Here is a 53266-nt window from a genome sequence, read left to right on the forward strand (position 1 = left end):
CGAGCGCCTCCTGGGGGAGGATCAGGTCGTTCTTCCAGGCGCCGATATGGTTCTTGATCTCGTCGACGCCGTCGTCGCCGGCGTACTCCTTCTGCATGATGTCGGTCAGCAGGGCCTTGATGTCGCCCTCGTCGAAGATCGAGAAGCCGGGCTTGTAGCCGAGCCGCGCGTGCTCCTTGCGGATGATGTTGAGGCCGAGGTTGTGGAAGGTGGAGACGGTCAGCCCCTTGCCCTCGGCGCCGCGCAGCAGGGTGCCGACGCGCTCCTTCATCTCGCGGGCGGCCTTGTTGGTGAAGGTCATGGCGACGATGTGCCGGGCCTGGATGCCGCACTGCTGAATCAGGTAGGCGATCTTGCGGGTGATCACGCTGGTCTTGCCGGAGCCGGCGCCGGCGAGCACCAGGAGCGGGCCGCCGACGTAGGTCACGGCTTCCTGTTGGCGCGGGTTGAGTCGGGACATGGCGGGCCTCGCGGGACGGGACGGCCGGGCATTCTAGCAGCCCCGGCCGGCACCTTTTCAGCGGGCTCCGCTCCGCCGATCCGGCGGGCCGCCCCGACACCCGTGCCCGCCGCCGTTCACGGCCTCTGCGGCAGCTCGTTGGGGCGCAGGTCGAAGACCAGCACCTCGGCCCGTTCGCCGTCGGCGAACTCCAGGCGCTCGGCATGGCGGATGCGCAGGCCGTCGCCAGCCTCCAGGCGCTGGCCGTTGACGCTCAGCGCGCCGCGCGCCAGGTGCACGTAGGCGTGGCGCTGCCCGCCGAGTTCCAGGCTGGCCCGTTCCGCGCCGTCGAACAGCCCGGCGTAGACCCGGACGTCCTGGTGGAGGCGCAGCGAGCCTTGCTCGCCGTCCGGCGAGAGGATCAACTGCAGCCGGCCGCGCTTGTCCTCGGCGGCGAAGCGCTGCTGCTGATAGCCCGGCGTCACGCCCCGGATGGCCGGGACGATCCAGATCTGCAGGAAGTGCACCGGCTCGCGGGGCGAAGCGTTGTACTCGCTGTGCGCGATGCCGGTGCCGGCGCTCATCAGCTGGATGTCGCCCGGGCGGATCAGCGAGCCGTTGCCCAGGCTGTCCTGGTGCTCCAAGGCACCGTCGAGCACGTAGGAGAGGATCTCCATGTCCCGGTGCGGGTGGCGGCCGAAACCCTGGCCGGCGGCGACACGGTCGTCGTTGATCACCCGCAGGTCGGAGAAGCCGATCTGCTCGGGGTCGTGATAGTCGGCGAAGGAGAAGCTGTGGCGGGATTGCAGCCAGCCGTGGTCGGCCTGGCCGCGCGCGCTGGAGCGGCGCAGTTCGTGGGTGTGCATGGCGGATTCCTCGGTCGGGACGGCCCGGCCGGAGCCGGGCGGGAAGTGTCAGGCGTGGGCGCTGCGGCGGTTGCGGTAGGCATCCAGGCTCAGGGCGCCGGCGCCGAAGGCGGCCACCTGCAGCAGCCCGCCGGCGATCGCCAGGTTCTTCAGGAAGTGGATGAACTGGTTCTGGTCGCCGAACTGGTTGTGGAAGGCCAGGGCGGTCGCCAGGGTGAAGCCGGCCATCACGGTGGCGACGAAGCGGGTGCGATAGCCGACCAGCAACGCCGTGGCGAAGCCCAGCTCGATCAGCAGCGCGGCCGCCAGGGCCAGGGTGGGGAAGGGCATACCGGTGCTGCCGATGTAGCCGAGGGTGGCGGCCGGGGCGGCGGCCTTGCCCAGGCCGCTGACGATGAACAGCGAGCTCAGCAGGGCGCGGCCGGCGAAGGCAGTGGTGGTGTGGATGGCGGTCGGGGTCGAAAGGGTCATATCCGTGTCTCCTGGTCGGTGAGGGCAATGTCGTGTGCCGTGAGTACAGACTAGTGTCTCCTTGCGATTCGATTAAGATGCCGAAAAGCGCAATATCGTCTACTCAGGAGAGACAATGAACCAGCTCGAGGACATGCGTCTGCTCGTCGCCGTGGTGGACGGCGGAAGCTTCACCGCCGCGGCCGAGACGCTGGGGCTGTCCAAGCAGTTCGTCAGCCGCCGGCTGATGGGCCTGGAGGCAAGGCTGGGCGTGCGCCTGCTCAACCGCTCGACCCGCCGGCTCGCCGTCACGCCACTGGGGCTGCTCTACTGCGAGCGGGCCCGGCAGATCCTCGACGACGTGGAGGCGGCCGAGCAGGCCATCCTGCAGCTGCGGGCGACGCCGCGGGGCACGCTGCGCCTGTCGGCACCGATGTCCTTCGGCACCCTGCATCTCGGTCGCCTGTTGCCGGGCTTTCTCGAGCGCTACCCGGAGGTCGTCGTCGAGCTGGACCTGAGCGACCGGCGGGTCGACCTGCTCGAGGAGGGCTACGACATGGCGGTGCGCATCGGCGAGCTCACCGATTCCACGCTGATCGCCCGCGCCTTGGCTCCGCAGCAGATGGTCACCTGCGCCAGTCCCGCCTATCTCGCTCGCCGCGGTGCGCCGCAGGCGCCGGCGGAGCTGCGCGAGCACGACTGCCTGCTCTACGGCCACGGCAAGGGGGTGGAGTGGAGCTACTGGCGCGACGGGCGGCCCGAGCGCGTCGGCGTGCGTGGCCGCTACCGGGTCAACAACGGCGAGCTGGTGCGCGACGCCGCCCTCGCCGGGCTCGGCCTCGCCTGGCTGCCGACCTTCATCGTCGGCCCGGAGCTGGCCGCGGGCACGCTGGTGCCGGTGCTCGAAGCCTTCCAGGGACCGCCGACGAAGGTCTATGCGGTCTATCCGCAGCATCGTCAGGCCTCGGCGCTGGTTCGCGCCTTCACCGACTACCTGCACGAGGCCCTGAATCGCTGACTGGGGGCTCGATCAAGACCATCCCGCAACGCGACATCCTGTTGCTGGGAGTGATGGCCAGTTAATATCGTTGGTCGGCCTCATGTAGAGGCTGTGCGCGCAGGAGGAAGGGCAATGGAGTGGTGGCACTGGGTCGTCGGCGGGATCGTGCTGATCCTGCTGGAACTGGCCATACCGGCGTTCTTCGTGATCTGGTTCGGCTTCGGCGCCCTGCTGGTGGCGGGGGCGCTGCTGCTGGCCGGCGAGCTGTCGCTGACCGCGCAGCTGCTGCTGTGGGCCCTGAGTTCGCTGGCGATGACCGCGCTGTGGTTCGGCATGTTCCGGCCCGGACGGCAGACGACGCGGATCGGCACGGCGGCCGGCGAGGCGATCGGCGAGGTGGGCCTGCTGGTCGCTGCCGTCGCGCCCTTCGAGCGCGGCCGGGTGCGTTTCCCGAAGCCGATCCTCGGCGCCGAGGAATGGGTCTGCCTGGCCGAGTCGGCGATCCCCGCGGGGGAGCGGGTGCGGGTGGTATCGATCGAGGGCAGCTACGTCAAGGTGGCCAGGGCCTGACCTTTCGGAAAAGAACAAGGAGCAACCCATGAGTGCGGGACTGGCAGTGGCGATCGCGGTGCTCGCGTTCGTCCTCATCACCATCGCCAAGGGCGTGCGTCTGGTGGCCCAGGGCGAGGAGTGGGTCGTGGAGCGCCTGGGGCGCTACCACGTGACCCTGCGGCCGGGGCTGAACCTGATCATCCCCTTCCTGGACAACGTCGCCTACAAGTTGGTGACCAAGGACATCATCCTCGACGTGCAGCAGCAGGAGGTGATCACCCGCGACAATGCGGTGATCCTCGCCAACGCCATCGCCTTCGTGAAGGTCACCGACCCGGTCAGGGCGGTCTACGGGGTCACCGACTTCGCCGAGGCGATCCGCAACCTGATCATGACCACCCTGCGCTCCATCGTCGGCGAGATGGAGCTGGACGAGGCGCTGTCGTCGCGGGACAAGATCAAGGCGCGGCTGCGCGAGAGCATCGCCGACGAGGCGGTGGACTGGGGGCTGACGGTGAAGTCGGTGGAGATCCAGGACATCAAGCCGTCCGAGTCGATGCAGCGGGCGATGGAGCTGCAGGCGGCCGCCGAGCGCGAGCGCAAGGCGGCGGTGACCAAGGCCGAAGGCGAGAAGCAGGCGGCGATCCTCGAGGCCGAGGCGCGCCTGGAGTCGGCGCGCCGCGACGCCAACGCCCAGGTGCTGCTGGCCGAGGCCTCGTCCGAGTCGATCCGCCGGGTGACCAGCGCGCTCGGCAGCGAGCCCGGGCCGATGCTGTACCTGCTCGGCGAGAAATACATCGCTTCCTTGGAGAAGCTCGCCCAGAGCGGCAACGCCAAGGTGGTGCTGATGCCCGCCGACCTGCAGGAAACCCTGCGCGGCCTGGTGGGCAAGCTGGGCGAGCGCGGCTGAGGGGCTTGTTCCCCCGTAGGAGCCGGCTCCTACGGGAATGCCGGGCTCTTCCCGCTCAGGCGCTGCTGGCCCGGTACTGCAGGGCTTCGGCCAGGTGGGCGCGGGCGATGTCCGGCGCCGCTTCCAGATCGGCCAGGGTGCGCGCCACCTTGAGGATACGGTGGGCGGCGCGCAGCGACAGGCCGAGGCGTTCGCAGGCGCGCTCCAGCCACTGGCGATCTTCGTCCCCAAGTGCGCAGTATTGGTGCAGACCGGGCAGGTCGAGGAACGCATTGGGGCAACCCTGACGGGCCCGTTGGCGAGTGCGAGCCTCTGCCACCTGGGCGGCGGCGCTGGCGGTATCAGGACCGTCCAGGCGCGGTGCGCCCAGGGCGGTGGCCTCGCGGGCGACGCCAATGTGCAGGTCGATGCGGTCGAGCAATGGGCCGGACAGCTTGGCCCGGTAGCGCTGGACCTGCTCCGGGGTGCAGCGGCAGCGGCCGGCAGGGTCGCCCAGGTAGCCGCAGGGACAGGGATTCATCGCCGCGACCAACTGGAAGCGCGCCGGAAAACGCACCTTGTCGCTGGCCCGGGCGATGACGATCTCGCCGCTTTCCAGGGGTTCGCGCAGCACTTCCAGCACCTTGCGGTCGAACTCCGGCAACTCGTCGAGAAACAGCACGCCCTGGTGGGCCAGGGTGATCTCGCCGGGACGTGGCCGGCTGCCGCCGCCGACCAGCGCCGGTCCCGAAGCGCTGTGGTGGGGCTGGCGGAACGGCCGTTGTGGCCAGGCCGCGAGCGGGGCGGCACCGGCCACCGAATGGATAGCCGCCACCTCCAGCGCCTCGTGCTCGTCCAAAGGCGGCAGCAGGCCCGGCAGGCGGCTGGCCAGCAGGGTCTTGCCGGTTCCGGGCGGGCCGCTCAACAGCAGGTTGTGACTGCCCGCTGCAGCCACCAGCAGGGCGCGCTTGGCCGCGGCCTGGCCCTGCACTTCGGCCAGGTCGGGATAGGGCGGCGCCTGGCGCAGCAGGCCTTGGGCTCGGTAGGGCGGGAGCGGGGCCTGGCCGTTCAGGTGGGCGGCCAGCTCCAGCAGGTGGTCGACCGCCAGCACGTTCAGCCCCGAAGCCAGGCTGGCCTCTTCGGCGTTGGCCCGCGGCACCACCAGGGTGCGTCCGGCGGCGCGGGCGGCCAGTGCGGCAGGCAGTACGCCCTGGATCGGCCGCAGGCTGCCGGAGAGGGCCAGCTCACCCAGGCATTCCAGGCCGCCCAGGGCCTCGGCGGGCAGCTGCTCGCTGGCGGCGAGGATGCCGAGGGCGATGGCCAGATCGAAGCGTCCGCCGTCCTTGGGCAGGTCGGCGGGCGCCAGATTCAGGGTGATGCGCCGCGCCGGGAAGTCGAAGCCGGAGGTGAGGATGGCGCTGCGCACGCGGTCCTTGCTCTCGCGGACCGCGGTTTCCGGCAGGCCGACCAGGGTCAGCGCCGGCAGACCGTTGGCCAGGTGCGCCTCGACGGTGACGGCGGGCGCCTCGACGCCCACCTGGGCGCGGCTGTGGACGATGGCCAGGGACATGGATCGCTCCTTGATCGCATTCCCCGCGCGCTCAGGCGGCGGGCGGGGCGGGAGGCTGTTCGCCCAGACGTGCTTCGAGTTCGGCGACCTTGGCTTCCAGCGCCTCCAGGCGGGCACGGGTGCGGGCGAGGACGGCCATCTGGCTGTCGAATTCCTCCCGGCTGACCAGGTCGAGCTTGCTGAAGGCGCTCTGCAGCAAGGCCTTGAGCTGGGCCTCGAGTTCGCGGGGCGGGAGCGGCGCCTCGCCGCTGAACAGGCGGGAGGCGTGGGTGCTGAGGGTGTCGAACAGGGCTTTGGGCGGCAGCATGGTGCGGTTCCGGAATCGGTCGGCCGCCAGTGTATCACGGGGCATCGGCGCGGCTGCTGAGCGGTGTCGCGCACGTTTTCCGTGCAGGTGTGCCGCCGGCTGCGCACCTGGCGGGTGCGGCATTTTCCCGCGGCCTATCCTGCAAAAGTTCCATAACCATATCGCCGTTAGGGGTTTTGGCCGTTTGGCGTTGGCGGTATGATTTTTGCCTTTGCGAAGGCATGGCACCCTGAGGCATTGGCCGGATGCCGTCGAGCGGGCCGGCCCTAGGCGGCCACGCGAAAGCCAGACACTGCGCTTAAACTTGAATCGGGATCGTCTATTCCTGGGGCAAGTCCACTACACGGAGATACGTTTCATGAAGCTAGTCACTGCCATCATCAAGCCGTTCAAGCTGGACGACGTACGCGAATCGCTGTCGGAAATTGGGGTGCAGGGCATCACCGTCACCGAGGTCAAGGGGTTCGGTCGGCAGAAGGGCCATACCGAGCTGTATCGGGGGGCGGAATACGTAGTCGACTTCCTGCCGAAGGTGAAGATCGACGTGGCCATCGAAGACAGCCAGCTCGACCATGTCATCGAGGCCATCACCAAGGCCGCCAACACCGGCAAGATCGGTGACGGCAAGATTTTCGTCGTCAATCTGGAACAGGCCATTCGTATCCGTACCGGCGAGACCGGCACCGACGCGATCTGAGCCTACGATCCCCCGCCCCCAGGAGATAATCAATGACGCTGCGCAAAAGCGCAGGGCTTGCTGCCCTTTTCTCTCTCTTCCTGCCCATCGCGGCCAGCGCCCAGGAGGCCACGCTGGATTCCGGCGACACCGCCTGGATGCTGACCGCCACGGCGCTGGTGCTGTTCATGACCGTACCCGGTCTGGCGCTGTTCTACGGCGGCATGGTGCGCGCGAAGAACCTGCTCTCGGTGATGATGCAGTGCTTCGCCATCACCGGCCTGATCAGCGTGATCTGGGTCCTGTTCGGCTACAGCCTGGCCTTCGATACCACCGGCATGGAAGAGGGCGTGCTCAACTTCAGCTCCTTCGTCGGCGGTCTGGAGAAGGCCTTTCTCAGCGGGCTGACCACCGACAGCCTGGTCGGCACCTTCCCCGAAAGCGTCTTCATCACTTTCCAGATGACCTTCGCCATCATCACCCCGGCACTGATCGCCGGCGCCTTCGCCGAGCGCATGAAGTTCTCGTCGATGCTGGTGTTCATGTCGGTGTGGTTCCTGCTGGTCTACGCGCCGATCGCGCACATGGTCTGGAGCGGTAACGGTGCCTTGATGTGGGACTGGGGCGTGCTCGACTTCGCCGGCGGCACCGTGGTGCACATCAACGCCGGTGTCGCCGGTCTGGTGTCCTGCCTGGTGCTGGGCAAGCGCAAGGGCTACCCGGGCGTCGCCATGACCCCGCACAACCTGGGCTACACCCTGATCGGTGCGGCCATGCTGTGGGTCGGTTGGTTCGGTTTCAACGCCGGCTCGGCGATCGCCGCCAATGGCACCGCTGGCATGGCCATGCTGGTGACCCAGATCGCCACCGCCGCCGCGGCGCTGGCCTGGATGGCCGCCGAGTGGCTGACCCACGGCAAGCCGAGCGCCCTGGGCATCGCTTCCGGCGTGGTCGCCGGCTTGGTGGCGATCACCCCGGCCGCCGGCACCGCCGGCCCGATGGGCGCCTTGGTGATCGGCCTGGCTTCCGGTGCGATCTGCTTCTACTGCGCCACCGCCGTGAAGCGCCGCTTCGGCTATGACGACTCCCTCGACGCCTTCGGCGTGCACGGGGTCGGCGGCATCGTCGGCGCGATTCTGACCGGCCTGTTCGCGGCGCCGGCCATGGGCGGCTTCGGCGAGGTGGACAGCATCGCCAGCCAGCTGTGGATCCAGATCAAGGGCGTGCTTTTCACCGTGATCTACACCGGCGTCGTCACCTTCGCGATCCTCAAGGTGATCGAGCGGGTGATGGGCCTGCGCGTCAGCGACGAGGAGGAAACCATCGGTCTCGACCTCTCCCTGCACAACGAGCGCGGCTACAACCTCTGAGTGAGGACAGCGGCCGGAGCGATCCGACCGCGTCTTCGCTGCGCTCTTGCCGCGGCAAGGGTCGCAAGCCGTCAAAAGGGCGCCATCGGCGCCCTTTGCTTTTTTCCGCGCCGCGCTAGAATTCCCGCGGCACAACCCTGGAGCTGTGGCAGATGTGGCAACAGACCATCGTCACCCTGCGTCCGCGGCCGCGTGGTTTCCACCTGGTGACCGACGAGCTGCTGGCCGGCCTGCCGGAGCTTGCCTCCTGCCGGATCGGGCTGCTGCACCTCTGGTTGCAGCACACCTCGGCCTCGTTGACCGTCAACGAGAATGCCGATGCGGCGGTGCGGCGCGATTTCGAACGCTTCTTCAGCCGCCTGGTGCCCCAGGGCGACGCTGGCTACGAGCACGACTACGAGGGGCCGGACGATCTGCCGGCGCACTTCAAGGCCAGCCTGCTGGGCTGCCAACTGCTCCTGCCGGTGACGGCCGGGCGCCTGGCGCTGGGACCTGGCAGGGCATCTACCTCGGCGAGCATCGCGAGCGGGGCGGTGCGCGTCGCGTCCTGGCCACGCTGCAAGGCCAGGGGAACTGATTTTTCCGGCGTAGCTCTCAGAGCTGGGATCGCCCATCGATTTGCAGTGTCCACGAGCCAGGGTCGAGGCGACCGCTGGCGGGACTATAAACCAACCTGCTGTACCCAAGCCGTGAGGTCGAATATGAGCGATGAAGAACTGGAACAGGAAGAGCTGGAAGCGGGTGAGGAGGAGGACGGCGAAGAGCTGAACGCCGCCGACGAAGCGGCGAGTGAGGAGGATGACGGCAGCGACCGGGTGGTGGCTTCCGGCAAGAAGGCCAAGAGCGCTGCGGACGTCGACGAGATGCCCAGCATCGAAGCCAAGCAGAAGGATCGCGATGCGCTGGCACGGGCCATGGAAGAATTCCTGGCGCGTGGCGGCAAGGTACAGGAAGTCGAGCCGAACGTGGTCGCCGACCCGCCGAAGAAGCCCGACAGCAAGTACGGTAGCCGCCCCATCTGAGCCTTTCCGGCCGGTTGGTGGCGCAAGGGCGGCCCGGGAAAATCCCGGGCCGCCCTTTTTTGTGCCTGGCAGTTCTGGCGCTGCGGCGAGCAGCGCCAAGGCCGTCAGCCGAGCTGCCAGCGACCGAGCAGCGCCGGCAGCTCGGCTAGGCTGGCGATCTGCGCGTCCGGTGCCCCGGCGTGGCTCCAGGGCTTGCCGGCGGGGTTGTACCAGATCGCTCGCAGGCCGGCGCGCTGAGCACCCAGGATGTCGTCGTCGGGGTGGTCGCCGATGTGCACCGCCTGCTCGGCCGCCACTCCACCGCGCCGCAGGGCCTCGCGGAACGGCTGCGGATCGGGCTTGCCGATACCCAGCTCTTCGGCGCAGAGGGTGAAGCGGAAGTAGTCGGCCAGGCCCAGGCGGCGCACATCGGCGTTGCCGTTGGTCAGCACGCCGAGGACGTAGCGGTTGGCGAGGATTTCCAGGGTCGGCTGGGTCTCGGGAAAGAACTCGATGCGGTGGCGCGCGGTGAGGAAGGTCTCGAAGGCCTGCTCGGCCAGTTCCCGTGCCTCGGCCGCGGGGTAGCCGGCCTCCTCGAGGGCGTGCAGCAGTACGCGGCGGCGCAGCTCGCTGATGCGGTGCTTGAGCGCCGGCTCGCCTTCGACCAGGCGGGCGCGGATCGGCCACAGGTGCTCGACCGGTACCGCGCCGAGCAGCGGCGCATGGCGGCCCAGCCAGTCGCGCAGTTCGGCTTCGGCGCTTTCGATGACCGGGGCGACGTTCCACAGGGTGTCATCGAGATCGAAGGTGATCAGGCGGATGTTCATGGAGTCTCGTCCTTGCGACGACGCGCCCGCGGATGGGCCTGGTCGTAGACCGCCGCCAGGTGCTGGAAGTCGAGATGGGTGTAGATCTGGGTGGTGGCGATGTCGGCATGGCCGAGCAGTTCCTGCACGGCGCGCAGGTCCTGGGAGGACTCCAGCAGGTGGCTGGCGAAGCTGTGTCGCAGCATGTGCGGGTGCAGGTGCTGGCCGAGCTCGCGCACGCCGGCCTGGCGCACCCGCAACTGTACGGCGCGGGGGCTCAGGCGGCGGCCCTGGCGGCTGACGAACAGCGCGCCGTCGGCCGGCCGCGCCAGTGCCCGGAGCGACAGCCAGGCTTCCAGCGCCTCGCGCGCCTTGCTGCCGATCGGCAGCTCGCGAACCTTGTTGCCCTTGCCGTGCACGCGCACCAGGCCGGCGGCCAGATCGAGGCGGTCGAGATCCAGGCCGACCAGTTCCGCAAGGCGCAGGCCGGACGAGTAGAAGAGCTCGAGAATGGCCTGGTCGCGGCGGGCGATGAAGTCGTCCTCGACGGCGCCGTCGAGCAATTGCTGGGCGCGGTCGGCATCCAAGGTGCGCGGCAGCCGGCGCTCGCCCTTGGGGGGACTCAGGCCGGCGGCGGGATCATGCTGGCAGCGGCCCTCGCGCAGCAGGTAGCGGTAGAAACCGCGCACCGCCGAGAGCAGGCGCGCCAGGCTGGGGCCGGAGAGGCCCTGCAGATGCAGCTTGGCGACCAGCCGGCGCAGGCGGGCGGTATCCAGGGCGCCCCAGGCGGTCAAGCCTGCCCGCTCGCAGTGGGCGAGGACCTTGCCGAGATCGCGGCGGTAACCGTCGAGGGTGTGCTGCGACACCTGGCGCTCGCTGCGCAGGTGATCGAGAAAGGCGTCGAGGTCAGCCTGCATGTTCTAGTTCTAACGGACCGGGCGTAGCGGGCTGCTGGCCAGACGTGGCAGCAAGCGGGCGAGAACGTCGGCGATATAGCCAAGAAAGAGCGTGCCGAGGCTGCTCCTGTAGTGCTGGGGGTCGGGGCTGCCGACCGCCAGCACCCCGTGCAGGCCCTGATGGTCGAGAGCGGCCACCGCGGCCGAGCCGATCTGCGGACGGCGCTCCTCGCCGAACAGGAAGCCCAGCTCGTGGCTGCGTAGCACGCCACACAGCGGCTTGCCGCAGGCCAGCAGGCCGCCGATGGCCTGCAGGGCGTCCTCGGTATCGACCCAGCGGCCGGCCGGGCTGGCATGTTCGCCGAACAGGATCAGTCCGACGAAGGGAATCTGGAACTCGTGACGCAGGCTGTCCTCCACCAGGCCGACCGCCTCTTCCAGCGTGGTCGCGTCGAGCAGGTCGAGGACCAGGCGACGGGTTTTGTCGAACAGCCGGTCGTTGTCGCGGGCCACGTCCATCAGCTGTCCCAGGCGTCCGCGCAGCTCGTGGTTGCGTTCGCGCAGCAGTCCCAGCTGGCGCTCCACCAGCGACACCGCGGCACCACTCGGATGAGGAATGTTCAGTTCCGCCAGCAGTTCTTCGCGACCCAGGAAGAACTGCGGATTCCGACGCAGGAACTCTGCAACGGCTGTGGCATCGACGGGCTCTTGGAGCGGATCACTCATGGGCTACACCCTCATAGACGTACCTGGCCTTCGTACACGCGCACCGCGGGGCCGGTCATCATGACCGACTGACCCGGCCCTGCCCAGGCGATGGACAGCCGGCCGCCCGGCAGATCGATCAGCACCGGCGAATCCATCCAGCCTTGGCGAATCGCCGTCACCGCTGCCGCACAGGCGCCGGTACCACAGGCCTGGGTTTCGCCGGCGCCGCGCTCCCAGACGCGCAATCTGGCGTGCTGGCGGTCGACGACTTGGAGGAAGCCCACGTTGACCCGCTGCGGAAAGCGCGGATGATGTTCCAGTCTAGGCCCCAACTCGTGCACCGGTGCGCTTTCCACGTTTTCCACCCGCAGCACCGCATGGGGATTGCCCATGGACAGTGCGGCGAGCTCGACCGGCTGGCCGTCGACTTCCAGCGCATAGGCGAGGGCGGCGGTCTCGGCCTGGAAGGGAATCTCCTTCGGCTCCAGGCGCGGCGGGCCCATGTCGACGCAGACCTGACCGTCCGGGCGGACGTCCAGTTCGATGATGCCGCTCTTGGTTTCCACGCGGATGCGCTTCTTCACCGTCAGGCGCTTGTCGAGCACGAAGCGGGCGAAGCAGCGCGCGCCGTTGCCGCACTGCTCCACCTCCGAGCCGTCGGCATTGAAGATACGATAGCGGAAGTCCACGTCCGGCCGGGTCGGTGGCTCGACGATCAGCAACTGGTCGAAGCCGATGCCGGTATGGCGGTCGCCCCATTGCCTGGCGTGCTTGGGCTGAATGTGCGCGTGCTGGCTGACCAGGTCGAGAACCATGAAGTCGTTGCCGAGGCCGTGCATCTTGGTGAAACGCAGCAGCATGCCTGCCTCCGTGTCAGTTGGGCAGCAGGCTTTCGCCGGCGTAGAGTTCCTCGATGGTTTCGCGGCGGCGCACCAGGTGCATCTGTTCGCCGTCCACCAGTACCTCGGCAGCGCGGCCGCGGGTGTTGTAGTTGGAACTCATGACGAAGCCGTAGGCGCCGGCCGAGCGCACGGCCAGCAGGTCGCCTTCGACCAGGGCCATCTCGCGGTCCTTGGCGAGGAAGTCGCCGGTTTCGCAGATCGGTCCGACCAGGTCGTAGCTGCAGACCTCGCCGCCGTGGGGGGTCACCGGCACCACATCCATCCAGGCTTGGTAGAGGGCCGGGCGGATCAAATCGTTCATCGCTGCGTCGACCACCGCGAAATCCTTGTACTCGGTGTGCTTGAGGTATTCCACGCGGGTCAGCAGCACGCCGGCGTTGGCGACGATCGAGCGCCCCGGTTCGAACACCAGGGCCAGGGAGCGTCCCTTGAGACGCTCGCGCAGCGCGGCAATGTAGTCGCCGGGCGCCGGCGGCTGTTCGTCGCGGTAGCGCACGCCGAGGCCGCCGCCGAGGTCCAGGTGGCGGATGACGATGCCGCGCGCGGCCAGGCGGTCGATCAGCAGCAGCAGGCGGTCCAGAGCGTCGAGGAAGGGCGAGAGGGTGGTCAGCTGCGAGCCGATGTGGCAGTCGACGCCGAGCACCTCCAGGTTGGGCAGCGTGGCGGCGTGGGCATAGACCGCCTCGGCCTGCTCGATGTCGATGCCGAACTTGTTTTCCTTGAGCCCGGTGGAGATGTAGGGATGGGTCTGGGCGTCCACGTCCGGGTTGACGCGCAGCGACACCGGGGCTTTCACGCCGAGTTCGGCGGCGACTTCCTGCAGGCGCTCCAGCTCCACCTCGGATTCCACGTTGAAGCAGTGCACGCCGACTGCCAGGGCGCGGCGCATGTCCTCGCGGCTCTTGCCGACCCCGGAGAACACCACCTTCGCCGGGTCGCCGCCGGCGGCCAGCACGCGCTCCAGCTCGCCGCGGGAGACGATGTCGAAGCCGGCGCCGAGGCGCGCCAGAAGGTTCAGCACGGCGAGGTTGGAGTTGGCCTTGACCGCGAAGCAGACCAGGTGCGGCATACCGGCCAGGGCGTCGGCATAGGCACGGTAGCGGTTTTCCAGATGGGCACGGGAATAGACGTAGGTGGGGGTGCCGAAGCGTGCGGCGATGGCGGACAGCGCCACGCCTTCCGCGAACAGCGTGCCGTCGCGGTAGTTGAAGGGTTCCATGGGGCCTCCTGGGAAGAAGCCTGTCCGGGCGCACTGCGGCGGCCGGGCAGGTTCTTAGAATTCGAAACGGTCTTTGCGGTGGCCGGCTTTCTTGTCGTCAGGAAGGTAGAGCGGGCCCTTCTGACCACAGCCGGCCAGGGGCGCGGCGAGTACGGCCAGCGCGAGGAGCGGAAGCAGCAGGCGCTTCATGACGGAAATCCTTGTGTACGCATCGAGTGCGGCAAAGTATACCGACCCCCCGGCGCCTTGCCTATGCGCGGCCCGCGGCGGACGGGCCCTGCGGGGTAATGCCGTCCCTGCCGGCGTACGAATCGGCTATCGTTGCCAGCCTTGAGCGCCATTGTTCTGACGAGGAATCCGTATGAGCCTTACCGAAGCCCGTTTCCACGGACTGATCGACGATCTGCAACAGAGCGTCGAGGATATTTTCGAAGACAGCGACCTGGACGTCGATCTGGAGAACTCCGCGGGTGTCCTGTCCGTCCGTTTCGAGAACGGCAGCCAGCTCATCCTCAGTCGCCAGGAGCCGTTGCGCCAGCTGTGGTTGGCGGCACGCTCCGGCGGTTTCCACTTCGACTACGACGAGGCCAGCGACCGCTGGATCTGCGACGCCAGCGGCGACTCCCTGGGCGAACTGCTCGCTCGCGTCACCCTCGAGCAGGTCGGCGAGGAACTGGAGTTCCCCGAGCTTTGAACCAAAGCCTCAGGGACGCGGGCCGGCGAGGATGGTCAGCAGGTTCTGCGCCTGCTCGGCGGCATCCAGCCCCAGGCTGGTCAGGTAGCCGCCGTCGGGCCGGCTGATCAGGCCCTTGTCGTGCAGCCGGCGGGCGGCGGCCACGGTTTCCGGAGCGGCATCGTGGTGGACCTTGATGCCTTCTTCCTGGACATTTTGCAGGTTGAACAGGGCGAGGATTTCCAGTTCGGCAAGCAGCGTGGTGGTGAAGGCCATGGGAGACTCCGGCGATGGCGGTTTTCCCTCAGTGTAGCGGCCGCTGCGCCGGCTAGCCGGCGGCCTCGGGCAGTTCCGGCAGCGCACGCAGGGCCTGCTCGTACCAGGCGCCGTCGAACGGGCGGTCCTCGCGCAGCATGGCGGCGATTTCGTGGGCCAGCACCAGGGCCATCAGATGGAGGCTCTCCTCCCGCTCGTAGCCGACCAGAGTCAGCTTGTTCAGGGTGGCCTTGGCGGCCGGCGGGTCGCCCGCTTCGATCTGGTTCTCGATGGCTTCGATCAGGGTCTGTTCGGCGAAGGCTTCGTCGTCCATCGGTTTCTGGTCTGGCTGGCTCATGGGGTCTCCTGCTGCGCTCAAGGGGCTGCTGTCCAGCTGGCAGAGACGGCAGCTCCCGTCGTCGGCATGGCTGGTCTCGATGTAACGTACGCGCCGCGTGGCCGACTGGCGGTCGGTGGCGATCCGGAAACGCGGGGCGCCCGAGGTCGCCCGGCGCGCGTCGGTGGTTCGCTCGACACCCATGGCAGTGACCTCATGGTGGGGCGGTGGCTTCCATGATAACGCCTGGCGACCGACCGCAGCCCACTTCATGCCCTGAGACAGGACCGCATTGCATGATCACCTATCACCAGCTCGACGCCGCCGGTCTGCACCAACTGCCGGCGGAGGACCTCCGGGCATTGCCGCCGGGCATTTTGTGGATCGACCTGCTGCAGCCCAGCCGCGAGGAGGAGCTGTTCCTCGAGCGATTGCTCGGGGTGGACATCCCGACCCGCGAGGAAATGGCGGAGATCGAGGACTCCTCGCGTTTCTACGAGAGGACCGGCACCCTCTACATGACCGTCAGCCTGGTCAGCGGCATCGGCGAGCACCGGCCCGATATCACCGAGGTGACCTTCGTGCTCGGCCGCCAGTGGTTGGTGACGGTGCGCTACGCCGAGCTGTCGGCGTTCCGCGCCTTCATCGGCAAGGGCTTGCAACGGTCCGGGCTGCCCTGCTGCAGCGAGATACTCTTCGCGGCGCTGATCGACAGCGTCGTCGACCGCATCGCCGATGTGCTGGAGCTCCTGCAGAAGCAGCTGAACACCTTGTCGCGGGCGATCTTCAGCGAATCGGCCGAGCGTCATGTGGAAAAAACCGACCTGCAGAAGGTCGTCAAGCTGCTCGGCCGACACAACAGCCTGCAGGCCAAGCTGGGCGAGAGCCTGCTGAGCATCGACCGGCAGATCAGCTACGTCCGTCAGGCCGGCAACGGCTGGCTGGACGAGTCGGCGCGCGGCTGGCTGAAGACCGCCGAGCGAGACGTGCGCTCCCTGGGCGAATACCAGGCGAAGATGTCCGGGGAGAGCAGCTTCCTGCTCGAGGCTACCCTGGGGCTGATCAGCATCGAGCAGAACAGCATCATCAAGGTGTTCTCCATCGCCGCGGTGCTGTTTCTGCCGCCGACCCTGGTCGGCACCGTCTACGGGATGAACTTCCGCCACATGCCGGAGCTGGAATGGTACTTCGGCTACCCGCTGGCGCTGGGCCTGATGGTCGGCTCGGCGGCGTTGTCCTACGCCTGGTTCAGGTTCAAGAACTGGCTGTAGCGCGGGCGGCGTGGCACCGCCCGCGCAAGGTCGGTCTCAGCGCGCGGCCAGCAGCGCCTTGCCGCGGGCCACGGCGGCGCGCACCTGGGCCGGCGCGGTGCCGCCGATGTGGTCGCGGGCGTTGACCGAACCTTCCAGGGTCAGCACGGCGAACACGTCGTCGCCGATCTGGTCGCTGAACTGGCGCAGTTCGTCGAGGCTCATCTCGGCGAGATCCTTGCCGCTCAAGACGCCGTACTTCACCGCGTGGCCGACGATCTCGTGGCAGTCGCGAAACGGCAGGCCCTTGCGCACCAGGTAGTCGGCCAGGTCGGTGGCGGTGGAGAAGCCGCGGCGCGCCGCCTCGCGCATCACCTCGACGCGCGGCTTGATGGCCGGGACCATGTCGGCGAAGGCGCGCAGGCTGTCGCGCAGGGTGTCGGCGGCGTCGAACAGCGGCTCCTTGTCCTCCTGGTTGTCCTTGTTGTAGGCCAGCGGCTGGCCCTTCATCAGGGTCAAGAGGCCGGTCAGTGCGCCGAACACGCGGCCGCTCTTGCCGCGCACCAGCTCGGGGACGTCCGGGTTCTTCTTCTGCGGCATGATCGACGAGCCGGTGCAGAAGCGGTCGGGCAGCTCGATGAAGTTGAACTGGGCGCTGGTCCACAGCACCAGCTCCTCGGAGAAGCGCGACAGGTGCATCATCGCCAGCGAGGCGGCGGCGCAGAATTCGATGGCGAAGTCGCGATCCGACACGCCGTCCAGCGAGTTGCCGCCGATCGCTTCGAAGCCGAGCAGCCGGCAGGTGATCTCGCGCTGGATCGGGTAGGTGGTGCCGGCCAGCGCGGCCGATCCCAGCGGCATGCGGTTGACGCGCTTGCGGCAGTCGACCAGGCGCTCGTGGTCGCGCGACAGCATCTCGAACCAGGCCAGCAGGTGATGGCCGAAAGTCACCGGCTGGGCGGTCTGCAGGTGGGTGAAGCCGGGCATGATCACCTCGGCGTGCTGCTCGGCCTGGGCCAGCAGACCCTGCTGCAGGCGGGTGATCTCGCCGAGGATCGCGTCGATCTCGTCGCGCAGCCACAGGCGGATGTCGGTGGCCACCTGGTCGTTGCGGGAGCGGCCGGTGTGCAGCTTCTTGCCGGTGATGCCGATGCGGTCGGTGAGGCGTGCCTCGATGTTCATGTGCACGTCTTCCAGGTCGACGCGCCAGTCGAACTGGCCGGCCTCGATCTCGCCTTGGATCTGCTGCAGGCCGTCGATGATCGCGTCGCGCTCGGCGGCGGTCAGTACGCCGGCCTGTTCCAGCATGGTGGCGTGGGCGATCGAGCCCATGATGTCGTGGCGGTACAGGCGCTTGTCGAAGTCGACGGAGGCGGTGAAGCGGGCGACGAAGGCGTCGACCGGCTCGCTGAAACGGCCGCCCCAGGACTGGTTGGTTTTCTCGGCGCTCATGGCGTTCTCTCGGCTGGTGCGCAAATGCGGACGGCCGCGGAGGCGGCCGTCAAGGTGGATGGATGAAGGTTGCGCGGATGATAGCAGGGTATGCGGGAAAACCCTGCAGCCCCTGTCGGCCGTGCCCGCCGCCTTCCGCGGCACAATTCTCCCGCACGGACCGTGACGGCCGTCACTCCGGCTGTCTACGCTATTCTTGTCCGGACTGACGCGGGAAGCCGAAGCAACATGAATGTTCTGATCGTCAACGACGACCCTCAGGCCAGAGAGCTGCTCTGCCGTCTGGTGAGCGAGCTTGATGGCTATCGCGTGCTCGAGCCTTCGGCCGGCAACGGCGAAGAGGCACTGGCCCTGATCGACAGTTTGAAACCGGATATCGTCCTGCTGGATATCCGCATGCCCGGGCTGGACGGCCTGCAGGTGGCTGCCCGATTGTGCGAGCGGGAGGCCTCGCCTGCCCTGATCTTTTGTTCCGCCGACGATGAGTTCGCCGTGGCGGCGCTACAGCACACCGGGGTGAGCTATCTGGTCGAGCCAGTGCAGCGCGAGGCCCTGCGCGAAGCCCTGCAGAGGGCTTCGCGCCCCAGCCGGATTCAGCTGGCCTCGCTGACCCGTCCGCCAGTGACGGACGGCAACGTGCCGCGTACCCATATCAGCGCGCGCACCCGCCGGGGCATCGAACTGGTGCCGGTGGACAAGGCGATCTTCTTCATCGCCGACCACAAGTACGTGACGCTGCGCCACGAGGGCGGCGAAGTGCTGCTGGACGAGCCGCTGAAGGCCCTGGAGGACGAGTTCGGCGAGCGCTTCGTGCGCATCCATCGCAACGCGCTGGTCGCCCGCGACCGCATCGAGCGGCTGCAGCGCACGCCGCTCGGGCATTTCCAACTCTATCTGCGCGGCCTTGGCGATGCCGCACTGACGGTGAGCCGACGGCACGTCGCCGGGGTGCGCAAACTGATGCACAACCACCTGAGCGCGTCCTGACGTTCGCCCGGGCGGTCGGAGGGAGCGCCGCCGCCACCACCTGCGCATGGTCGGAGCAGCCGTCAGGGGCAGGACTGCTCAGCTTGCAGCCCGATCCTGCTATCATCCCCGGCACTCTGTCGTTCTGGAATGCCCCATGTCCCGCGAGATCCGCATCGCCACCCGCAAGAGTGCCCTGGCCCTGTGGCAGGCCGAGTACGTCAAGACACGTCTGGAGCAGGCCCACCCGGGGCTGGTGATCACTCTGGTGCCGATGGTCAGCCGTGGCGACAAGCTGCTCGATGCGCCGCTGGCGAAGATCGGCGGCAAGGGGCTGTTCGTCAAGGAGCTGGAAACCGCCCTGCTGGAGAACGAGGCCGACATCGCCGTGCATTCGATGAAGGACGTGCCGATGGAGTTCCCCGAGGGGCTCGGTCTGTACTGCATCTGCGAGCGCGAGGATCCGCGTGACGCCTTCGTCTCCAATGTCTTCGACAGCCTCGACGCGCTGCCGGCCGGCAGCGTGGTCGGTACCTCCAGCCTGCGCCGCCAGGCCCAGCTGCTGGCCCGCCGTTCCGACCTGAAGATCCAGTTCCTGCGCGGCAACGTGAACACCCGTCTGGCCAAGCTGGATGCCGGCGAGTACGACGCCATCATCCTCGCCGCCGCCGGGCTGATCCGCCTCGGCTTCGAGGCGCGCATCCGCTCCCGCATCGCCGTCGCCGACAGCCTGCCGGCCGGCGGGCAGGGTGCGGTAGGCATCGAGTGCCGCAGCGCCGACCGCGAGATCCAGGCGCTGCTCGCGCCGCTCAACCACGAGCCGACAGCCCTGCGGGTCGGCGCCGAGCGCGCGCTGAACCGGCGCCTCAACGGTGGCTGCCAGGTGCCCATCGCCTGCTATGCCGAGCTGGAGGGCGACCAGTTGTGGCTGCGCGGTTTGGTCGGCCAGCCGGACGGCGGTCTGCTACTGCGTGCCGAAGATCGTGCGCCCAGCGACGAGGCCGAGGCGCTCGGCGTGCGGGTGGCCGAGGTGCTGCTGGCCCAGGGCGCACAGCGGATTCTCGAAACGGTCTACGGCGAGGACGCACGGCCATGACGGTGCGGCCGGACGCCGGCGGGTGGCGTCTGCTGCTCACCCGTCCGGCCGAGGAGTGCGCCGTCCTGGCCGGCCGCCTGGCCGAACAGGGCATCCACAGCAGCAGCCTGCCGCTGCTGGCCATCGAGCCGCTGGCGGAAACCCCGGAACTGCGCAGCCTGTTTCTCGACCTGGACCGCTACAGTGCGGTCATCGTGGTCAGCAAGCCCGCTGCTCGCCTGGGGCTGGAGCTGCTCGATCGCTACTGGCCGCAGCCGCCGGCGAACCAGTGCTGGTTCGGCATCGGCGCGGCGACCGGCGAAATTCTCGCCGACTACGGTCTGACGGCCGTCTGGCCGACCACCGGCGAGGACAGCGAGTCGCTGCTGGCATTGCCCGAGCTGGCCGCGGCGCTGGCCGTGCCCCGGCCGCGGGTGCTGATCCTGCGCGGGGAGGGCGGTCGCGAGCTTGTCGCCGACTCGTTGCGTGGGCAGGGGTTGGCCGTGGATCATGTAGAGCTCTACCGGCGCACCCTGCCGGATTACCCGCCCGGCACCCTGCTCGAGCGGATCCGCACGGAGCGCCTGAATGGCCTGCAGATCAGCAGCGGGCAAGGATTCGAGCACTTGCGCCATATGGCGGCGGCTGACTGGCCGGCACTGCTTCGGATACCCTTGTTCGTGCCGAGCCCGCGGGTCGCCGAACTGGCCCGTGCGGCAGGATCGCAGACTGTCGTGGACTGCCATGGCGCCAGTGCCACAGCCTTGCTGGCCGCGCTCCAGGGCCGCCCAGCGCCGACCTTTTGACCCGAAGGATGTATACGTGAGCGAAGCAGCCCCCCGAACACCTCCACGAACAACAATGAATATCAGCTCGCCGCGCCCGCCCCGACCACCAAGAGCGGCGGTGGAGTCTCCGGTGCCGTGGCCGTCCTGGCCCTGCTGATCGGCGCCGGCGGCGCAGGCCTCGGTGGCTGGGGCCTCTGGCAACTGCGCGAAATGCAGGCCAGCGAGCTGGCGCAGAGCAGCCGCTTCGATGCGGCGCTGAGCAGCCAGATGGACGCGCTGAAGCAGAGCGAGCGAGGCATCACCAGCCGCCTGTCGCAGTTCCCGGCGCGCACCGAGCTGGATGAGCGCTGGCGCACCATGGCCATGCTCGAAAGCGGCCAGGAGAAGCTCGTCCAGCGACTGGACAAGCTGACCGGCGCCAGCCGCGAGGACTGGCGGCTGGCCGAGGCCGAATACCTGATGCGCCTGGCCAACCTGCGCCTGTCGGCCATGCAGGACATCAACAGCGCCCAGCGTCTGCTCGAGGCGGCCGACGGCATCCTCCGCGAGCAGGACGACCCGGCCTCCTTCCCGGTGCGCCAGGTGCTGGCACGCAGCCTGGAGACCCTGCGCAGCCTGACACCGCCCGATCGTATCGGTCTGTTCCTGAGCCTCGGCGCACTACGCGAGCAGGTCGCCCAGCTCAAGCCGCTGGCACCGATCTACGAGCAGGAGCAGGCACCGGTCGTTGCCGACCGCTGGCAGCAGTGGTGGGAGAAGATTTCCCGCTTCGTGCGCGTCGACCTGCACGCCGATCAGGACATCCGCCCGCTGCTGAGCGGCCAGAATCTGGCGCAGGTCCGTCTGACCCTGGCCCTGGCCCTGGAGCAAGCCCAGTGGGCGGTGCTGAACGCTTCCCCCGACGTCTACCGGCAGGCATTGCAGCAGGCCCAGGAAGTGTTGGCCGGTCAGTTCAATCCGGATCATCCGCAGAGTGCCGCCCTCGGCAAGCGCCTGGGCGAGCTTTCCAGGCAGCAGGTCGCGCTGCAGATGCCCGATCTGTCGCCGACCGTGAGCGCGATGCAGAACTATCTGCAGCGCCGCCAGGCGCAGCGTGACGAGGCCGAAGCCGCCGCAGCCTCCACCAAGAAGGAGGGCGCCCGTCAATGAGCCGCCTCTATTTGCTCCTGCTGGTGGTCATCGCCGGCGCCGCCCTGCTCGGCATGGCCATTGCCGAGCATCCGGGCTACGTGCTGTTCGCCTACAAGGGCTACCGTTTCGAGTCCAGCCTCTGGGTCTTCCTCGGCCTGCTGCTGGTGCTGGTCGTCGCGTTCTTCGTCCTGCGCTGGGTCGTCGGTCTGATCGCTACCTCGGCCGGTGTGGTGCTGCCCTGGTCGCAGCGCAACCGCAACCGCCGTGCCCGGCAGGCCGCCCTGCACGGGCAGCGTGATCTGGCCGAGGGCAACTGGGAGCAGGCGCTGCGCCAGCTGAGCCGGGCCGCGGCCAGCGACCAGCAGCCGCTGGTGCACTACCTGGGTGCTGCGCGGGCAGCCAACGAGCTGGGCGAGTACGCCCAGAGCGACGACCTGCTGCGCGAGGCCCGCGAGCGCGATCCGAAGGCGGAGGTCGCCATCGGCCTGACCCAGGCCCGGCTGCTGATCGATCGCAGCGAATACCCACAGGCGCTGGCCGTCCTGCAACAGCTGAACGAAGGGCATCCGCAGCATCCCTATGTTCTGAGCCTGCTGCAGAAGCTCTACGTCCAATTGCAGGACTGGTCGGCGCTGTGCCAGCTGCTGCCCATTCTGCGCAAGCGCAAGGTTCTGCCTTCCGGCAAGCTCGACGAGCTGGAGCACCTGGCCTGGGCCGCCGCCCTGGAGCAGGTCGGCAAGGGCGAGCTGAAGGATGGCGAGACCGCCCGCAGTCTCGTGACCAATTGCTGGAGCCAGATGCCCTCGTCGCTGCAGCACGATGCCGACTTGCTCTACGCCTATGCCACGCGCCTGCGCGAGCTGGGCTCCGAGGACGAGGCCGAGGCAGTGCTGCGCGCGGCCCTCAAGCAGCACTACGAGGATCGTCTGGCCTATCTCTACGGTCAGGTCCGCAGCAGCGACCCGGCGCGGCAGCTACATCTGGCCCAGAACCTGCTGGAAAAGCAGCCAAACGATCCGCTGCTGCTGCTGACCCTGGGCCGCCTGTGCCTGGTCAACGAGCAGTTCGACAAGGCGCGGGAGTACCTGGAGGCCAGCCTGGCACTCAGCCGCAGCGCCGAAACCTGCGCCGAGCTGGCACGGCTGCTGGCCCAACTGGGGGAAACCGAGCACAGCAACCGGTTGTTCCAGGAAGGTCTGAAGCTCGACCGGGTACCTGCACTGTCCGAGTCGGCCACCTCCTGAGGGCGGTCGCATCCCGCCTTCGTGCGAGCAAATGTCAGGCTCGGCACGAATCAAGCGCCCCGGAGCTTTCTTGCCTTGAAAGCCCGGGGCGCTTTCCTCTACCGTAGCGGCCTTGTCTTCGACTCGGAGCAGCCATGAGCCTGGCCAGCCCACGTTCCTCCTTTCTTCTCGCCTTTCTCGGTTGTCTTGCGCTGCTCGGCGGTGCGCTCTACTTGGAGCACGGAGTCGGCCTGGAGCCTTGCCCGCTGTGCATCGTGCAGCGCATCTTCGTCATCCTCTTCGGGTTGATCTGCCTGGTTGCGGCATTGCACGGTCCGGCGCTGCTCGGCCGGCGCCTGTATGCCGGTTTCGCCTTGCTCGCCGCGTTGGGCGGTGCGGCCACTGCCGGACGTCAGGTGTGGCTGCAGAACATTCCGGCGGACCAGTTGCCGTCCTGCCTGCCCAGCCTGGAATACATGATGGAAGCTCTGCCGTTCCAGGAGATTGTCCGTCAGGTCCTGCATGGCACGGCCGACTGTGCCGAGGTCGGCTGGACGCTGTTCGGCATGAGCCTCCCGGAATGGAGCCTGCTGGCATTCGTGGCGATGATCCTGTTCTCCCTGCTCCTGCTGCTGCGTCGCGTCTGACTCCTTACCTGGTGCCCATCGGCGTCTCAAACACGCGTATGAACTTTCGTCGGCGCATGGCTTGCTGGTCCTGCGCGACGGGCATACTCTGCGGGCAGGTGCCGTTCGATCCTGCCGTTCGACGCGCCTTCCCATACCGTAGCCGGATGCATCAATAGCGAGCCCATCTGTGGGGCTAGAAAACAAAACAACGTAGGGAAGCCAGACCATGCCTGAAATCCGTCAAGATGCCCAAGAACGTTGGGGCGGTGTCCATCTCCTGATCGATCGCTGGCTGGTCGAGCGTCTCGCGCTGGTCGACGCCTTCGGGACCATCAAGCACCAGCAGCCGGCACCCGCGGCGAATGCCGAGGCCTTGCAGGTCTTCTGCGAGCTGTTGGTCGATTACGTCTCCGCCGGCCATTTCGAAGTCTACGAACAACTGATGGGCGAAGCCGAATCCTTCGGCGACCGGCGTGGGCTCGAGCTGGCCAGGCAGATCTATCCCCGCATCGAGGCTATCACCCAAGCGGCACTGGTCTTCAACGACCGTTGCGATAACGGCGATTGTCATGCCTTGTGCCATGAAATCGAGACGCTCGGCAGTCTGTTGCGCGAACGTTTCGAACTGGAGGACTGCCTGATTGAGGTGTTGCACAACGCGCACCGGCAGATCGCCGCCAGCGCCTGACCTTCCTTCCCGGTAGCAGACCCTTCTTGCCGAGTCGTAGCGACTCGGCGCTCCTCAATGAATGCCCACCGCCAGCGTCGGCTCGTTGGCGGCTGCCGGGCGGACGGTTAGTATGAGTGGAATCCCTTTGCTAGGAGCATGTCATGCCGGCCAAGAAGCCCCCTGTCACGACCCCGCTGGATCTGCTGCAGCAGCTTTCGCAGAGTCTGCTCGTCCATCTGGAGGAGGCCTGCTCCCAGGCCATGCAGGATGCCGAGAAGGCGCTCGCCAAGCTGGAAAAACAGCGCAGCAAGGTTCAGGAAAAATTGCACGAGGCACGTGCGAAGCTGCAGGACGCGGCGCTGGCCGGCAAGATCAAGGCCCAGGCCAAGAGCCGGAAGGCCGTCGACGAACTGGAGCCGCTACTCGACGAGCTCAAGACGCGCCAGGCGGAAACCCGCGATTACATTGTCCGGTTGCGCCATGACACCCTGCAGGCGCTGGAGCTGGCACAGGGCATTGCCCAGGTGAGAGAGGCGGCCGCTCAGCCGCAAGCGTCTTCCGATGCGGCAACGGCTCGAACGCCGCAGAGCACGACGGCACCGAAAGCAGCAACTCGCAAGCCCGCCGCCTCCCGGCGTGCAGAGCCGGCCGCGGCGGTCAGCAAGGCGCCGGCCAAGCGCGCGCAGCGCCCGGTGGTTGCGGCCGAGCAGCCTCCCGCCAAGCCGGCGGCGACCCGCAAGCCGGCAGCACAGCGAAGCCGTTCCGCCGCCTCGGCGAGCGGATCGGGCGCAGCGAATGCACCTTCTCTGACGGACAAGCCTGACGCCTCCTAATCCGTATTCATCCGTGCGGCTGCGCGCAGGCGGGCGAGCGCCTCGTGGCAGTTCGCGACCGTATTGTCTGCTAGGTTTTCCAGCCAGGCCGTCGTGACGCCAGGGGCTGTCGGCCAGTCGCAGCAGACCGTTTCCAGGCGCTGCAGCAATATCCATTCGGCGTCCAGCTCCAGAGCTTTCAGTCGCTCCCGCAGCTCGTTCAGGTCGGTGTCGCTGCGGGCAGTCGGGCGCCAGTCCTGACGCAGGCGGCGCAGCGGTGCGACCACCGTCGCCTGCCAAGGCTGCGCCAGCCGCTGCAGCGTGCTGCAGCGGTTGGCCTCGCAGTTCACGCCGCGCACTTCCAGCCAGGCGCCGCAGAGCAGCAGGCAGATATCGGCGCCCTGTGCCTGCAGATCCAGGCAGGCGGCTTCGATGCCTGGGCGTTGGTACAGCTGCAAGGCGAAGGCCCGCAGGTCGAGCGGCATGCCGTGTTCCTCCGCGGTGCGTGCGAAGCTGATAAACTCCGCTGCCATCATGATCCGAATCCAGCATCTTACCCTGCAACGTGGTCCGCAGCGTCTGCTCGAGGACGCCGAACTGACCCTGCACGCCGGCCAGAAGGTCGGTCTCATCGGCGCCAACGGTGCCGGCAAGTCCACCCTGTTCGCCCTGTTGCGCGGCGAGCTTGCGCCCGATGCCGGCGACTGCCAGTTGCCGCCGGACTGGCGTATCGCCCACATGCGCCAGGAGGTCGACGACCTCGAGCGCCGGGCGGTCGACTATGTGCTCGACGGCGATGGCAACCTGCGACGCATCCAGCACGAGTTGACAGTGGCGGAGGCGGCCCACGACGGCGCAGCCATCGCTCGCCTGCATACCGAGCTGGACAACGCCGATGGCTACACGGCCGATGCCCGCGCCCGCAAGCTATTGGCCGGACTGGGCTTTGCCGCCGAGCAGATGGAGCGCCGGGTCGGCGACTTCTCGGGTGGCTGGCGGATGCGCCTGAACCTGGCGCAGGCACTGATGTGCCCCTCCGACCTGTTGCTGCTCGACGAGCCGACCAACCACCTCGATCTCGACGCCATCCTCTGGCTGGAGGAGTGGCTGAAGGGCTACCCCGGCACCCTGCTGCTGATTTCCCACGACCGCGACTTCCTCGATGCGGTGGTCGACCATGTAGCGCACCTGGAGCAGCGCAGTCTGACGCTCTACCGCGGCGGCTACTCGGCCTTCGAACGCGCTCGCGCCGAGCGCCTGGCGCAGCAGCAGCAGGCCTACGAGAAGCAGCAAGCGCAACGCGCCCACATGGAGAGCTTCATCCGCCGCTTCAAGGCCCAGGCGACCAAGGCGCGCCAGGCGCAGAGCCGGATCAAGGCGCTCGAGCGGCTGGAAGAGCTGGCTCCGGCGCATGTGGATTCGCCCTTCGATTTTCGCTTTCGCGAGGCCGACAAGATTTCCAGCCCGCTGCTCGATCTCGCCGAAGGCCGCCTCGGCTACGGCGACAAGGCAGTGCTGGAGAAGGTCAAGCTGCAACTGGCGCCCGGCGCACGGATCGGTCTGCTCGGCCCCAACGGCGCCGGCAAGTCGACCCTGATCAAGACCCTCGCCGGCGAGCTGCAGCCGCTCGGCGGGCGCCTCGCCCGTGGCGAGAATCTGGTGGTCGGCTACTTCGCCCAGCATCAGCTGGATGCGCTGGACGCCCAGGCCAGTCCGCTTTTGCATCTGCAGCGCATCGCCTCCGGCGAGCGCGAGCAGACCCTGCGCGATTTCCTCGGCGGTTTCGATTTCCGCGGGGTGCGCTGCGACGAGCCGGTGGGCAACTTCTCCGGTGGCGAGAAGGCGCGTCTGGCCCTGGCGCTGATCGCCTGGGGCAAGCCCAATCTGCTGCTGCTCGACGAGCCGACCAACCACCTCGATCTGGAGATGCGTCTGGCCCTGACCCTGGCTCTGCAGGATTTCGCAGGAGCGGTGCTGGTGGTGTCCCACGACCGCCACCTGCTGAAGAGCACTACCGACGAATTCCTGCTGGTTGCCGATGGCCGCGTGCAGGGCTTCGACGGCGACCTCGAGGATTACGCCCGCTGGCTGGTCGACTATCGCGCCCGCCAGGTGCCGGTCGCCGAAGTCACGGCCAATGGCGACAAGACTGACAAACGCGCTCAGCGCCAGGCTGCTGCCGCCCTGCGCCAGCAGTTGGCTCCGCACAAGCGCCAAGCGGACAAACTGGAGCAGGAGCTGGGCCGCGTGCAGGAAAAGCTTGCCACCCTGGAAGCCCGGCTCGGCGATGCCGCGCTCTACGAGGCTGCGCGCAAGGACGAACTGCGCGATCTGCTGGCCGAGCAGGCCACCTGCAAGAGTCGCGAGGGCGAGCTGGAGGAGGCCTGGCTGGAGGCCCTGGAAACCCTTGAGTCCCTGCAGGCCCAGCTGGAGGCAGGCGCCTGAGCCTGTGCCACGCATGGGCCAGACTTTCCACGATCATCCCCGCAGCGAGAGGTAGTCTCACATGGAGTGGTTCTTCAACCCGGAGATCTGGGTCGCCTTCCTCACTCTGACCGCCCTGGAGATCGTCCTCGGCATCGACAACATCATTTTCATCTCGATCCTGGTCGGCCGCCTGCCCAAGGAGCAGCAGGCTCGGGCCCGCCTCTTCGGTCTGGCATTGGCAATGGGTACGCGGATCCTGCTGCTGCTGTCGATCGCCTGGGTGATGCGCCTGACCAGCGACCTGTTCTCGGTGCTCGGCCAAGGTGTGTCCGGACGCGACCTGATCCTGTTCTTCGGCGGCCTGTTCCTGTTGTTCAAGAGCACCATGGAAATCTGGCACAGTCTCGAAGGCGAGGCGGAGGAGGGCCACAAGGAGGGGGCCAAGGCCGGCTTCATCGGAGTGATCCTGCAGATCGCGGTGATCGACATCATCTTTTCGCTGGACTCGGTGATCACCGCTGTCGGCTTGGTGCAGAACGTGCCGGTGATGATCGCCGCGATCGTCATCGCCGTGCTGGTGATGATGGCTGCCTCCGGCACCATCAGCGACTTCATTGATAAGCATCCATCGCTGAAGATGCTGGCGCTGTCCTTCCTCATCGTGGTCGGCACCCTGCTGGTGGCCGAATCCTTCGAGGTGCACGTGCCCAAGGGCTACGTCTACTTTGCCATGGCCTTCTCCCTGGCCGTCGAGGCGCTCAATATCCGCATGCGCACCGCCATGAAGCGCAAGCTCAGCGAACCGGTGAAGCTGCACAAGGACCTGCCGGACTGAGATTCCGGGCGGCAGGACGCTGCCGCCCGTTGCAGGCGCCCTTCCTGTTGCGCTCGGCTGCCGCATCCGCCACTATTAATAATCAATCTCGATTATTGAGCCACCGGAATGCCCAGTAAAACCATTGACGGCGCTGTCTTGCCGTCCGCCCACACCCCTTTGCACCGGTTACCCAAGGGCTCCACGGCCAGGGTTGTGGACATCGCCTCCAGCGCCCTGTTCGGCGACATGGACGATCAGGTGACCTTGCGGCTGAAAGAGCTGGGCTTCCTGCCCGGTGCCATGCTGCAGGTCATCGGCTTCGGCCTGTTCGGTGCCGATCCGATTGCGGTGCGCATCAACGGCACCAAGTTCGGCCTGCGCCGCGCCGAGGCCGAGAAAGTCCTAGCCATTCTTCAGCCCGCGTGACGCCCCCATGTCCCAGTCCGTTTTGCACTTCGCTCTGGTGGGCAACCCCAACTGCGGCAAGACCGCGCTCTTCAATTGCCTGACCGGTGCCAAGGCCAAGGTGGCGAACTACGCCGGCGTCACCGTGGAAAAGCGTAGCGGCCCGCTGGCCGGCCTGCCCCGCCCCGCCGAACTGATCGACCTGCCCGGCACTTATAGCCTGTACGTGGCCTCGCCGGACGAACAGGTGGCACGCCGCGTCATCCTCGGCGAGATGCCCGGCGAGGTGCGTCCAGACGTACTGGTGGCGGTCGTCGATGCCACCAACATCAAGCTGGGCCTGCGTCTGGTGCTGGAGCTGAAGGCGCTGGGCCTGCCGATGATTCTGGTGCTCAACCTGGCCGATGCCGCCCGCCACCGTGGCATCAACATCCGCACCGGGCTGCTGGCCGAGCGCCTGGGCATGCCGGTGGTGGAGACCGTCGCCGTGCGCAGGAACGGCGTGGCCGACCTGCAGGCCGCCCTGCGCAGCCTGGCCGCCGGCGTGCAGAGCCGCACGGGCAGTCTCAGCCTGCCCGAACGCGGCGAGGCGGTGGAGTCCCTGTACGCACGCATCGACGCCCTGCTGGCCGACTGCGTCGAGGCGCCGGCGTCCACGCCGCGCTGGCAGGACAGGCTGGATGCGCTGGTCATGCATCCGGTGCTGGGGCTGGTGATTCTGGCGGCCACCCTGCTGCTGATGTTCCAGGCCGTGTTCGCCGGGGCGGCACCGCTGATGGACGGCATCGAGGCCTTGGTTGGCTGGCTGGGAGAATGGGTCGGCGCACTGCTGCCGGCCGGTATCCTGCATGATTTCGTGGTAGACGGCCTGATCGCCGGAATGGGCAGCGTGCTGGTCTTTCTGCCGCAGATCATCATCCTGTTCGCCTTCATCCTGGCGCTTGAGGATTCCGGCTACCTGCCCCGCGCGGCCTTCCTGCTCGACCGCATGATGCGTGGCGTCGGCCTGTCCGGCCGCTCGTTCATCCCGCTGCTGTCCAGCTTTGCCTGCGCGGTGCCCGGCATCATGTCCACGCGCTCGATCCCCAATCCGCACGAGCGCTTGATCACCATCATGACGGCGCCGCTGATGACCTGTTCGGCGCGCCTGCCGGTGTATGCGCTGGTGATCGGCGCCTTCGTGCCGCAGCGCACGGTCTGGGGGCTGTTCAACCTGCAGGGGCTCACCCTGTTCTGTCTGTATGTCGCCGGGATCGCCAGCGCTGCGCTGGTGGCCTGGATCTGCCGCAGACAACGGGGGAAGAGCGAGTCCTTCCCGCTGCTGCTGGAGCTGCCCAACTACCGCTGGCCCAACCTGTACCACTTCCTGCTGGGCTTGAAGGAACGCGCCTGGATCTTCCTGAAGCGCGTGGGGACCATCATCCTGGCACTGTCCATCGTGCTGTGGTTCCTGGCGACCTTTCCCGGTGCGCCGGAGAACGCCACCCTGCCGGCCATCGAATACAGCTTCGCCGGCATGCTGGGCAAGTTCATGCAGCCGCTGTTCGAGCCGCTGGGATTCAACTGGCAAATGTGCATCGCCCTGATTCCGGCCATGGCCGCGCGCGAGGTGGCGGTCAGCACGCTGGCCACCGTGTACGCGATCAGTGGCGGCGATGCCGCGCTGGGCAGCTCGCTGGCTCATAGTTGGAGCCTGCCGGTGGCATTGGCCTATATGGCCTGGTTCGTGTATGCGCCGCAGTGCGTGTCGACCATCGCCGTGGTGAGGCGCGAAACCAACTCCGTACGGGCCACGCTGATCTTCACCACGTACCTGTTCGTCCTAGCCTATGTCGCGGCGCTGCTGGTGCGGAATCTCGCGGCGGTCTGGGTCTGAAGGGAGGGCGGCAATATGGAAGGGCAGTGGATTCAGGGCGCCGTCGTCGGGCTGATGATCATCGGGGCGGTGCTTTACCTGCTGCGCCGCTATCTGCCCTGCCGGCACAAGGCGACAGGAGCCAGGGGGCGTACCAAGTGCGATAACTGCTCCGGCGGCGGCTGCCACTAGAGGTTAGATCCTGAGGGCCGTGCTCGGCCGTTTGCACCATACTGCTGCTTTTGTGCGAGGGGTCCGAGACATGCGTGTATGGATCGATGCCGATGCTTGTCCGCGGGCAGCCAAGGATCTGGTGATCAAGTTTGCCCTGAAGCGTGGCTTCGAGGTGCTGTTGGTGGCCGGCCAGAGTCAGGTCAGACCGGCGTTCGCTTGCGTGCGGCTGATCGTGGTGCCGAGCGGCCCGGATGCGGCCGACGACTACCTGGTGGAGCATGCCGCGCCGGGCGAGTTGGTGATCTGCAGCGATATCCCGCTGGCCGACCGCCTGTTCAAGAAGGGCGTGGCAGCGCTGGACCCGCGCGGGCGCGAATTCGACGAGCGCAACATGGGCGAGCGTCTGGCGCTGCGCAACCTGCTCAGCGACTTGCGCGACCAGGGCCAGATGGGCGGCGGTCAGCCGCCTTATGGCGAGCGCGAGCGGCAAGCCTTCGCCAATGCTCTGGACCGTCTGACGGTGCGCCTGGGCCGCTGAGCCCACGGCGCACTGTCAGTGTTGTTCAGGCCAGTTCGAGGACGCGGTCGACCAGCTTGTTGATACCGCTGGCGGTTTCGCCGATCGACTTGGCGAGCATGTAAGCAGGCGTGGTGACCAGCTTGCGCTCGGTGTCGACGACGATCTCGTCCACCGCACAGATCTCATGTTGTGCGCCCATCTTGGTCAGGGCTGCGGCGGTATCCGGATCACTGCCGATGGTACAGATCACGCCGGGGCCGTAGATCCTGGCCGCCAGCGCCGGCGCGATGCAGATGAGGCCTATCGGCTTGCCGGCCTGGGCGAAGGCCTGGGCAAAGGTCAGCACGTCGGGCTGCACGGTGCAGTTGGCGCCACTGACCGCGAAGTCGGAAAGGTTCTTCGCGGCGCCGAAGCCGCCGGGCAGGATCAGGGCGTCGAAGTCCTCGACCTTGCCTTCGCGCACGTCCTTGATGTTGCCGCGGGCCAGGCGTGCCGCCTCCACCAGCACGTTGCGGCTTTCCTGCATTTCCTCGCCGCGGTAGTGGTCGATGACATGCAGTTGCGGGATGTTCGGTGCGAAGCACTGGAAGCGGGCACCGCGCTGGTCGAGGCGCAGCAGGGTGATCACGCTTTCGTAGATTTCGGAACCGTCATAAACGCCGCAGCCGGAGAGGATGACTGCAACTTTCTTATTCATGGAGCCTCCTGGAATAGGCCGGGCGCCCGCGCGTGCGGAACATCCCGGCGATGTCTGGTGAAGGGACGCTGCGCATCCGCAATGGATGGGAAGCCGTGGGCCAATCCTAGCCGCTCGCCGCCGGAAGCGACATGCCGGCAACATGGCAAGACGGCTCCGCGGCAGGTGCCAAGGCAGGCATTGCGGCGCAATCCCGGTAAAGTGCTGGCCCTCGGCGGTGGTGCTGGCGACAATGGAGGCAGGGACGACGAGCCGTCGGTACTTGCGTCCTGATCGTCATATTTCGGTCATCTGATCGGCTTATAACCGTCATATTGCACCCGTCTGCCCGGGTCCTGGAGTCCGCCGTGAGCTTTACCTCCGCCAATCGCCTGTTCCCCGCCACCCGCCTGCGCCGTAACCGCCGCGACGAGTTCTCCCGCCGTCTGGTGCGCGAGAAGGTGCTCACCACCAACGATCTGATCCTGCCGGTCTTCGTGCTCGACGGCGAGAACCGCCGCGAGCCGATCCCGTCGATGCCCGGCGTCGAGCGCCTGTCGATCGATCTGTTGCTGAAGGAGGCCGAACAGCTGGTGGAACTGGGCATTCCACTCATCGATCTGTTTCCCTATATCCCCGCCGAGCGCAAGTCGCTGGACGCCGCCGAGGCATGGAATCCGGAGGGGCTCATCCAGCGCGCGGTCCGGGCCTTGCGCGAGCGTTTCCCCGACTTGGGGGTAATGACCGACGTGGCGCTCGATCCCTATACGGTCCATGGCCAGGACGGGATCATCGACGAGGACGGCTACGTGCTGAACGATGTGACCATCGACGCCCTGATCAAGCAGGCGCTGTCCCATGCCGAGGCCGGTGCACAGATCGTTTCGCCGTCGGACATGATGGACGGGCGCATTCAGGCGATGCGCGAGGCGCTGGAGCTGGCCGACCACACCAACGTGCGGATCATGTCCTATTCGGCGAAGTACGCCAGTGCTTATTATGGCCCGTTCCGCGATGCCATCGGTTCGGCCGGAAACCTCGGCAAGGGCAACAAGTTCACCTACCAGATGGATCCGGCCAACGGCGACGAGGCCCTGCACGAGGTGGCCCTTGATCTGGCCGAAGGCGCCGACATGGTGATGGTCAAGCCGGGTATGCCCTACCTGGATGTGCTCCGCCGGGTGAAGGACGAATTCCGCGTGCCGACCTTCGTCTACCAAGTCAGCGGCGAGTACGCCATGCATATGGCGGCGATCCAGAACGGCTGGCTGGGCGAGGCGGTGATCCTCGAGTCCCTGATCGCCTTCAAGCGTGCCGGAGCCGACGGCATCCTGACCTACTTCGCCAAGCGTGCGGCAGAACTGCTGAAACAAGGGCACTAACTTCCGGGAAGCTCAGATGAATACCGAAGGTCTCAACGACAACGCCTTGCTCGAAGCCGAACCGGCACAGAAGCCGCTCGCCGAACTCCCGCAGGCCGGGCTCGGGCTGGAGGCGGAACAGGTTCCCAGTGAGCCGCCTCCGGACGCGTCGCCCGCACCGGTACCGGGTCTGGACGATACCAGTCTGTATATCCATCGAGAGCTGTCCCAACTGCAGTTCAATGCCCGTGTGCTGGCGCAGGCACTGGACGAGTCCTATCCGCTGCTCGAGCGGCTGAAGTTCCTGTTGATCTTCTCCGGCAATCTCGACGAGTTCTTCCAGATCCGTGTCGCCGGCCTGAAGAAGCAGGTCGCCTTCGCTCGCGAGCTGGCCGGCGCCGACGGCCTGCAGCCCCACCAGGCGCTGCCCTGGATCAGCGAGCAGGTGCACGAACTGGTGGCCCGTCAGTACGCCATCCTCAACAAGGTGCTGCTGCCCGAGTTGGCCCGCCACCAGATCAACTTCATCCGCCGCCGGAACTGGACGCCCAAGGTCAAGACCTGGGTGCGTCGCTACTTTCGCGAGGAAATTGCGCCGATCATCACGCCGATCGGCCTCGATCCGACACACCCCTTCCCGCTGCTGGTGAACAAGAGCCTGAACTTCATCGTCGAGCTGGAGGGGCTGGACGCCTTCGGCCGCGATTCCGGCCTGGCCATACTGCCGGCGCCGCGCCTGCTGCCGCGGGTGATCCGCATTCCGGAGGAAGTGGGTGGGCCCGGCGACAACTTCGTCTTCCTGTCCTCGATGATCCATGCCCATGCCGACGATCTGTTCCAGGGCATGAAGGTCAAGGGCTGCTACCAATTCCGCCTGACCCGCAACGCCGATCTGTCGTTGGACGAGGATGTCGAAGACCTGGCCCGCGCCCTGCGCGGCGAGCTGTATTCCCGGCGCTTCGGCGATGCGGTGCGGCTGGAGGTGGTGGACACCTGTCCGCAGCACCTGACCGCCTATTTGCTCAAGCAGTTCGGCCTGTCGGAGGCGGAGATGTATCGGGTCGACGGCCCGGTCAACCTGACCCGCCTGTTCAGCATCACCGGCCTGGACAGTCATCCGGAACTGCAGCATGCCCCCTTCACCCCGGTGATTCCCAAGGCGCTGCAGAACAGTGAGAACATGTTCAACGTGATCGGCAAGCAGGACATGCTGCTGCTGCATCCGTTCGAGTCCTTCACGCCGGTGGTCGATCTGCTGCGCCAGGCGGCCAAGGATCCTCATGTGCTGGCGATCAAGCAGACCCTGTACCGCTCCGGGGCCAATTCGGAGATCGTCGATGCCCTGGTGGAGGCGGCGCGCAACGGCAAGGAGGTCACTGCAGTGGTCGAGCTGCGCGCGCGCTTCGACGAGGAGTCCAACCTGCAGCTGGCCAGCCGCCTGCAGCAGGCCGGTGCGGTGGTCATCTATGGCGTGGTCGGCTTCAAGACCCACGCCAAGATGATGCTGATCCTGCGTCGTGAGAACGGCGAGCTGCGCCGCTACGCGCACCTCGGGACCGGCAACTATCACACCGCCAATGCCCGCCTGTATACCGACTACAGCCTGCTGACCGCCGATGTGGCACTCTGCGAAGACGTCTCCAAGCTGTTCAACCAGCTGATCGGCATGGGCAAGACCCTACGGATGAAGAAGCTGCTGCATGCGCCTTTCACCCTGAAGAAGGCTCTGCTCGACATGATCGCCCGCGAGACGCAGCATGCCAGCGAGGGCAAGCCGGCGCACATCATCATCAAGATCAACGCGCTGACCGACGCGAAGATGATCCGTGCGCTGTACAAGGCCAGCCAGACCGGGGTGCGGGTCGATCTGATCGTGCGCGGCATGTGCTGCCTGCGCCCAGGTATTCTCGGGGTTTCGCACAATATCCAAGTGCGCTCGATCATCGGCCGCTTCCTCGAGCACACGCGGGTGTTCTACTTCCTCAACGACGGCGAAGAAAAGCTCTACTTGTCCAGTGCCGACTGGATGGAGCGCAACCTCGACCGGCGAGTCGAGACCTGCTTCCCGGTCGAGGGCAAGAAGCTGATGCTGCGGGTAAAGAAGGAGTTGGAGGCCTACCTCGCCGACAACACCCAGAGTTGGCAGCTGCAGCCCGATGGTAGCTACCTGCGCAACAGCCCGAGCGGCAACCAGAACCTGCGCAACGTTCAGGCCATGCTGCTGGAGAAGCTGAGCAGTCCCACGCTCGGTACGCGCTGAGGGGAGGGGGCTGGGGCCGCCGGGTAGCAGCCCCAGCGTCCTCGTCTTAGCGGGCCAGAATGCTGTAGCCGACCCGCGCCAGCCACTCGGCCTCCTGGGCGAAGTCGGCCTGGGTCAGCGGGTTGGCGTTCAGCCAGCCCTCGGGAAAGGTCAGCTCCAGGGCACGTTCGCTGGCACGGAACTGCACCTTGGGCATCTCCTGAGTACCGCGAATGTGGTGGAAGAGGATCGCTACGCGCAGGAGGATGCACAGCCGCACCAGCTTGTCGCCGTCGTCACTGCTGAACTCGTTGAACTTGTCCCGCGGGATGTTGCGCCGGTGGCCTCGGACCAGCAGCGCGAGCATCTGCTGGTCCTTGCGCGAGAAGCCGGCCAGGTCGGAGTGCTCGATCAGATAGGCGCCGTGCTTGTGGTAGTGGTAGTGGGCGATGTCCAGACCGATCTCGTGCACCCGCGCGGCCCAGCTCAACAGTTCGCGGTGGCTTTCGTCCTCCAGGCCCCAGGCGCTGGCAACCTGCTCCAGGGCCGAGAGTGCCTTGGCCTCGACCCGCACGGCCTGTTCCTGGTCGACGCGGTAGCGCTCCATCAGCGAGACAAGGGTGCGTTCGCGGACGTCTTCGTGATGGTGGCGGCCGAGCAGGTCGTAGAGCACACCTTCGCGCAGGGCGCCGTCCGAATAGGTCATCGTCTGCAACTGCAGGGCGTCGAACACCGCCTCCAGGATCGCCAGACCGGCGGGGAAGATGGGCCGGCGGTCCGCCTTGATGCCGTCCATGTCCAGCTTGTCCACATCGCCGAGCTTGAACAGCTTGCGTTTCAATCGGGCGATGCCTTCGGCGGTCACCTCGCCGTTGCTGTGGCCCTCGCCCTGGATCGCCAGGCCGACCGCGCGGATGGTGCCCGAAGAGCCCACCGCCTCCTGCCAGCCGAGACGCTGCAGGGCATTCTCGATGGACATCAGTTCCAGGCGCGCGGCGGTATAGGCCTGGGCATAGCGGGCCGGGGTGATCTTGCCGTCGGCGAAGTGGTTGCGGGTGTAGCTGACGCTACCCATCTGCAGGCTTTCGCGCAGCAGCGGTTCGAAATTCTCGCCGATGATGAACTCCGTGCTGCCGCCGCCGATGTCCACGACCAGGCGCTTGCCGGCGGCGCTCGGTAGGGTGTGGGAGACGCCGAGGTAGATCAGGCGTGCCTCTTCGCGGCCGGAAATCACCTCCACCGGATGGCCGAGGATCTCGTTGGCGTGGCGGATGAATTCGTTACGGTTGCGCGCCTCGCGCAGGGCATTGGTGGCGACGATGCGCACTGCTCCTTTCGGCAGGCCGTTGATCAGTTGGGCGAAGCGGCGCAGACAGGCAAGCCCGCGCTGCATGGCCTCTTCGCTGAGCTGGTGCTGTTCATCGAGCCCTGCACCCAACTGGACTTTCTCGCCCAGGCGCTCGAGCGGGCGGATCTCGGTCCGATCAGGCTTGGCCAGCACCATATGGAAGCTGTTGGAGCCAAGATCAATGGCGGCAATCAGGGGGAAGCTCTCGGCTTGGTTTTTCGGCATGTCAGGTGTCTCGATGGCAGAACCGCGCCGTCCGGCCACGGGAGAGCAGTTGTACCAGTTTACGGAGGAAGGGTCCAAAGCAGCTTGTGCGATAAACGGTCCATTATAAGACTTGACTCCAATTGCGACGATGCGCCCGAATGTCTCTTGGCACTGTCGTTCAGAGCGACGGGCAGGTGGGCTCCTTCCGGCGCGGTTGTGCCGGCCGGAGCCCAGGCGCCTCTTTCGCATGCGGCGGGCCAGGGGGCAGAGCGGTGCGCTCGCCTTCCGGTGCGCGCCAATGCGGGCTATCATGTTCGGAAATTTATGCTTCCGACCACGGAGATTTTCCATGAGCGAACTCATCACCAACGTCAGCGACGCCAGCTTTGAGCAGGATGTGCTTCAGGCCGAGGGGCCGGTGCTTGTCGACTATTGGGCCGAATGGTGCGGGCCGTGCAAGATGATCGCTCCGGTGCTCAACGAAATCGCCAAGGATTACGAAGGTAAATTGAAAGTCTGCAAGCTGAATATCGACGAGAATCAGGGCACTCCGGCGAAATACGGTGTGCGCGGCATTCCGACCCTGATGCTGTTCAAGGGCGGTAACGTCGAAGCAACCAAGGTCGGCGCTCTGTCCAAGTCTCAGCTGGCCGCCTTTCTCGACAGCAATATCTAAGTTTGCCTGCCAGGCGCACCCTCCGCTCCCGGGCTGGTTGAAAGCATGCACGCCGGGGCTGGCTGGTCCCGTGGTCTTGAGCCCGGCGAGCTGTGTGTATCGAAAGAGGCTGGGAGCGGTCGGCTTGCTTGGCGCGGAGATGCGGTTTTTGTCGTATGAGGCTGGACGCACCTTGTATGGGGTGTTAGATTCGGCTCTCGCAGCGAATTTACCGCTGTCCTCCGTCAGTCGTCGCCGACGCATCTCTTTAGAATAAGTACAGCGACCCGATCGCCTTCCCTGCGGCGCGGCTTTCCCAAGCTCAACGCTTTCTGCCCTCTTATCGTCTTATGAATCTGACCGAACTCAAGCAAAAGCCTATTACCGAACTGCTGGAAATGGCCGAACAGATGGGCCTGGAGAACATGGCCCGTTCGCGCAAGCAGGATGTGATTTTCTCCCTGCTGAAAAAGCATGCGAAAAGCGGTGAGGAAATCTCCGGTGATGGCGTGCTGGAGATTCTTCAGGACGGCTTCGGATTCCTGCGCAGCGCGGACTCCTCCTACCTGGCCGGGCCGGACGACATTTATGTTTCGCCGAGCCAAATCCGCCGATTCAACCTGCGTACCGGCGATACCATCGTCGGCAAGATCCGCCCGCCGAAAGAGGGCGAGCGCTACTTCGCACTGCTCAAGGTCGACTCGATCAACTTCGACCGGCCGGAAAACGCGAAGAACAAGATTCTGTTCGAAAACCTCACTCCGCTGTTCCCCAACGCCCGTCTCACTATGGAAGCCGGCAACGGCTCCACCGAAGATCTCACCGGCCGGGTGATCGATCTCTGCGCGCCGATCGGCAAGGGCCAGCGTGGTCTAATCGTTGCGCCGCCGAAGGCCGGTAAGACGATCATGCTGCAGAATATCGCCAGCAACATCACTCGCAACAACCCAGAAGTGCACCTGATCGTTCTGCTGATCGACGAGCGCCCGGAAGAGGTGACCGAAATGCAGCGCACCGTGCGCGGCGAAGTGGTCGCCTCCACTTTCGACGAGCCGCCGACTCGCCACGTACAGGTCGCCGAGATGGTCATCGAGAAGGCCAAGCGCCTGGTCGAGCACAAGAAGGATGTGGTGATCCTGCTCGATTCCATCACTCGCCTGGCGCGCGCCTACAACACGGTGATTCCCAGTTCCGGCAAGGTGCTTACCGGCGGTGTGGATGCCCATGCCTTGGAGAAGCCCAAGCGCTTTTTCGGTGCTGCACGCAACATCGAGGAAGGCGGAAGCCTGACCATCCTCGCCACCGCCTTGGTAGAAACCGGTTCGAAGATGGACGAGGTGATCTACGAGGAGTTCAAGGGCACCGGCAACCTGGAGCTGCAATTGGACCGGCGTGTCGCGGAGAAACGCGTGTTCCCGGCGATCAACATCAACCGCTCCGGCACCCGTCGCGAAGAGCTGCTGACCGGTGAGGAGGAGCTGCAGCGCATGTGGATCCTGCGCAAGATCCTGCATCCCATGGACGAGATCGCTGCCATCGAGTTCCTCCTCGACCGGCTGAAGGACACCAAGACCAACGAGGAATTCTTCCAGTCGATGAAGCGGAAGTAGTCCGCCGCGACAAGTCGCAAGCCGCAGACTGCAAGGGGCAGGTTAGCGCCCGCCTGCGGCTTGAGGCTTGTTGCCAGAGGCTCGCAGCTCTCATGAAATATTCTGATCTCCGCGACTTCTTGCGCGCCTTGGAGGCGCGTGGCGAGCTCAAGCGCATCCAGACGCCGGTTTCACCTGTACTGGAAATGACCGAAATCTGCGATCGCACCCTGCGTCGTGGGGGGCCCGCACTATTGTTCGAAAAGCCGCAGGGTTTCGATATGCCGGTGCTCGGCAACCTGTTCGGTACACCGCAACGTGTGGCGTTCGGCATGGGGGCCGAGGACGTTTCCGAGCTGCGCGAGATCGGTCGGTTGCTGGCTTTCCTCAAGGAGCCGGAGCCGCCCAAAGGGCTGAAGGATGCCTGGGACAAGCTGCCACTCTTCAGGAAGGTGGTCAGCATGGCTCCCAAGGTGCTGAAAGACGCGCCTTGTCAGGAGGTGATCCTCGAGGGCGAGGAGGTCGATCTCGGCAAGCTGCCCGTGCAGCACTGCTGGCCGGGAGATGCCGCACCGCTGATCACCTGGGGCCTGACCATCACTCGTGGCCCAAACAAGGAGCGGCAGAACCTCGGCATCTACCGGCAGCAGGTGATCGGCCGCAACAAGGTGATCATGCGCTGGCTCAGCCATCGTGGTGGTGCGCTTGATTATCGCGAATGGTGCCAGAAGTATCCGGAGCGTCCCTACCCGGTAGCAGTGGCTCTGGGTGCCGATCCGGCGACCATCCTCGGCGCGGTCACGCCGGTGCCGGACACTCTTTCCGAATACGCCTTCGCCGGTTTGTTACGTGGGCAGCGAACCGAGCTGGTCAAGGCTGTCGGCAGCGACCTGCAGGTGCCGGCCAGTGCGGAAATTGTGCTAGAGGGCCATATCTCTCCGGGAGAGATGGCCGACGAGGGTCCCTACGGCGATCACACCGGTTACTACAACGAGGTCGACCGTTTCCCGGTGTTTACCATCGAGCGCATCACCCGTCGGCGAGATGCCATCTATCACAGCACCTATACTGGGCGTCCGCCGGACGAGCCGGCCGTGCTTGGCGTGGCATTGAACGAGGTGTTCGTGCCGATCCTGCAGAAGCAGTTCCCGGAGATCGTCGATTTCTACCTGCCGCCGGAGGGTTGCTCCTACCGTATGGCGGTGGTGACCATGAAGAAGCAGTATCCCGGCCATGCCAAGCGCATCATGCTGGGCGTATGGTCGTTTCTGCGTCAGTTCATGTATACCAAGTTCGTCATCGTTACCGACGACGACATTAACGCTCGCGACTGGAACGACGTGATCTGGGCCATCACCACCCGCATGGATCCAAAGCGAGATACCGTGCTGATCGACAATACGCCGATCGATTACCTCGATTTCGCTTCGCCGATTTCCGGTCTGGGCTCGAAGATGGGGCTGGATGCCACCCACAAGTGGCCCGGCGAGACCAGTCGCGAATGGGGGCGGGCCATCCGTCAGGATCCGCAAGTGAAACAGCGCGTCGACGAGCTCTGGCCTCTGCTGGGCATCGACTGAGGGGCTCCCGGCAACGGAATGCCGCTCAAGCTCATCTGTTCGCGGCTCGGGCCGCTCCCACGATTTACCCCTTTAGCGGCGGAACATCATGAAAGTGACCCTGCAACCCTCTGGCGCCGAACTCGATGTGGATGTCGGCGAGTCCATCCTCGATGCCGCGCGGCGTCTCGGCTATGACTGCCCGCAGGGCTGTCGCAACGGCAACTGCAAGGCCTGTGCGGCGCTTCTGGTCGAGGGGCGGGTACGCCAGGGCCATGAGGTGCTTGCCCAAGGCGAACTGCTGCCCTGCAAGGCCGAGCCGCTGGAAGATTGCGTGCTGCACTGGAATGGCGTGCTGGCGCCAGGCGAATTGCCGGTGCGCGAGCTGAGCTGTCAGCTGATCGACTGTGAGGAGCTCGGTGGCGACGTGTTCCGTGTGCGGCTGCTCGCTCCGGCGGGCAAGCCGCCGCGCTACTACGCCGGGCAGTACCTGCAGCTGCAGCGCGAGGACGGCAGCCTCTCCTCTTTTTCCTTGGCTTCGGCGCCCGACATGGGGCGCGAGCTGGAGTTGCATATTCTGGCACGTGAGGTGTCGGCCAAGGAGTTGCTGGCGTTCATTCGCCGCCAGGGCTTCGCCCGCGTGTGCCTGCCGTTCGGCGAGGCTCATTTGCAAGGGCTGCCGGAAGGACCGTTGGTGCTGATCGCGGCCGGCACGGGCATGGCGCAGATGCAGAGTTTGGTAGAGCATTGCCGGGCGAACGGCTTCGCCTGGCCAATCCATCTCTACTGGGGAGTGCGGCGGCCGGAGGACTTCTACCGGCTGCCTTATGCAGAAGAGTGGCAGGGCTTCTCCAATCTGCACCTGCACCGGGTGGTCAGCGACCTGTGTGGCTGGGAGGGGCGTTGTGGGCTGCTGCACGAAGCGGTGCGGCAGGACTTCGCCGACTTCCGGGCGCTGAGCGTCTACGCTAGCGGCTCGCCCAGCATGGTCTATGCAACCCTGGACGCTTTGGTCGAGGCCGGCATGGATGCTCGGCAGATGCGCGCGGACGTCTTCGCCTACGCCCCGCGGCCCTGATCTCTTCCGTCGCTGCCGACTCGGCGCAGGTTAAGCACGGTGGCCCATTCGCCGGCCTCCACCGGCGTCACCGAGAGGCGGCCGCCTTTTTGAAATAGCGGTAGCTGCGCCAGGCCTGAGGTACTGCGCAGATGAATCAGTTCGATGATTTCGCTGAAAGCCTCGACGAATTCCACATCGACCGCGCCCCACGGATTTTTCCCTGTGCTGGCCCTGGCGTCGAAGCAGGGACTGTGCGGATCGAGGGTGCTAGGGGCCCCGGATAGGCCACTTTGACGATGCGGCCGACTCTGGGCAATTCCTGGTCGCGGGCAGCTGGAGTGGTAGAAGAACAGCTCGTTGACTTGCATGTGGTGCAGGAAGTTGTGCACCTGATTAATTGCGCACTCCATCCCAGCGTGCCTGGCGGAGGCGCTGTAGTGTACGGATGGATAACTCGTCAGGTTCGGACTTCATCAGCCAGTAAGGCATGGGGATCGGCTCCGGATTGCCGGTCATCGGAACGCCGGAAGAAGCTTCGATCTTATTGACGACCGGGGTTTGATTGGCCGGTCGAGTTGGCGGAGAATGCCGCCGCTTTTTAGGGGGGAGGTGGCTTTTGCAGCCGCCATTCATTGCTGTTCATCATCGTGCAGTGCCTTGAAGGGGGAGGCAATCGATGAAGCGCAAGCCAGATCTGCTGTGGGTTCTTGTCATTCTCTTCGGACTGGGAGTGGTCACCACAGGCTACGCGCAAAGCCACTGGGAACAACAGCAGAGCGTTCAGTCGCCGAGCCTGTTCCGGAGTCTTTGATCTATTCGCAGGCACCGCAGGGATTGCGGTGCCGCTGCTCCTTCCGCGTCATTCCCTTCGTGTTCCCGGCCGCATACCAAGCCCGGTCCGTCACCGTGGCCTCCAGTGGCACGTCCCAGCTGGCCAGCGCCAGTCGATCGACCTTCTGACACTCATGGGCCAGGCCCAATAATACGGGTTTGCGGCAATACTTATGGCGGCTCCGATAGGCCAGGCTGCGATCGTAGAAGCCGCCGCCCATGCCTAGTCGTCCACCCTGCGAATCGAAGCCGACCAAAGGCATCAGCAGCAGATCGAGCGTCCAGACCTTGCGCTGTCGGGCCCGGTTCGGGCGGGGCTCGCGGATGCGGAATCGGTTCAGGTGCAGTGCCTCGCCGGGATGGATGCGCTGGAACACCATGCGCGTCGCCGGCCAGGCATTGAGCACCGGCAGATAGGTCGCCTTGCCGTGGCGTTGCGCGGCCTCGAGCAGCAGCCCGGGGTCGATCTCGCCATCGTTGGGCAGGTAGAGCGCCACGTGGCGACAGCGGCGAAACAGCGGATGCTGCGCCAGTTGGAGATAGAGCCGGCGGGCGGCCTGGCGCTGGTGGTGGGGGGCGAGCGCGCGCCGTCGCGCGCGGAGCAGGCGGCGCAATTGGATGCGGGAAAGGCCGGCGGTTTCGATCATGCCGAATGAAGGACTATCCGGAATGCAGTATCAGCGATCTTGAAGGATTCGCCACAAGGCGGCAAGCGAAGAAGGTGGGCTCCCCGAGGTGCCGCTGCCGGCTTGACCCTTGAACCCGAAAGTTCAAGGTGGCGACTGACGATGACTTTAAGGCTTTCCGTCAGGCGGACATGCACACGGGTCACACGTACAGCCTCCGAAGTTTTGCGTATCGGGAGAGGGACGTGGCCGACTGGCGTACACGCCAGGGAGTGATCGCCAGTATACCCGAATCCCGAAGGACTCAGGTTGTCAGCTCATCCGGATTGTTGGTCAGAGCGCGGTCGACCCGCTCCAGCAGGGTGCGAACCTGTTCGCGGGTCGAGCTGGCCTGCAGGTCCAGGCGCTCCTGCTTGTGCAGCAGATCGTGGGTGATGTTGAGGGCAGCCATCACCGCGACACGGTCGGCGCCGATGACCTTGCCGCTCGAGCGGATTTCCCGCATTTTCCCATCTAGGTAACGGGCGGCGCTTTCCAGGTTGGCCCGTTCTTCCGGTGGGCAGGCGATGCAGTAGTCCTTGTCGAGAATGTGGACGGTGATGGTATGCGGCTGGCTCATGAATCCTGCTCCAGGGCTTTCAGACGTGAAATCATCGATTCGACCTTGTGCCTGGCGATTTCGTTCTTTTCGATGAGATGGGCGCGTTCTTCTCGCCAGGCCTTTTCATTCGCCAAGAGAAACCGGTTGTGGGCCTTGATCTGCTCGAGACGCTGGATCAGCAGTTCCAGCTGACGGGCAAGAGCCTGCAGGTCATCGTCTTCCATGGCGCCTCTTCTTCTCTGCGAATGAATGGGACTCGCGCGCCCGACGGTGCGCTTCGATGGTCTTGCCGCGTCCGCCGGTGCTAGGATACGCGATCACATTCTAGTCATTTGCTCTCCGTGGCGCCTATAGCTGCCGGCGCTTTCGCAAAGTGCGGCCAGAGCGGGCGAGTGGAGAAGGCGAGTCCGATATGTCCACCGATAAATCCCCCTATGCGGCGTTCTCCACCCTGCTGACCTCGACCGGCCGCAATGTGTCCCCGGCGGAGCTGCACGGTCTGCTGCTCGGCCGCAGTTGCGCCGGTGCCGGCTTCGAGGTCGAGGGCTGGCTGACCGATGCCGCCGATCTGCTCGGCGACCAGCTTCCGGACAGCGTGCGCCAGGCGCTGGTCGGCCTGCAGGAGATGGTCAAGGGCGAGCTGGCCGGCGGCGAGGTCGCCGTGGTTCTGCTGCTGCCTTCCGACGAGGCGCCGCTGGCCGAGCGCGCCACCGCCCTAGGGCAGTGGTGCCAGGGCTTTCTCGGCGGCTTCGGCCTGACCGCCCGCGACAAGCCGTTGAGCGCGGAGGCCATGGAGGTGCTGCAGGATCTTGCCGCCATCGCCCAGGTGCAGTCTTCGCTGGAGGACTCCGAGGAGGGCGAGGGCGCCTACATGGAGGTCATGGAATACCTCCGGGTCGCGCCGCTTTTGCTGTTCGCCGAGTGCGCCGGACCGGTCGCGTCGGCGCCCAAGCCGTCCGTGCACTGAAGCGCCGACGCCTTTGCCAGTCAACCGAGGAGCCGTACATGACCTGCATCCCGAAGTCGGAATATGCCCGCCGGCGCAAGGCGCTGATGGCGCAGATGGAGCCCAACAGCATCGCCATCCTGCCGGCGGCGCCGGTGTATATCCGCAATCGCGATGTGGAGCATCAATACCGTCAGGACAGCGACTTCCAATATCTCTCGGGTTTCCCTGAGCCGGAGGCGGTGATCGCTCTGATTCCCGGCCGCGAACATGGCGAGTACGTGCTCTTCTGTCGCGAGCGCGATCCCGAACGCGAGCTCTGGGACGGTTTGCGCGCCGGTCAGGAGGGCGCGGTGCGCGATTACGGCGCGGATGATGCTTTCCCCATCGCCGACATCGACGACATCCTGCCCGGTCTGATCGAAGGGCGCGGCCGGGTCTACTACGCCATCGGCAGCAACGAGGCGTTCGACCACCGGCTGATGGAGTGGATCAAGACCATCCGCTCCAAGGCTCGCCAGGGCGCGCAGCCGCCGAGCGAGTTCGTCGCCCTCGACCATCTGCTGCACGACATGCGTCTGTACAAGAGCGCCGCCGAAGTGACGGTGATGCGCGAGGCCGCGGCCATCTCCGCCCGCGCCCACGTGCGCGCCATGCAGGCCAGCCGCCCGGGGTTCCACGAATACCAGCTGGAGGCCGAGCTGGAATACGAGTTCCGCAAGGGGGGGGCGCGGATGTCGGCCTACGGCTCGATCGTTGCCGGCGGTCGCAATGCCTGCATCCTGCACTACACCGAGAACGACATGCCGCTACGCGACGGCGACCTGGTGTTGATCGACGCCGGCTGCGAGATCGACTGTTACGCCAGCGACATCACCCGCACCTTCCCGGTCAACGGCAGTTTCTCGCCCGAGCAGAAGGCCATCTACGAGTTGGTGCTGGCGGCCAACCTTGAGGCGTTCAAGCACATCGCGCCCGGCCGTCACTGGAACGAGGCCCACGAGGCCACGGTACGGGTGATCACCGCCGGGCTGGTGGAGCTGGGGCTGCTCGCCGGCGAGGTCGACGAGCTGATCGCGCAGGAAGCCTACAAGCCCTTCTACATGCACCGTGCCGGTCACTGGCTGGGCATGGACGTGCACGACGTCGGCGACTACAAGGTCGACGGACAGTGGCGCGTGCTCGAGCCGGGGATGGCGATGACCGTCGAACCGGGCATCTATATCGCCGCCGACAACGACAAGGTCGAACGCAAGTGGCGTGGTATCGGCGTGCGCATCGAGGACGACGTGGTGGTCACCGAGACCGGCTGCGAGATCCTTACCGGCGGCGTGCCCAAGGGCGTCGCCGAGATCGAGGCGCTGATGGCCGCGGCTCGCGGCCGGGCGGCCTGAGCATGAACCGGGTGGAACTGGCGATCGTCGGTGGCGGCCTGGTCGGCGCCAGCCTGGCCCTGGCCCTGCAGGAGGGTGCCAAGGCGCGCGGCTGGCGCATCGTGCTGATCGAGCCGCATGCGCCTGGCGAGGGCTATCAGCCGAGTTACGATGCGCGCTCCTCGGCGCTGTCCTTCGGCACTCGGCAGATCTACGAGCGCCTCGGCCTGTGGTCGGCGATCTCCCGCCGCGCCGAGCCGATCCTGCAGATCCATGTCTCCGAGCGCGGCCGCTTCGGCACCACGCGCCTGCACGCGGCGGAGGAGGGCGTGCCGGCCCTCGGCTATGTGGTGGAGAACGCCTGGCTCGGCGAGTGTCTGTGGCAGGCGCTGGATCCTGAGGTGGTCGCCTGGCGCTGTCCGGCCGAAGTGCTGCGCATGACCCCGCTGGCCGACGGCTACCGGCTGCAGCTGGACGACGACAGCCATCTCGACTGCGCCCTGGCGGTGCTCGCCGACGGCGGCCGTTCCGATCTGCGCGAGCAGCTCGGCATCCATGTTCGCCAGCGGCCCTACGGGCAGACCGCGCTGATCGCCAACCTCACGCCCAGCGAGCCGCATGGCGGCCGGGCCTTCGAGCGCTTCACCCAGGACGGCCCGATGGCCCTGCTGCCGCTGGCGGAGAATCGCTGCGCGCTGGTCTGGACCCGCCCGACGGGCGACGCCGGGCGCCTGCTGGCGCTGGACGATCGGCAGTTCCTCGCCGAGTTGCAGCTGCAGTTCGGCTATCGCCTCGGTGCCTTCCGCCAGGTGGGGGGCCGCCATCTCTATGCGCTGGCACTGGTCGAGGCCGAGGAGCAGGTGCGTCCGCATCTGGCCCTGCTCGGCAATGCCGCCCACAGCCTGCACCCGATCGCCGGCCAGGGGTACAACCTGTCCCTGCGCGATACCCTGTGCCTGGCCGAGGAGCTGCTGGCCAGCTCGGCCGCGCCCGGCGACTTCGCCACCTTGCTGCGTTACCAGGCCCGTCAGCGCCTTGACCAGCAACTGACCGTGGGTTTTTCCGACCGGCTCACGCGGCTGTTCGGCATGGCCACGCCGCTGCTCGCCGACGGACGCAGTCTCGGCCTGCTCGGCCTCGATCTGCTGCCGCCGGCGAAGCGCTGGTTCGCCCGTCAGGCCATGGGGCTCGGCACCCGCGCGCAGGCCTGAAGCCTGCGCGCGATCATCGAACAACGGTGGGCGTGGCTGGACGCCCTTTGCGAGTTGAGGAAAGCATGCACGCGGATCTGATCATCGTCGGCGCCGGAATGGTCGGCAGCGCCCTGGCACTGGCCCTGCGGGATAGTGGCCTGGACGTCCTCCTGCTCGACCGCGGACCGCTCGAGGCGGCTCCCTGGCATCCCGAGGCGCCCTTCGAGCCGCGGGTCAGCGCGCTGTCCGCCGCCAGTCAGCGCATCCTCGAGCGCCTCGGCGCCTGGGACAGCATCCGTGCCCGACGTGCCTCGCCCTACGGCGAGATGCAGGTGTGGGACGGTTCCGGCACCGGACAGATCCACTTCGCCGCGGCCAGCGTGCATGCCGAGGTGCTCGGCCACATCGTCGAGAACCGCGTGGTGCAGGATGCCCTGCTCGAGCGTCTGGCCGGCACGGGAATCGGGCTGTTGTCCGGGGTGCGTCTGGACGGTCTGCGCCGCTCCGGCGACGGCTGGCTGGTCAACCTCGGCGACGGTCGCCAGCTGCGCGCGCCGCTGCTGATCGCCGCCGACGGCGCCAATTCGACGATCCGCCGCTTGGCCGGCTGCGCCACCCGCGAATGGGACTATCTGCACCATGCCATCGTCACCAGCGTGCGTTGTGCCGAGCCGCACCGCCGCACCGCCTGGCAGCGTTTCACCGACGACGGCCCGCTGGCCTTCCTGCCGCTGGAGCGGGGTGGCGACAGGCATTGGTGCTCGATCGTCTGGTCGACCACCCCGGAGCAGGCCGAACGACTGATGGTCCTGGACGACACGGCCTTCGCCAAGGCCTTGGGCGCTGCCTTCGAGTGGCGGCTCGGCGCGGTGCTGGAGGTCGATCCGCGGCTGTGCATCCCGCTGCGCCAGCGGCATGCCCGGCGTTATGTCGAGCCCGGCCTGGCGCTGATCGGCGACGCCGCCCACGTCATCCATCCGCTGGCCGGGCAAGGTGTCAACCTCGGTTTCCTCGATGCCGCCACCCTCGCCGAAGTGCTGCTGCATGCCCGGGCGCGCGGCGAGCGGCTGGGCGATCTGCGTGTGCTGAGTCGTTTCGAGCGCCGGCGCATGCCCCACAACCTGGCGATGATGGCGGCGATGGAGGGCTTCGAGCGGTTGTTCCAGGCCGATCCGCTACCGCTGCGCTGGCTGCGCAACACCGGCCTGAAATGGATGGAAAACCTACCCGGAGGCAAGGCGCTGTTCGTCCGCCAGGCCCTCGGTCTGAGCGGCGACCTGCCCGAGCTGGCGCGCGCCTGAGAGGCGCCCCGCTTCGCCCGCGACGGATATATGGCGCGACATCTGGCAAGTTGTGAAGCGAAATGCTAGTCACTATTATTTGCCGCGACAAATCCATACTGAGGTGGGTTCCATGCAGGCAAGCAAGCACATTCTCGCCATCCTGGCCCTGGGCGCGTTCTCCGCTATCGCTCTGGCCGCCGATGACGAGGTCGTGGTCTATTCGTCGCGGATCGACGAGCTGATCAAGCCGGTCTTCGACGCCTATACCGCCGAAACCGGGGTCAGGGTGAAGTTCATCACCGACAAGGAAGCCCCGCTGCTCGCCCGCCTCAAGGCCGAAGGGAAGAACACCCCGGCCGACCTGCTGATCACCGTGGACGCCGGCAACCTCTGGCAGGCGGAGCAGGAAGGCGTGCTGCGTCCGCTGGATTCGCCCACGATCAAGGCCAACATTCCGCCGCAGTACCGCTCCGCCAGCGGCGCCTGGAACGGCCTGTCGCTGCGCGCACGGACCGTCTTCTACTCCACCGAGCGGGTCAAGCCGGAAGAGCTCTCCACCTACGAAGCGCTGGCCGACGAGAACTGGGAAGGCCGCCTGTGCCTGCGCACCAGCAAGAAGGTCTACAACCAGTCGCTGACCGCCACCCTGATCGAGACCCACGGCGCGGCCAAGACCGAAGAGATCCTCAAGGGCTGGGTGAACAACCTGGCCACCGACGTGTTCGCCGACGACACCGCCCTGCTGCAGGCCATCGATGCCGGCCAGTGCGACGTGGGCATCGCCAACACCTACTACTACGGGCGCCTGCACCAGCAGAACCCCGGCCTGAAGGTGAAGCCCTTCTGGCCGAACCAGGGCGACCGCGGTGTGCACGTCAACCTCTCGGGAGCCGGCGTGACCAAGTACGCCCCGCACCCGCAGGCGGCGCAGAAGCTCCTGGAGTGGATGACCGGCGAGAAGGCCCAGCGTCTGCTCGCCGATCTCAACCAGGAGTACCCGGCCAATCCGCAGGTTGCGCCGTCCGCGGAGGTCGCCGCCTGGGGCAGCTTCAAGGCCGACAGCATTCCGGTCGAGGTCGCCGGCAAGCGCCAGGCCGAGGCCATCAAGCTGATGGACCGCGCCGGCTGGAACTGATCCCGGCGCGCCGAGGCCGTCAATCCCGGGCCGCCGGCGGATCGCTCCGCCGGCGGCCCGCTTCGTTTTCCGTAGCGGGGAGCAGTCGTGACCCATTCCGCCCAGCGCCGCTGGTATCCCGTCGTTCTCGCCATCGCCGCCCTGGTGCTGCTGCCCCTCAGCGTGCTGGCGCTGTCCTGGCACAGTGTGGACGGCGAAATCTGGAGCCATCTGTGGGATACCCAGATGCCGCGCCTGCTCGGCAACACCCTGAGCCTGCTGCTGGGCGTCGGTGTCGGCGTCACCCTGCTCGGCGTGAGTCTGGCCTGGCTGACCAGCCTCTGCGAGTTCCCCGGCCGGCGCTGGCTGGACTGGGCGCTGATGTTGCCCTTCGCGATTCCCGCCTATGTGCTGGCCTTCGTCTTCGTCGGCCTGCTGGATTTTTCCGGCCCGCTGCAGACCCTGTTGCGCGAATGGTTCGGCAGCGGCCTGCGGCTGCCGCGGGTGCGCTCCACCGGCGGGGTGATCCTGGTCCTGGTGCTGGTCTTCTACCCCTACGTCTACCTGCTCGCGCGCAGCGCCTTTCTGGCCCAGGGCAAGGGCCTGATGGAGGCCGCGCGGGCCCTCGGCCAGTCGCCCTGGCAGGCCTTCTGGCGGGTGGCCCTGCCGATGGCGCGACCGGCGATCGGTGCCGGGCTGGCGCTGGCGATGATGGAGACCCTGGCCGACTTCGGCGCCGTCTCGGTGTTCAACTACGACACCTTCACCACCGCCATCTACAAGACCTGGTACGGCTTCTACAGCCTGTCCACCGCCACCCAACTGGCCAGCCTGCTGCTGCTGGCGGTGATGCTGGTGGTCTACGGCGAGCGTCGTGCCCGTGGCGTGCCGCGGCCGAGCACCGAGCGCCCGCGCGGCCGGGCGCTGTACCGGCTGCGCGGTCTCAAGGCCGCGGCGGCCTGCGCCTGGTGCGTTCTGGTGTTCCTCTGTGCCTTCGTCGTGCCGCTTCTGCAACTGCTGGCGTGGTTCTGGCGGCGCGGCCGCTTCGATCTCGACGAGCGCTACGCCGGACTGATCCTGCACACCCTCTCTCTGGGCGGCTGCGCCGCGCTGCTCACCGTCGCCTGCGCCATGCTGCTGGCCTTCGCCCGGCGCCTGGTGCCGGGGCGTACCATGGGCGCGGCGGTCGGCCTGGCCAACCTGGGCTATGCGTTGCCGGGCTCGGTGCTGGCGGTGTCCATCATGCTCGCCTTCAGCTACCTCGACCGCGAGCTGGTGATCCCGCTGTCCGCCTGGCTCGGCGGCGCCGGCAAGCCGCTGTTGCTGGGCAGCCTGGCAGCCCTGCTGCTGGCCTACCTGGTGCGTTTCCTGGCGGTGGCCTTCGGACCGCTGGAAAGCAGCCTGGCGCGGATCCGCCCGTCGCTGCCGGAGGCCGCGCGCAGCCTGGGCGTCGGCGGCACGCAGCTGTTCCGGCGGATCTACCTGCCCCTGCTGCTGCCCGGCACCCTGAGCGCCACGCTGCTGGTATTCGTCGACGTGCTCAAGGAAATGCCAGCGACCCTGCTGATGCGCCCGTTCGGCTGGGACACCCTGGCGGTGCGCATCTTCGAGATGACCAGCGAGGGCGAGTGGGCTCGTGCCGCGCTGCCGGCGCTGACCCTGGTGCTGGTCGGCCTGCTGCCGGTGATCGGCCTGATCCGCCGCTCGGCACGCCAGCCGGGCTGAAAATGTTGGCCGCGAGCCGTCCGCTTCCCGGCTTTTCCGGTGCCGTGACCGGGTTCGACCTTGCGGCTACAATGCGCGCCATTCGCGACCTGCCCGCGGCCCTGCCAGGCCTGTCCTGCAGGTCTTTCGCATGACACGCGCCGGGCACGGAAGGAGAAACCCACCATGGGACAGCACACGCCCTCTATGACCAGCATCTTGCCCTGGGCGCCAGGATCGTCGACTTCGGCGGCTGGGACATGCCCCTGCACTATGGCTCGCAGGTCGAGGAGCACCAGCAGGTCCGGCGCGATTGCGGGGTCTTCGACGTCTCTCCCATGACCGTGATGGATGTCCATGGCTCGGATGCCGGAGCCTGGCTGCGCCGCCTGCTGGCCAACGACGTGGCGCACCTGGCAACCTCCGGCAAGGCCCTCTACAGCGTGATGCTCAACGAGCGCGGCGGGGTGATCGACGATCTTGTCGTTTACCGTACCGACTTCGGCTACCGCCTGGTGCTCAATGCCGCCACTCGCGAGCGGGATCTGGCCTGGATGCGCGAGCGGGCCGCCGGCTTCGCCGTCGAGCTGCGCGAGCGCCGCGATCTGGCCATGCTCGCCATCCAGGGCCCGCAGGCGCGAGCGCGCACCGGCAAGCTGCTGTCCGCGCCGCGCGCCGCGCTGATCCACGAGTTGCGCCCGTTCGAGGGCCTGGCCGAGGGCGACTGGTTCATCGCCCGCACCGGCTATACCGGCGAGGACGGTCTGGAGATCCTGCTGCCGGCCGCTCAGGCGCCGGGCCTCTTCAGCGAGCTGGTCGGCGCCGGCATCGTTCCCGTCGGCCTCGGCGCCCGCGACACCCTGCGCCTGGAGGCGGGTCTTAACCTCTACGGTCAGGACATGGACGAGAACGTCTCGCCGCTGGCGGCGAACCTGGGCTGGACCATCGCCTGGGACCCGCCCGGGCGCGACTTCATCGGCCGTGCGGCGCTGGAGGCGCAGCGTCGTGCCGGCGGCCAGCCTAAACTGGTGGGATTGCTGCTGGAGGAGCGCGGCGTACTGCGCGCCCGCCAGGCCGTGCGGGTGGAGGGCATCGGCGAGGGCACGATCACCAGCGGCAGCTTCTCGCCGACGCTGGGCAAGTTCATCGCCCTGGCCCGGGTGCCGGCGGCCACCGGCGAGCGCGCCGAGGTGGAGATCCGCGGCCTCTGGCTGCCCGTCCGCGTCGTCCGGCCGAATTTCGTCCGCCATGGCAAGGCTTTGATCTAGATTTTTCGGGCGAGCCCTTTCGCCCCAACCCGAGGACACGACATGAGCAATATCCCCGCCGATCTGCGTTACACAGCCAGCCACGAATGGGCCCGACTGGAAGCGGACGGCACCGTCACCGTGGGCATTTCCGACCACGCCCAGGAGGCCCTGGGCGACGTGGTGTTCGTCGAGCTGCCGGAAGTCGGCAAAGCGCTGGCCGCCGAACAGGAAGCTGGGGTGGTGGAATCGGTGAAGGCCGCCTCCGACATCTACGCGCCGATCGCCGGCGAGGTGATCGCGGTCAACGAGGCCCTGACCGACAGTCCCGAGCTGGTCAACAGCGACCCCTACGGCAGCTGGTTCTTCAAGCTCAAGCCCAGTGACGCCGGCGACCTGGACAAGCTGCTCGACGCGGCCGGCTACGAAGCCGCCTGTGCCGCCGGGGCCTGATCGCCACCTCCTTCCGGCGCCTGCCGGCGCCGGAAGCCGGGCCACTTCCTCCTGAAGCCTCGCCCGTCGGGGCTTCGTCCTTTCAGCCGAG

The 53266-nt window shown here is 66.7% G+C and carries 59 protein-coding genes, 1 other RNA gene and 1 pseudogene (1 of these 61 cut by a window edge); 38 read left to right on the plus strand and 23 right to left on the minus strand.

The annotated features are described in order from the left end of the window. The 3 genes from rep to Atro_RS15585 all read right to left on the minus strand — a co-directional run. On the minus strand, positions 1 to 460 hold the 5' portion of the coding sequence (gene rep, locus Atro_RS15575; protein WP_497923668.1) for a DNA helicase Rep. 1550 nt of this gene lie to the left of the window's left edge; only the first 460 of its 2010 coding nucleotides appear in the window; its start codon is at positions 458 to 460; its stop codon lies off the left edge, out of view. Positions 461 to 576: 116 nt separating this feature from the next. After that, complete coding sequence (locus Atro_RS15580) at positions 577 to 1305, minus strand: pirin family protein (RefSeq protein ID WP_497923670.1); 729 nt, start codon at positions 1303 to 1305, stop codon at positions 577 to 579. Positions 1306 to 1353: 48 nt separating this feature from the next. Next, positions 1354 to 1776: a DoxX family protein gene (locus Atro_RS15585; RefSeq protein ID WP_497923672.1), complete on the minus strand. Its 423-nt coding sequence runs from the start codon at positions 1774 to 1776 to the stop codon at positions 1354 to 1356. 115 nt (positions 1777 to 1891) lie between these two features. On the opposite strand from Atro_RS15585, the gene Atro_RS15590 reads away from it, so the two are divergent. The 3 genes from Atro_RS15590 (at position 1892) to Atro_RS15600 (ending at position 4217) form a co-directional block, all read left to right on the plus strand. Further along, positions 1892 to 2773, plus strand: coding sequence for a LysR family transcriptional regulator (locus tag Atro_RS15590; protein WP_497923674.1), 882 nt, complete (start codon positions 1892 to 1894; stop codon positions 2771 to 2773). A gap of 114 nt (positions 2774 to 2887) precedes the next feature. Further along, a complete protein-coding gene (locus tag Atro_RS15595) occupies positions 2888 to 3325 on the plus strand; it encodes an NfeD family protein (protein WP_497923676.1) in 438 nt (145 codons plus the stop codon). Positions 3326 to 3353: 28 nt separating this feature from the next. Then, on the plus strand, positions 3354 to 4217 hold the full coding sequence (locus Atro_RS15600; RefSeq protein WP_497923678.1) for an SPFH domain-containing protein: 864 nt from the start codon (positions 3354 to 3356) through the stop codon (positions 4215 to 4217). Between the two features lie 55 nt (positions 4218 to 4272). Here the strand turns inward: Atro_RS15600 and Atro_RS15605 are convergent, their stop codons facing one another. After that, positions 4273 to 5766 (minus strand): YifB family Mg chelatase-like AAA ATPase, encoded by a 1494-nt coding sequence (locus tag Atro_RS15605; protein ID WP_497923680.1) that lies wholly within the window; start codon positions 5764 to 5766, stop codon positions 4273 to 4275. A 31-nt stretch (positions 5767 to 5797) separates the two neighbouring features. Next, positions 5798 to 6073, minus strand: coding sequence for an accessory factor UbiK family protein (locus Atro_RS15610; RefSeq protein WP_497923682.1), 276 nt, complete (start codon positions 6071 to 6073; stop codon positions 5798 to 5800). Positions 6074 to 6431: 358 nt separating this feature from the next. On the opposite strand from Atro_RS15610, the gene glnK reads away from it, so the two are divergent. From glnK to sutA, 4 genes and pseudogenes are all read left to right on the plus strand, one after another. After that, entirely contained in the window at positions 6432 to 6770 is a 339-nt protein-coding gene (gene glnK / locus Atro_RS15615; RefSeq protein ID WP_012703245.1) for a P-II family nitrogen regulator, read from the plus strand. Between the two features lie 32 nt (positions 6771 to 6802). Then, a complete protein-coding gene (locus tag Atro_RS15620) occupies positions 6803 to 8119 on the plus strand; it encodes an ammonium transporter (protein WP_497923684.1) in 1317 nt (438 codons plus the stop codon). A gap of 152 nt (positions 8120 to 8271) precedes the next feature. Then, positions 8272 to 8696 (plus strand): annotated as a pseudogene (locus Atro_RS15625) (secondary thiamine-phosphate synthase enzyme YjbQ). Positions 8697 to 8820: 124 nt separating this feature from the next. Continuing rightward, positions 8821 to 9141, plus strand: coding sequence for a dormancy-specific transcriptional regulator SutA (sutA, locus tag Atro_RS15630; RefSeq protein ID WP_497923686.1), 321 nt, complete (start codon positions 8821 to 8823; stop codon positions 9139 to 9141). A gap of 104 nt (positions 9142 to 9245) precedes the next feature. Here the strand turns inward: sutA and Atro_RS15635 are convergent, their stop codons facing one another. The 6 genes from Atro_RS15635 to lptM are packed head-to-tail and all read right to left on the minus strand — an operon-like array spanning position 9246 to position 13840. Then, the gene (locus tag Atro_RS15635) at positions 9246 to 9947 is read right to left on the minus strand and encodes an HAD family hydrolase (RefSeq protein ID WP_497923688.1); all 702 of its coding nucleotides are present in this window, start codon (positions 9945 to 9947) and stop codon (positions 9246 to 9248) included. After that, positions 9944 to 10843: a tyrosine recombinase XerC gene (xerC, locus tag Atro_RS15640; RefSeq protein WP_497923689.1), complete on the minus strand. Its 900-nt coding sequence runs from the start codon at positions 10841 to 10843 to the stop codon at positions 9944 to 9946. Before xerC ends, Atro_RS15635 begins: the two co-directional genes overlap by 4 nt. Positions 10844 to 10852: 9 nt before the next feature. Beyond that, on the minus strand, positions 10853 to 11548 hold the full coding sequence (locus Atro_RS15645) for a DUF484 family protein (RefSeq protein WP_497923691.1): 696 nt from the start codon (positions 11546 to 11548) through the stop codon (positions 10853 to 10855). A gap of 11 nt (positions 11549 to 11559) precedes the next feature. Beyond that, entirely contained in the window at positions 11560 to 12390 is an 831-nt protein-coding gene (dapF, locus tag Atro_RS15650; protein ID WP_497923692.1) for a diaminopimelate epimerase, read from the minus strand. Between the two features lie 13 nt (positions 12391 to 12403). Further along, positions 12404 to 13651: a diaminopimelate decarboxylase gene (gene lysA / locus Atro_RS15655; protein ID WP_497923694.1), complete on the minus strand. Its 1248-nt coding sequence runs from the start codon at positions 13649 to 13651 to the stop codon at positions 12404 to 12406. Between the two features lie 54 nt (positions 13652 to 13705). Continuing rightward, the gene (gene lptM, locus Atro_RS15660) at positions 13706 to 13840 is read right to left on the minus strand and encodes an LPS translocon maturation chaperone LptM (protein ID WP_012703235.1); all 135 of its coding nucleotides are present in this window, start codon (positions 13838 to 13840) and stop codon (positions 13706 to 13708) included. Between the two features lie 172 nt (positions 13841 to 14012). Here lptM and cyaY point away from each other — a divergent pair, with 172 nt between their 5' ends. Further along, positions 14013 to 14345 (plus strand): iron donor protein CyaY, encoded by a 333-nt coding sequence (gene cyaY, locus Atro_RS15665; RefSeq protein WP_497923697.1) that lies wholly within the window; start codon positions 14013 to 14015, stop codon positions 14343 to 14345. A gap of 9 nt (positions 14346 to 14354) precedes the next feature. On the opposite strand, the gene Atro_RS15670 is transcribed toward cyaY, so the two are convergent. Together Atro_RS15670 and Atro_RS15675 are read right to left on the minus strand one after the other, a co-directional pair. Then, the gene (locus Atro_RS15670) at positions 14355 to 14600 is read right to left on the minus strand and encodes a TIGR02647 family protein (RefSeq protein ID WP_497923699.1); all 246 of its coding nucleotides are present in this window, start codon (positions 14598 to 14600) and stop codon (positions 14355 to 14357) included. 52 nt (positions 14601 to 14652) lie between these two features. Then, a complete protein-coding gene (locus tag Atro_RS15675) occupies positions 14653 to 15120 on the minus strand; it encodes a hypothetical protein (protein ID WP_497923700.1) in 468 nt (155 codons plus the stop codon). A gap of 92 nt (positions 15121 to 15212) precedes the next feature. On the opposite strand from Atro_RS15675, the gene Atro_RS15680 reads away from it, so the two are divergent. Next, the gene (locus tag Atro_RS15680) at positions 15213 to 16187 is read left to right on the plus strand and encodes a magnesium transporter CorA family protein (RefSeq protein WP_497923702.1); all 975 of its coding nucleotides are present in this window, start codon (positions 15213 to 15215) and stop codon (positions 16185 to 16187) included. Between the two features lie 36 nt (positions 16188 to 16223). Here Atro_RS15680 and argH read toward each other — a convergent pair whose 3' ends face one another. Continuing rightward, on the minus strand, positions 16224 to 17618 hold the full coding sequence (argH, locus tag Atro_RS15685) for an argininosuccinate lyase (protein WP_497923704.1): 1395 nt from the start codon (positions 17616 to 17618) through the stop codon (positions 16224 to 16226). Positions 17619 to 17846: 228 nt separating this feature from the next. On the opposite strand from argH, the gene Atro_RS15690 reads away from it, so the two are divergent. From Atro_RS15690 to Atro_RS15725, 8 genes are all read left to right on the plus strand, one after another. Beyond that, positions 17847 to 18605, plus strand: a complete 759-nt coding sequence (locus Atro_RS15690; RefSeq protein ID WP_497923706.1) for a LytR/AlgR family response regulator transcription factor — start codon at positions 17847 to 17849, stop codon at positions 18603 to 18605. Positions 18606 to 18741: 136 nt separating this feature from the next. Next, on the plus strand, positions 18742 to 19680 hold the full coding sequence (gene hemC, locus Atro_RS15695) for a hydroxymethylbilane synthase (protein ID WP_497923708.1): 939 nt from the start codon (positions 18742 to 18744) through the stop codon (positions 19678 to 19680). Then, positions 19677 to 20465: a uroporphyrinogen-III synthase gene (locus Atro_RS15700; protein ID WP_497923710.1), complete on the plus strand. Its 789-nt coding sequence runs from the start codon at positions 19677 to 19679 to the stop codon at positions 20463 to 20465. The genes hemC and Atro_RS15700 overlap by 4 nt, the downstream gene beginning before the upstream one ends. 117 nt (positions 20466 to 20582) lie before the next feature. After that, on the plus strand, positions 20583 to 21596 hold the full coding sequence (locus Atro_RS15705) for a uroporphyrinogen-III C-methyltransferase (RefSeq protein WP_497923712.1): 1014 nt from the start codon (positions 20583 to 20585) through the stop codon (positions 21594 to 21596). Further along, on the plus strand, positions 21593 to 22822 hold the full coding sequence (locus tag Atro_RS15710) for a heme biosynthesis protein HemY (protein ID WP_497923713.1): 1230 nt from the start codon (positions 21593 to 21595) through the stop codon (positions 22820 to 22822). Before Atro_RS15705 ends, Atro_RS15710 begins: the two co-directional genes overlap by 4 nt. Before the next feature lie 134 nt (positions 22823 to 22956). Next, a complete protein-coding gene (locus Atro_RS15715) occupies positions 22957 to 23448 on the plus strand; it encodes a disulfide bond formation protein B (protein WP_497923715.1) in 492 nt (163 codons plus the stop codon). Between the two features lie 208 nt (positions 23449 to 23656). Further along, entirely contained in the window at positions 23657 to 24118 is a 462-nt protein-coding gene (rsd, locus tag Atro_RS15720) for a sigma D regulator (protein ID WP_497923717.1), read from the plus strand. Positions 24119 to 24261: 143 nt separating this feature from the next. Continuing rightward, complete coding sequence (locus tag Atro_RS15725; RefSeq protein WP_497923719.1) at positions 24262 to 24933, plus strand: AlgP family protein; 672 nt, start codon at positions 24262 to 24264, stop codon at positions 24931 to 24933. Here the strand turns inward: Atro_RS15725 and Atro_RS15730 are convergent. Continuing rightward, complete coding sequence (locus tag Atro_RS15730) at positions 24930 to 25397, minus strand: TIGR02444 family protein (protein WP_497923720.1); 468 nt, start codon at positions 25395 to 25397, stop codon at positions 24930 to 24932. The two genes, Atro_RS15725 and Atro_RS15730, sit on opposite strands and share 4 nt — an antisense overlap. A gap of 49 nt (positions 25398 to 25446) precedes the next feature. Here Atro_RS15730 and Atro_RS15735 point away from each other — a divergent pair, with 49 nt between their 5' ends. From Atro_RS15735 to Atro_RS15760, 6 genes are all read left to right on the plus strand, one after another. Continuing rightward, positions 25447 to 27357, plus strand: coding sequence for an ATP-binding cassette domain-containing protein (locus tag Atro_RS15735; RefSeq protein WP_497923721.1), 1911 nt, complete (start codon positions 25447 to 25449; stop codon positions 27355 to 27357). Positions 27358 to 27418: 61 nt separating this feature from the next. Then, positions 27419 to 28174, plus strand: a complete 756-nt coding sequence (locus Atro_RS15740) for a TerC family protein (protein WP_497923723.1) — start codon at positions 27419 to 27421, stop codon at positions 28172 to 28174. A 108-nt stretch (positions 28175 to 28282) separates the two neighbouring features. Further along, positions 28283 to 28582 carry a FeoA family protein gene (locus Atro_RS15745; RefSeq protein WP_497923725.1) on the plus strand — a complete coding sequence of 100 codons (300 nt, stop codon included), beginning with the start codon at positions 28283 to 28285 and terminating at the stop codon, positions 28580 to 28582. Between the two features lie 7 nt (positions 28583 to 28589). Then, the gene (gene feoB, locus Atro_RS15750) at positions 28590 to 30437 is read left to right on the plus strand and encodes a ferrous iron transporter B (RefSeq protein WP_497923727.1); all 1848 of its coding nucleotides are present in this window, start codon (positions 28590 to 28592) and stop codon (positions 30435 to 30437) included. Positions 30438 to 30452: 15 nt separating this feature from the next. Continuing rightward, entirely contained in the window at positions 30453 to 30608 is a 156-nt protein-coding gene (locus Atro_RS15755) for a FeoB-associated Cys-rich membrane protein (protein WP_497923729.1), read from the plus strand. Positions 30609 to 30678: 70 nt separating this feature from the next. Then, positions 30679 to 31128 (plus strand): YaiI/YqxD family protein, encoded by a 450-nt coding sequence (locus Atro_RS15760; protein ID WP_497923731.1) that lies wholly within the window; start codon positions 30679 to 30681, stop codon positions 31126 to 31128. Between the two features lie 25 nt (positions 31129 to 31153). On the opposite strand, the gene elbB is transcribed toward Atro_RS15760, so the two are convergent. Next, positions 31154 to 31807, minus strand: a complete 654-nt coding sequence (gene elbB, locus Atro_RS15765) for an isoprenoid biosynthesis glyoxalase ElbB (protein ID WP_497923733.1) — start codon at positions 31805 to 31807, stop codon at positions 31154 to 31156. 347 nt (positions 31808 to 32154) lie between these two features. On the opposite strand from elbB, the gene hemB reads away from it, so the two are divergent. Further along, entirely contained in the window at positions 32155 to 33168 is a 1014-nt protein-coding gene (hemB, locus tag Atro_RS15770) for a porphobilinogen synthase (protein WP_497923734.1), read from the plus strand. 16 nt (positions 33169 to 33184) lie between these two features. Continuing rightward, positions 33185 to 35407: a polyphosphate kinase 1 gene (ppk1, locus tag Atro_RS15775; RefSeq protein ID WP_497923737.1), complete on the plus strand. Its 2223-nt coding sequence runs from the start codon at positions 33185 to 33187 to the stop codon at positions 35405 to 35407. A 46-nt stretch (positions 35408 to 35453) separates the two neighbouring features. Here the strand turns inward: ppk1 and ppx are convergent, their stop codons facing one another. Continuing rightward, positions 35454 to 36959: an exopolyphosphatase gene (gene ppx / locus Atro_RS15780; protein WP_497923739.1), complete on the minus strand. Its 1506-nt coding sequence runs from the start codon at positions 36957 to 36959 to the stop codon at positions 35454 to 35456. A 331-nt stretch (positions 36960 to 37290) separates the two neighbouring features. Between ppx and trxA the strand changes: the two genes are divergently transcribed. The 4 genes from trxA (at position 37291) to Atro_RS15800 (ending at position 41822) form a co-directional block, all read left to right on the plus strand. Next, positions 37291 to 37617, plus strand: coding sequence for a thioredoxin TrxA (gene trxA, locus Atro_RS15785; protein ID WP_497923741.1), 327 nt, complete (start codon positions 37291 to 37293; stop codon positions 37615 to 37617). Positions 37618 to 37946: 329 nt separating this feature from the next. Beyond that, complete coding sequence (gene rho / locus Atro_RS15790; protein WP_497923743.1) at positions 37947 to 39206, plus strand: transcription termination factor Rho; 1260 nt, start codon at positions 37947 to 37949, stop codon at positions 39204 to 39206. A gap of 92 nt (positions 39207 to 39298) precedes the next feature. Then, a complete protein-coding gene (gene ubiD / locus Atro_RS15795) occupies positions 39299 to 40765 on the plus strand; it encodes a 4-hydroxy-3-polyprenylbenzoate decarboxylase (protein WP_497923745.1) in 1467 nt (488 codons plus the stop codon). An 88-nt stretch (positions 40766 to 40853) separates the two neighbouring features. Further along, positions 40854 to 41822 (plus strand): CDP-6-deoxy-delta-3,4-glucoseen reductase, encoded by a 969-nt coding sequence (locus Atro_RS15800; RefSeq protein ID WP_497923746.1) that lies wholly within the window; start codon positions 40854 to 40856, stop codon positions 41820 to 41822. On the opposite strand, the gene Atro_RS15805 is transcribed toward Atro_RS15800, so the two are convergent. Together Atro_RS15805 and Atro_RS15810 are read right to left on the minus strand one after the other, a co-directional pair. Continuing rightward, positions 41804 to 42214: an EVE domain-containing protein gene (locus Atro_RS15805; protein ID WP_497923747.1), complete on the minus strand. Its 411-nt coding sequence runs from the start codon at positions 42212 to 42214 to the stop codon at positions 41804 to 41806. The two genes, Atro_RS15800 and Atro_RS15805, sit on opposite strands and share 19 nt — an antisense overlap. Continuing rightward, positions 42198 to 42437: an EVE domain-containing protein gene (locus tag Atro_RS15810; protein ID WP_497923749.1), complete on the minus strand. Its 240-nt coding sequence runs from the start codon at positions 42435 to 42437 to the stop codon at positions 42198 to 42200. The genes Atro_RS15805 and Atro_RS15810 overlap by 17 nt, the downstream gene beginning before the upstream one ends. A 43-nt stretch (positions 42438 to 42480) precedes the next feature. Between Atro_RS15810 and Atro_RS15815 the strand changes: the two genes are divergently transcribed. Continuing rightward, the gene (locus Atro_RS15815; RefSeq protein WP_497923751.1) at positions 42481 to 42615 is read left to right on the plus strand and encodes a hypothetical protein; all 135 of its coding nucleotides are present in this window, start codon (positions 42481 to 42483) and stop codon (positions 42613 to 42615) included. 1 nt (position 42616) lies between these two features. On the opposite strand, the gene Atro_RS15820 is transcribed toward Atro_RS15815, so the two are convergent. The 4 genes from Atro_RS15820 to Atro_RS15835 all read right to left on the minus strand — a co-directional run bounded on the left by Atro_RS15820 (position 42617) and on the right by Atro_RS15835 (position 44086). Then, entirely contained in the window at positions 42617 to 43282 is a 666-nt protein-coding gene (locus Atro_RS15820; RefSeq protein ID WP_497923753.1) for a 5-formyltetrahydrofolate cyclo-ligase, read from the minus strand. A 76-nt stretch (positions 43283 to 43358) separates the two neighbouring features. Continuing rightward, a non-coding RNA gene (gene ssrS / locus Atro_RS15825) (6S RNA) lies at positions 43359 to 43536 on the minus strand. 29 nt (positions 43537 to 43565) lie between these two features. Beyond that, complete coding sequence (locus Atro_RS15830; protein WP_039806440.1) at positions 43566 to 43880, minus strand: cell division protein ZapA; 315 nt, start codon at positions 43878 to 43880, stop codon at positions 43566 to 43568. Beyond that, on the minus strand, positions 43877 to 44086 hold the full coding sequence (locus tag Atro_RS15835; RefSeq protein ID WP_497923755.1) for a TIGR02449 family protein: 210 nt from the start codon (positions 44084 to 44086) through the stop codon (positions 43877 to 43879). The genes Atro_RS15830 and Atro_RS15835 overlap by 4 nt, the downstream gene beginning before the upstream one ends. A gap of 188 nt (positions 44087 to 44274) precedes the next feature. On the opposite strand from Atro_RS15835, the gene Atro_RS15840 reads away from it, so the two are divergent. The 8 genes from Atro_RS15840 to gcvH all read left to right on the plus strand — a co-directional run bounded on the left by Atro_RS15840 (position 44275) and on the right by gcvH (position 53175). Beyond that, the gene (locus tag Atro_RS15840) at positions 44275 to 44829 is read left to right on the plus strand and encodes a YecA/YgfB family protein (protein ID WP_497923757.1); all 555 of its coding nucleotides are present in this window, start codon (positions 44275 to 44277) and stop codon (positions 44827 to 44829) included. Between the two features lie 38 nt (positions 44830 to 44867). Then, positions 44868 to 46202 carry a Xaa-Pro aminopeptidase gene (gene pepP, locus Atro_RS15845; RefSeq protein ID WP_497923759.1) on the plus strand — a complete coding sequence of 445 codons (1335 nt, stop codon included), beginning with the start codon at positions 44868 to 44870 and terminating at the stop codon, positions 46200 to 46202. Positions 46203 to 46204: 2 nt separating this feature from the next. After that, entirely contained in the window at positions 46205 to 47392 is a 1188-nt protein-coding gene (gene ubiH, locus Atro_RS15850) for a 2-octaprenyl-6-methoxyphenyl hydroxylase (protein ID WP_497923761.1), read from the plus strand. A 65-nt stretch (positions 47393 to 47457) separates the two neighbouring features. Then, entirely contained in the window at positions 47458 to 48675 is a 1218-nt protein-coding gene (locus Atro_RS15855) for a 2-octaprenyl-3-methyl-6-methoxy-1,4-benzoquinol hydroxylase (protein WP_497923763.1), read from the plus strand. A 112-nt stretch (positions 48676 to 48787) separates the two neighbouring features. Continuing rightward, complete coding sequence (locus Atro_RS15860; protein ID WP_497923765.1) at positions 48788 to 49792, plus strand: extracellular solute-binding protein; 1005 nt, start codon at positions 48788 to 48790, stop codon at positions 49790 to 49792. A gap of 87 nt (positions 49793 to 49879) precedes the next feature. Further along, the gene (locus Atro_RS15865) at positions 49880 to 51496 is read left to right on the plus strand and encodes an ABC transporter permease (protein WP_497923767.1); all 1617 of its coding nucleotides are present in this window, start codon (positions 49880 to 49882) and stop codon (positions 51494 to 51496) included. 203 nt (positions 51497 to 51699) lie between these two features. Next, a complete protein-coding gene (gene gcvT, locus Atro_RS15870) occupies positions 51700 to 52743 on the plus strand; it encodes a glycine cleavage system aminomethyltransferase GcvT (protein ID WP_497927697.1) in 1044 nt (347 codons plus the stop codon). Positions 52744 to 52785: 42 nt separating this feature from the next. Continuing rightward, positions 52786 to 53175: a glycine cleavage system protein GcvH gene (gcvH, locus tag Atro_RS15875; protein WP_497923769.1), complete on the plus strand. Its 390-nt coding sequence runs from the start codon at positions 52786 to 52788 to the stop codon at positions 53173 to 53175. The last annotated feature ends 91 nt before the right edge of the window (positions 53176 to 53266 follow it).

This window comes from Azotobacter tropicalis, from assembly GCF_059739045.1.

What these genes read in the sequence shown, in the direction of transcription:
- trxA (WP_497923741.1), top strand. Translation starts at nt 37,291, where the DNA reads ATGAGCGAACTCATCACCAACGTCAGCGACGCCAGCTTTGAGCAGGAT.
- Atro_RS15635 (WP_497923688.1), bottom strand. Translation starts at nt 9,947, where the DNA reads ATGAACATCCGCCTGATCACCTTCGATCTCGATGACACCCTGTGGAAC.
- Atro_RS15735 (WP_497923721.1), top strand. Translation starts at nt 25,447, where the DNA reads ATGATCCGAATCCAGCATCTTACCCTGCAACGTGGTCCGCAGCGTCTG.
- ppx (WP_497923739.1), bottom strand. Translation starts at nt 36,959, where the DNA reads ATGCCGAAAAACCAAGCCGAGAGCTTCCCCCTGATTGCCGCCATTGAT.
- feoB (WP_497923727.1), top strand. Translation starts at nt 28,590, where the DNA reads ATGTCCCAGTCCGTTTTGCACTTCGCTCTGGTGGGCAACCCCAACTGC.
- lysA (WP_497923694.1), bottom strand. Translation starts at nt 13,651, where the DNA reads ATGGAACCCTTCAACTACCGCGACGGCACGCTGTTCGCGGAAGGCGTG.
- Atro_RS15605 (WP_497923680.1), bottom strand. Translation starts at nt 5,766, where the DNA reads ATGTCCCTGGCCATCGTCCACAGCCGCGCCCAGGTGGGCGTCGAGGCG.
- Atro_RS15810 (WP_497923749.1), bottom strand. Translation starts at nt 42,437, where the DNA reads ATGAATGGCGGCTGCAAAAGCCACCTCCCCCCTAAAAAGCGGCGGCAT.
- ubiH (WP_497923761.1), top strand. Translation starts at nt 46,205, where the DNA reads ATGAACCGGGTGGAACTGGCGATCGTCGGTGGCGGCCTGGTCGGCGCC.
- Atro_RS15610 (WP_497923682.1), bottom strand. Translation starts at nt 6,073, where the DNA reads ATGCTGCCGCCCAAAGCCCTGTTCGACACCCTCAGCACCCACGCCTCC.
- Atro_RS15800 (WP_497923746.1), top strand. Translation starts at nt 40,854, where the DNA reads ATGAAAGTGACCCTGCAACCCTCTGGCGCCGAACTCGATGTGGATGTC.
- Atro_RS15860 (WP_497923765.1), top strand. Translation starts at nt 48,788, where the DNA reads ATGCAGGCAAGCAAGCACATTCTCGCCATCCTGGCCCTGGGCGCGTTC.
- Atro_RS15730 (WP_497923720.1), bottom strand. Translation starts at nt 25,397, where the DNA reads ATGCCGCTCGACCTGCGGGCCTTCGCCTTGCAGCTGTACCAACGCCCA.
- Atro_RS15600 (WP_497923678.1), top strand. Translation starts at nt 3,354, where the DNA reads ATGAGTGCGGGACTGGCAGTGGCGATCGCGGTGCTCGCGTTCGTCCTC.
- Atro_RS15690 (WP_497923706.1), top strand. Translation starts at nt 17,847, where the DNA reads ATGAATGTTCTGATCGTCAACGACGACCCTCAGGCCAGAGAGCTGCTC.
- Atro_RS15715 (WP_497923715.1), top strand. Translation starts at nt 22,957, where the DNA reads ATGAGCCTGGCCAGCCCACGTTCCTCCTTTCTTCTCGCCTTTCTCGGT.
- Atro_RS15710 (WP_497923713.1), top strand. Translation starts at nt 21,593, where the DNA reads ATGAGCCGCCTCTATTTGCTCCTGCTGGTGGTCATCGCCGGCGCCGCC.
- Atro_RS15670 (WP_497923699.1), bottom strand. Translation starts at nt 14,600, where the DNA reads ATGGCCTTCACCACCACGCTGCTTGCCGAACTGGAAATCCTCGCCCTG.
- rsd (WP_497923717.1), top strand. Translation starts at nt 23,657, where the DNA reads ATGCCTGAAATCCGTCAAGATGCCCAAGAACGTTGGGGCGGTGTCCAT.
- Atro_RS15830 (WP_039806440.1), bottom strand. Translation starts at nt 43,880, where the DNA reads ATGAGCCAGCCGCATACCATCACCGTCCACATTCTCGACAAGGACTAC.
- dapF (WP_497923692.1), bottom strand. Translation starts at nt 12,390, where the DNA reads ATGCTGCTGCGTTTCACCAAGATGCACGGCCTCGGCAACGACTTCATG.
- Atro_RS15820 (WP_497923753.1), bottom strand. Translation starts at nt 43,282, where the DNA reads ATGATCGAAACCGCCGGCCTTTCCCGCATCCAATTGCGCCGCCTGCTC.
- glnK (WP_012703245.1), top strand. Translation starts at nt 6,432, where the DNA reads ATGAAGCTAGTCACTGCCATCATCAAGCCGTTCAAGCTGGACGACGTA.
- ppk1 (WP_497923737.1), top strand. Translation starts at nt 33,185, where the DNA reads ATGAATACCGAAGGTCTCAACGACAACGCCTTGCTCGAAGCCGAACCG.
- Atro_RS15680 (WP_497923702.1), top strand. Translation starts at nt 15,213, where the DNA reads ATGATCACCTATCACCAGCTCGACGCCGCCGGTCTGCACCAACTGCCG.
- Atro_RS15725 (WP_497923719.1), top strand. Translation starts at nt 24,262, where the DNA reads ATGCCGGCCAAGAAGCCCCCTGTCACGACCCCGCTGGATCTGCTGCAG.
- elbB (WP_497923733.1), bottom strand. Translation starts at nt 31,807, where the DNA reads ATGAATAAGAAAGTTGCAGTCATCCTCTCCGGCTGCGGCGTTTATGAC.
- Atro_RS15755 (WP_497923729.1), top strand. Translation starts at nt 30,453, where the DNA reads ATGGAAGGGCAGTGGATTCAGGGCGCCGTCGTCGGGCTGATGATCATC.
- gcvH (WP_497923769.1), top strand. Translation starts at nt 52,786, where the DNA reads ATGAGCAATATCCCCGCCGATCTGCGTTACACAGCCAGCCACGAATGG.
- xerC (WP_497923689.1), bottom strand. Translation starts at nt 10,843, where the DNA reads ATGCAGGCTGACCTCGACGCCTTTCTCGATCACCTGCGCAGCGAGCGC.
- Atro_RS15760 (WP_497923731.1), top strand. Translation starts at nt 30,679, where the DNA reads ATGCGTGTATGGATCGATGCCGATGCTTGTCCGCGGGCAGCCAAGGAT.
- Atro_RS15580 (WP_497923670.1), bottom strand. Translation starts at nt 1,305, where the DNA reads ATGCACACCCACGAACTGCGCCGCTCCAGCGCGCGCGGCCAGGCCGAC.
- Atro_RS15740 (WP_497923723.1), top strand. Translation starts at nt 27,419, where the DNA reads ATGGAGTGGTTCTTCAACCCGGAGATCTGGGTCGCCTTCCTCACTCTG.
- Atro_RS15745 (WP_497923725.1), top strand. Translation starts at nt 28,283, where the DNA reads ATGCCCAGTAAAACCATTGACGGCGCTGTCTTGCCGTCCGCCCACACC.
- hemC (WP_497923708.1), top strand. Translation starts at nt 18,742, where the DNA reads ATGTCCCGCGAGATCCGCATCGCCACCCGCAAGAGTGCCCTGGCCCTG.
- sutA (WP_497923686.1), top strand. Translation starts at nt 8,821, where the DNA reads ATGAGCGATGAAGAACTGGAACAGGAAGAGCTGGAAGCGGGTGAGGAG.
- Atro_RS15835 (WP_497923755.1), bottom strand. Translation starts at nt 44,086, where the DNA reads ATGGAAGACGATGACCTGCAGGCTCTTGCCCGTCAGCTGGAACTGCTG.
- Atro_RS15700 (WP_497923710.1), top strand. Translation starts at nt 19,677, where the DNA reads ATGACGGTGCGGCCGGACGCCGGCGGGTGGCGTCTGCTGCTCACCCGT.
- Atro_RS15590 (WP_497923674.1), top strand. Translation starts at nt 1,892, where the DNA reads ATGAACCAGCTCGAGGACATGCGTCTGCTCGTCGCCGTGGTGGACGGC.
- Atro_RS15675 (WP_497923700.1), bottom strand. Translation starts at nt 15,120, where the DNA reads ATGGGTGTCGAGCGAACCACCGACGCGCGCCGGGCGACCTCGGGCGCC.
- Atro_RS15585 (WP_497923672.1), bottom strand. Translation starts at nt 1,776, where the DNA reads ATGACCCTTTCGACCCCGACCGCCATCCACACCACCACTGCCTTCGCC.
- cyaY (WP_497923697.1), top strand. Translation starts at nt 14,013, where the DNA reads ATGAGCCTTACCGAAGCCCGTTTCCACGGACTGATCGACGATCTGCAA.
- pepP (WP_497923759.1), top strand. Translation starts at nt 44,868, where the DNA reads ATGACCTGCATCCCGAAGTCGGAATATGCCCGCCGGCGCAAGGCGCTG.
- Atro_RS15595 (WP_497923676.1), top strand. Translation starts at nt 2,888, where the DNA reads ATGGAGTGGTGGCACTGGGTCGTCGGCGGGATCGTGCTGATCCTGCTG.
- Atro_RS15645 (WP_497923691.1), bottom strand. Translation starts at nt 11,548, where the DNA reads ATGAGTGATCCGCTCCAAGAGCCCGTCGATGCCACAGCCGTTGCAGAG.
- lptM (WP_012703235.1), bottom strand. Translation starts at nt 13,840, where the DNA reads ATGAAGCGCCTGCTGCTTCCGCTCCTCGCGCTGGCCGTACTCGCCGCG.
- Atro_RS15840 (WP_497923757.1), top strand. Translation starts at nt 44,275, where the DNA reads ATGTCCACCGATAAATCCCCCTATGCGGCGTTCTCCACCCTGCTGACC.
- Atro_RS15805 (WP_497923747.1), bottom strand. Translation starts at nt 42,214, where the DNA reads ATGGAGTGCGCAATTAATCAGGTGCACAACTTCCTGCACCACATGCAA.
- Atro_RS15620 (WP_497923684.1), top strand. Translation starts at nt 6,803, where the DNA reads ATGACGCTGCGCAAAAGCGCAGGGCTTGCTGCCCTTTTCTCTCTCTTC.
- Atro_RS15855 (WP_497923763.1), top strand. Translation starts at nt 47,458, where the DNA reads ATGCACGCGGATCTGATCATCGTCGGCGCCGGAATGGTCGGCAGCGCC.
- Atro_RS15815 (WP_497923751.1), top strand. Translation starts at nt 42,481, where the DNA reads ATGAAGCGCAAGCCAGATCTGCTGTGGGTTCTTGTCATTCTCTTCGGA.
- rho (WP_497923743.1), top strand. Translation starts at nt 37,947, where the DNA reads ATGAATCTGACCGAACTCAAGCAAAAGCCTATTACCGAACTGCTGGAA.
- argH (WP_497923704.1), bottom strand. Translation starts at nt 17,618, where the DNA reads ATGAGCGCCGAGAAAACCAACCAGTCCTGGGGCGGCCGTTTCAGCGAG.
- ubiD (WP_497923745.1), top strand. Translation starts at nt 39,299, where the DNA reads ATGAAATATTCTGATCTCCGCGACTTCTTGCGCGCCTTGGAGGCGCGT.